Below are 56,500 nucleotides of genomic sequence, written 5' to 3'. Positions count from 1 at the left end.
GGCGCTGGCGCGGCTCACGGCTTTGCACTCCTGGCTCGGGCGATGGCGGCGCGCACCTGGTCGGGCGCGGTGCCACCGTAGGTCTTGCGGGCGGAGACCGAGGCTTCGAGCGTGATGTGCCCGTAGACGTCGGCTTCGATGATGGGCGAGAAACCTTGCAGGGTTTCGAGCGACAGCTCGGCGATGTCGCAGTCCCGCTGTGCCGCAAGGCCGACCACCGCGCCGACGACGTGGTGCGCATCGCGGAACGGCAGCCCCCTGCGGGCGAGATAGTCGGCCAGGTCGGTCGCGGTCGAGAAGCCCTTGGCCGCGGCCGCGCGACAGGCTTCGCGCTTGCAGACGATGTGCGGAACCATGTCGGCGTAGACGCGCAGGCACATCGTGACCGTGTCGATCGCGTCGAACAGCGGCTCCTTGTCCTCCTGGTTGTCGCGGTTGTAGGCGAGCGGCTGGCCCTTCATGAGCACCAGCAGGGCGTTCAGATCGCCGATCACGCGGCCGGTCTTGCCGCGCACGAGCTCGGGCACGTCGGGGTTCTTCTTCTGCGGCATGATCGAGCTGCCGGTGCAGAAGCGATCGGGCAGGGCGACGAAGCCGAACATCGGCGTCGACCAGATGATGAGTTCCTCGCTCCAGCGCGACAGGTGAACCAGGATCAGGCTGGCCGCGGCGCAGAATTCGATGGCGAAGTCGCGATCGGAGACCGCGTCGAGCGAATTCTCGGTGACGCCGTCGAAGCCGAGCTGCTGCGCCACGTAGTGACGATCGAGCGGGTACACCGTGCCCGCGAGCGCGGCCGAGCCGAGCGGCAGCAGGTTCAGGCGCTTGCGGCAGTCGACGAGTCGCGAGCGATCGCGCAGCACCTGTTCGCGCCAGGCCAGCATGTGGTGGCCGAAGGTCACCGGCTGGGCGATCTGCAGATGGGTGAAGCCCGGCATGATGCTGTCGGCTTCCTGCTCCGCAAGCCCGAGCAGGCCCTCGGCGAGCGTATCGAGCAGCTGCAGCAGCACGTCGATGCTGTCGCGCACGTAGAGACGGATGTCGGTGGCGACCTGGTCGTTGCGGCTGCGGCCCGTGTGCAGGCGCTTGCCGGCGTCGCCGACCAGCTCGGTCAGCCGCGCCTCGATGTTCATGTGCACGTCTTCGAGCGCGGTCTTCCACGTAAAGGCGCCGCTTTCGATTTCGCCGAGCACGCGGTCCAGGCCGTCGACGATGACGTCCGCATCGGACTGCGAGATCACGCCCACCTTGGCGAGCATGCGCGCGTGCGCCTGGCTGCCGGCGATGTCCTGGCGATAGAGCCGCGCATCGTAGCTGACCGATTCGCTGAAGGCGGCGACGAGCTCGGAGGTCGATTCCGAGAAGCGGCCGCTCCACATGGGGTTCTTGGCGTCGGGCGAGGCGGACTTCATCGGCGGGTCGGGCGTGGGAGCAAAAGGGGCGGAATTATAGCCTCCGACCAGCGGCATCCCCGGCCGGCTTCGGGGGCGGACGCAAATGCCGCCGCCATGCCTACAATTCGGCCCTGTCGAATTCCCTGTCGATCCATCGGCTGCCCATGCTCCAGGTCAAGACCAATCCGGCGACGCGCATTCGCCTGATTCCCAACTTCTGCACGGTGCCGGTGGCGCTGTCGCTGGCCTTGGCCATGGAACTCGTCGCCCTGTGCTTCACGCTGGCCGGCCCGATCCGCACCGGCGGCATCCTGCAGAAACTCGTGCTGCTGTCGCTCTACATGCAATGGATCGGCCTGTGCGGAGCCGCGCTGTTGTGCTGGATGCGCCGCTTTTTGACCATCGCCCGGCCGGGCCTAGTGTTCTTCGTCTGCTGGGCTTCGCTGGTGCTCGCGGTGATGCTGCTGTCGAACCTGGCCTGGATCATCGGCACCAACCCGCGCTGGGGCGTGCTCGACCCCAACGAGCCGCGGCTCTGGTTCATGCTGCGGCATTCGGGCATCGCGGCCATCGTCGCGCTGCTGCTGCTGCGCTACTTCTGGACGCGGCACCAGTGGCGCGAGCAGGTACGTGCCGAATCGGAAAGCCGCTATCAGGCGCTCAACGCGCGCATCCGCCCGCACTTCCTGTTCAACGCGCTCAACAGCCTCGCCGCGCTGATCAGCGTGCGCCCCAACGACGCCGAGGGCCTGGTCGAAGATTTGGCCGACGTGTTCCGTGCGAGCCTCGAAAAGCCCGGCCAGATGGCCCCGCTGGTCGACGAGATCAGCATCTGCAACGCCTATCTGCGTATCGAAAAGGCCCGGCTCGACGAGCGCCTGCAGGTGGAGTGGGACGTCGCCGAGGAGCTGCTCGAGAAACCGGTTCCGTCGCTGATCATCCAGCCGCTGGTGGAGAACGCGGTGCACCACGGCGTCTCCAAGCGCAAGGACGGCGGCACCATCCAGGTCCGTGCGTACAAGGACGCCGGCACGCTCGCGATCGAGGTGACCAACCCGCTTGCCCCGCAGGACGAGTCGGCTGCCAGCGGCCAAGCGCACAGCGGCAATCAGGTCGCGGTCGATAATATTGCGAGCCGTCTCAGCCTCATTTACGGTGAGAGGGGCAAGCTGGAGCTGGGCATCGAAGACGGGCTTTACAAGGCAAGATTGAGATTGCCGCTGTAAGCGCCGTGTCATCGTCCCCGCGCCGGCTCGGCATCGACAGGATGAGCGCACCGAAGGGAGCCAGACGATGAGAGTGGTGATCGTGGACGACGAACCGCTGGCGCGCGAGCGCCTGCGCCGATTGCTGTCCGAATTCCCGGGTTACGAGATCGTCGGTGAAGCCGGCGACGGCGAAACCGCACTCGAAGTCGTCGACAACGAAGAGCCCGACCTCGTGCTGCTCGACATCCGCATGGGCGGTGTCGACGGCCTGCAGGTCGCGCGCCAGCTCGCCGAATACGATCCGCCGCCGGCGATCATCTTCACGACCGCCTACTCCGAGCACGCGCTGTCGGCCTTCGATGCCAACGCCGACGCCTACCTGCTCAAGCCGATCCGCGTCGAAAAGCTCAAGGAGGCGCTGCTGCGTGCGCGTCGTCCGACCCGCGCGCACAAGTCGCCGGCGACGGCCTCCGCCGTCAGCAACGAGCGCCCCAAGCGCGAGTTCGTACTGGCCACCACGCGCGAAGGCCTGGTGCGCATCCCGGCCGAGGACATCGTCTATTTCCTCGCCGACCAGAAATACACCACCGTCTGCCACCTGCACGGCGAGGTGCTCATCGAGGAATCGCTCAAGACGCTCGAGGAGGATTTCGCCCCGTGGTTCCTGCGCATCCACCGCAAGGCGCTGGTGGCGACGCGCTTCATCGCCAGCCTCGAACGCGAGCGCACCGGCGAGCAGCACCACTGGCTGCGCATGAAGCACGCGGCCAAGCCGTTGCCGGTTTCGCGCCGCAGGCTGGCGGAGGTTCGGCGGTTTTTGACCGAATCCTGAGGGCTTTTTCCTCTCTCCCGCTGGCGGGAGAGAGTCCCGCGTAGCGGGGAGAGAGGGCTCGCCCGATCAGTGCGCGCACTTTCCAGCCAACCCCTCTCCCGGTCCTCCGGACCACCCTCTCCCACAAGTGGGAGAGGGGACCGGCAAGACCGTGGCAACCGCCATTCCGCCACCATTCCCCCGACTTGCCTAAACTGAGCGCTCTTCGCCCGCCGACCGGTGGCGGGCGCGACCAACCAAGGAGCTGCTCATGCTGGACCCGTTCACCGCCGCCGACGACGAGAAGGCCGACGCCGTGACCCCCAAGCGTCCCAACAGCCTTGAGGAAAGACTGTTCAAGGCGCGCACGATCCTGATCTACGGCGGCATCAACCAGAAGCTCGCCGAAGCCGTGACCAGCCGCCTGCTCGCGATGCAATCCGAGTCGCTGGACCCGATCACCATCTTCATCAACAGCCAGGGCGGCCACGTCGAATCCGGCGACACGATCTACGACATGATCAAGTTCGTGAAACCGGAGATCAAAATGGTCGGCACCGGCTGGTGCGCCAGCGCCGGCTCGCTGATCTACTCGGCCGCCAAGCCCGAGAACCGTTTCGCACTGACCAACACGCGCTTTCTGCTGCACCAGCCCTCCGGTGGCATGGGCGGCACGGCCAGCGACATCGCGATCGCGGCCAAGGAAATCGTGCGCATGCGCCAGCGCCTCAACGAGATCTACGCCAAGGAGACCGGCCAGCCGGTCGAGCGCATCGCCGCCGACACCGAGCGCGATCACTGGATGAGCGCCGAGGAAGCCAAGGCCTACGGCCTGGTCGGCAAGGTCATCTCCAGCGCTTCCGAAGTTGTTTAAGGCGTGCCCGGCCTGATCCGCATTGCCACGCGCGAGTCTCCGCTCGCGCTGTGGCAGGCCTACCACGTGCGCGACCGCCTGCTCGCGCTCGGCGAGGGCCTGTCGGTGGAACTCGTGCCGATGACCACCCAGGGCGACCAGCTGCTCGGCAGCCCGCTGTCGGCGATCGGCGGCAAGGGCCTGTTCGTCAAGGAACTCGAGCAGGCGATGCTCGAGGGCCGCGCCGACATCGCCGTGCATTCGATGAAGGACGTGCCGGCGCAGCAGCCGGACGGCCTCTGCCTGTCGGCCTTCCTGGCCGGCGAGGATCCGCGCGACGCCTTCGTCTCGAACACCTACGGCTCGCTCGCCGAGCTGCCGCAGGGCGCGCACGTAGGCACCTCGAGCCTGCGCCGCCAGACCCAGCTGCGGGCCCTGCGCCCGGACCTTGCGATTTCGCCACTGCGCGGCAACGTCGGCACGCGCCTGCGCAAGCTCGACGAAGGCCAGTACGACGCCATCCTGCTCGCCGCCGCCGGACTGATCCGGCTCGGCCTGCACGAGCGCATTCGCGAGGCGCTGGACGTCGATGCCTTCGTGCCCGCGATCGGCCAGGGCATCGTCGGCATCGAATGCCGCACTGCCGACACCGCCACGCGCGCCACGCTCGACCGTCTGCACGATGCGCTGACCACGCAGCGGCTCACCGCCGAACGCGCGCTCAACGCCCGTCTCGGCGGCGCCTGCCAGGTGCCGGTCGCCGGGCATGCGCGCATCGCCGATGGCCAGCTGCATCTGAAGGCCGTGGTCGGCGATCCGGCTTCGAGCCGCATGGTGCGCGATGAGATTCGCGGCCCGGCGAGCGATGCCGCCGCGCTCGGCAACACGCTGGCCGAACGCCTGCTCGACGCCGGCGCGCGCGCGATCCTGCAGGGCCTGGGCGTCATCGCATGAGCGTCGTCGCATGAATCGGGCGCTGCGCGGGCTGCGGGTTCTGGTGACGCGTCCGGCGCACCAGGCCGACGGCCTGTGCCAGCGCCTCGAAGCCGAAGGTGCCGAAGCCGCGCGACTGCCGCTGTTCGCGATCGAGCCGACCGGCGAAGCCGCGCTGCACGCGCAGCGGCTCGCCGAGGCGCAGGCCTGCGACGGCTGGATCTTCACTAGCACCAACGCGGTCCGCATCGCGGCCGAGCTGCACGCCGGTCCGTGGCCGACGAGCTACGCGGTCGGTGCGGCGACGGCGTCCGCGCTCGAGGCGCTCCAGCGCGGCCAGGTGGTGATCGCTCCCGAAGCCGGCAGTTCGAGCGAAGCGCTGCTCGATCGCCCCGAACTCGCGTCCGTGACGGGCCGGCGCTTGCTGATCGTCACGGGCGAAGACGGCCGCGACCTGCTGCAGACCACGCTCGAAGCGCGCGGGGCGGCGGTCGAGACCCTGCCGCTGTACCGGCGGCGGGCGGTCGAACACGAGATGGAGCGCGTGATCGCCGAGGTCGAGCTGGCCGACGCGGTCGTGCTCACGAGCGGCGAAGCGCTTGATCGCCTGTGGGCGCTGACGCCACCCGTTTCGCATGCCTCGCTGCTCGGTCGTACGCTGGTGGTGCCGAGCACGCGGGTCCAAGACAAAGCCCGGGAGCTCGGCTTCGCCGCGCCGCTGGTGCCCGAGACCGTCAGCGACGAGGCCATCGTTCGCCGTCTGCTCAGCTGGCGTGAGGCCGAATCCAAAGCCAACACCATGACCGACACTCCGACTCCCCCTCCCGCCGGGCCGACGCCGAGCCCGTCATTGACGGCCGAGCGCGCGGCTCCGCCTCCGCCTGCCAGCCAGCGTCCGAGCCGCGCCGGCGCGGTGATCGCCTGGTTCCTCGTGCTGGTGCTGGCCGGGGCGCTCGGCTACGGCGGCTGGCTGTTCTGGGACTTGCGCCAGAACCAGCTGAGCCTCGCGCAAGCCCACGAGCATGCGCTGCGCACGCTGTCGCGCCAGGCTACCGAACTCGAAAGCACCACCGAGCAGCTGTCGACCCGCCAGTCCGACCTCGCCCGCGTGCTGCAACGCGAGAGCACCGATGTCGCCGGCCTGCAGGGCCGCATCGAGAATTCCGAAAAGCTCATGGGCCGCATCAGCGACGAGCTGCAGGGCGGCCGCACGCGTTTCGCGATGGCCTCGGTCGAGCAACTGCTGCTGCTCGCCAACGATCGCCTGCTGCTCGAACACGACATCAAGTCGGCGCTCGTCGCCCTGCAGCTCGCGGACGAACGCCTGGGCCAGATCAACGATCCGCGCCTGTTCCGCGTACGCGAAGCGATCGCCGAGGAGCGCACGCGCCTGCAGGCGCTGCCGCGCCCGGACCTGACCTCGGCCTCGCTGACCCTGTCGAGCCTGATCGACCGCGCCGAGAACCTTCCGCTGCGCGCCCGCGTCGCCCCGAAGCAGTTCGGCGGCAGCACGCGCCGCAGCGCGATCGAGAGCCCCGACCAGCACTGGACCCAGCGCATCTGGAGCGCGGTGCGAGAGGCGGTGTCGAGCCTGTTCCTGGTTCGCCGCGACGACAACTCCGCGACCCTGCGCCTGCTGCCGGCCGAGGACGAGGCGGTGCTCGTGCACGTACTGATCCTCAAGCTCGAATCGGCGCGCGTCGCATTGCTGCGCGGCAACACCGCGTCGTTCCGCGAATCGACGCGCTCGGCGGCCGACTGGCTGCGCCGCTACTTCCGCGCCGAAGACCCCGGCGTGATCGCGGCGCTCGCCGAGATCGAGCGCCTGCAACCGCTCGAACTGTCGGCCCCGCCGCCGGACATCACCGGTTCGCTGACCCTGCTGCGGCAGGCGCTCGACCAGTCCTCGCCGCAAAGCGGCAGCCGCGAGTGAGCGCCGCATGATCCGCGCCTGGCTGCTGATCCTGATCGTGCTCGCCGCCGGTGCCGCCGGCGCCTGGGCGCTGCGCGGCGACGCCGGTTACGTGCTGCTCAATTACGGGCCCTGGGTGCTGGAGACTTCGCTGCTCGGGCTGTTCCTGAGCATGGCGCTCGCGCTGTTCGCGCTGGTTTACGGCTTGCGCCTGCTCGCCGCCGTGATCCGCCTGCCGACGACCCTGCGCAACGTCTTCGACCGCCGCCGCCGCGACAAGGCGCGCGACAGCTTCGAGGCCGGGCTGCGCCGGCTCATGGAAGGCAACTGGAAGCGTGCCGAAATCGACCTCGTGCGGCGCGCTTCGGATCATCGCTCGGCCCAGCTCAACTATCTCGGCGCCGCGCGCGCCGCGCAGAAGCTCGGGGCGGCGGATCGTCGCGATCATTACCTGCAGCTCGCGGCGCAGGCCGAGCCCTCGCACGACCTCGCGGTGCTGATCACGCAGGCCGAACTGCAGCTCGAACGCGGCGAATTCGCCCAGGCGCGCGAAACCGCGCTGCTGCTCCGCGAGCGCGACGCCAAGAGCGGCTACGCCGTCGAACTGCTCGCCCAGGCCTTCCTCGGCCTGCAGGACTGGGAGGCGCTGCGCGGCCTGCTCGTCGAGACCGACAAGATCGAGGCGATGCCGGCCGAGCGCCGCGAAGCCCTGCTGCGCCAGGCCATGCTCGCGCTGATCGAACGCATCGAGGCCGACGGCAAGCTCGACCAGCTCAAATCGCTCTGGGATGCAGCCGGCGGCACGCAGCGGCGCGATCCGGTCCTGCGCCGCCGTTATGCCTGCGCCCTGCACCGGCTCAATGCCGACGCCGAAGCCGCCTCGCTGATCGGCGAGGCGCTCAAGGCCGATTGGGACGGCGAACTCGTGCGGCTCTACGGCGAGCTGCTCGGCAGCGACGGGCTGTCGCGCCTCGCCGCGATCGAGCAGTGGCTCGGCGAGTACGGCGAGCGCGAAGAGCTGCTGGTCACCGCCGGCCGCGCCTGCCTGCAGAACAAGCTCTGGGGCAAGGCGCGCAGCTATCTCGAAGCGGCGGCCCGGCTCAAGCCGACGCCGGCCGCCTATCGCGAACTCGCGCGGCTCTGCGAGCAGACGCAGAACCCGGAGGAGGCCGCGCGCTATTACCGGCTCGGGCTGGAGCTCGCGACTCCGTAGTCGGGGTGACCTGTGGGTTACGGCTCTTGGCCCAACCCACCCTACGAGACAGCGCGCTCAATTGCCGAACAGCAGCCGGTGCAGCAGGCGTCCCGGCACCGCGAACGCGAAGAAGCCGGCGATCAGCAGCCCACCGACGTAGAGCCCGATCATCGCGCGCCGGTGGGTGGCGATGTCACCGCGCCGGGCCGCGAAGAGCGCCCGCGGCGGAGCGACGATCGCGAGCAGGCTGAACAGGTGGATCAGCCCGAAGTGGTTCATCAGCTTGGGCCCAAGCAGGGCCGGCATCAGCAGCGTGAGCCAGCCGGTCGCGAACATCAGCAACAGATAAGCCTTGCCGAGCGCCCGATGCGGCGGCGTGCCCTTGGGCCGCAGCATGAGCCAGCTGCCGAGCGCGAACGCCGGGACGACCGTCGTCAGGTGGATCAGGCTCAGTTCGGAATAAGTCATCGGGCGGGCGGCGGGGCGGGCTCGCCGCTAGGTTCGCATGCAATCGATCCATAGCGCGTACAGCTTCGCTCCGAGAGCACATGAACCGTTCGGCGGCTCGCATCTTGACCGCGTGCGATCCCAGCAATTAATTTATTGACCGATCGTTTTATTAATAACGGATGGGAGGAGAACCCATGTCGGTCCCGGCTTCGGCAATGGAATGGAAGGACAACAAGCGCGCGCTCTGGCTGCTCGGCGTGATCATCGTCGGCTTGCCGATCTACGCGTTCACCGGCTATGCGCTGACCGGCTGGGGGGTGTTCTGGTGGGCCGGCCCGGTGCTCGTCTACGCGGTGATCCCGGCGCTCGACTGGCTCGTCGGCACTGATACCGAGAATCCGCCCGAGGAGCGCGTCGCGAGCCTGTCGCGCGAGCGCTGGTACCGCTGGGCGATCTACCTCGCCGTGCCGGTGCAGTACCTGAGCTTCGTCTGGGGCACCTATCTGGCCGTGACGCACGACCTGGCCTGGTACGAATGGCTCGGCCTGCTGCTGACGGTCGGCGGCGTCTCGGGCGGCGCCATCAACATCGCCCACGAACTCGGCCACGCCACCGACCCGGTCGACCGCTGGCTCGCCAAGATCGCCCTCGCCCCGGTGGTCTACGGCCACTTCTACGTCGAGCACAATCGCGGCCATCACGTGCGCGTGGCGACGCCGGAAGACCCGGCTTCGGCCCGCTTCGGCGAGACCTTCTGGGAGTTCCTGCCGCGCTGCGTCGCCGGGTCGGTCGCCTCGGCCTGGCGCATCGAGAAGCGCCGGCTCGAGCGCCAGGGCAAGCCGGTCTGGCACTGGAGCAACGACAACCTGCAGAGCTGGGCGATCTCGGCCGTGATCTTCGGTGCGATGACGATCTGGCTCGGCTGGGCGGCGCTGCCGTTCATGCTGCTGCAGGCGGCTTACGGCGGCAGCCTGCTCGAAGTCGTGAACTACCTCGAACACTACGGACTGCGCCGCAGCCAGCGCGAAGACGGCAGCTACGAGCGTTGCCGGCCCGAGCATTCCTGGAACAGCAATCACGTGGTGACCAACCTGTTCCTGTATCACCTGCAGCGGCACTCGGATCACCACGCCAACCCGACGCGGCCGTATCAGGCCCTGCGCCATTTCGACGAAGCCCCGCAGTTGCCGTCCGGCTACGCCTCGATGATCCTGCTCGCCTACCTTCCGCCGCTGTGGTTTCGCGTGATGGATCGCAAGGTCGTCGCGCACTACAAGGGTGACATGCGCCGGGCCAACATCCAGCCGCGGCTGCGCGAACGCGTGCTGGCCCGCTACGGATCGGCGCTCGACGCAAAGGTCGACACCGGGGTTTCTACTCAGACAAGTCAGGCATAATTGCGGCCCCGCCGACCGGCGGGGTCCCCGACACCTGATTGTTTATCCGAACGTTCCGCATATGAAGAAGTGGCGCTGTCTGGTCTGCGATTTCGAGTACGACGAAGCCAAGGGCCTGCCGATGGAAGGCATTCCGGCCGGCACGAAGTGGGAAGACATTCCCGAAGACTGGACCTGCCCGGACTGTGGTGTGGGCAAGTCCGACTTCATCATGGTGGAAGCGGACTGATGACCGCCCAATTCGATCAGGTCTCGGTGCTGACCAAGGCCAACGTCTATTTCGACGGCAAGTGCGTGAGCCACACGATCCTGCTGGCCGACGGCACGCGCAAGTCGGTCGGCGTGATCCTGCCGTCGACCCTGCACTTCGGCACCGCGGCGCCCGAGATCATGGAGCTCGTCGGCGGCCGCTGCCGCGTCAAGCTCGACGGCAGCACCGAGTGGAAGGATTACGAAGGCGGCCAGTCGTTCAGCGTGCCGGGCAACTCGGGCTTCGACATCGAAGCGCTCGACGCCGTCCATTACGTCTGCCACTTCGGCTGAAGCCGCTCGCATGAACCCGGCCGCCGCAGACTGGATCGCGCGGCTCGGGCTGGCGCCGCATCCGGAAGGCGGCTGGTTCGCCCGCATCCACACCGACGCGCGCCTCGTCGACACGCCCGCCGGACCACGCGCGGCGGCGACTTCGATCCATTACCTGCTCGACCGGCGCTCGCCGGTCGGTCGCTTCCATCGCAACCGATCGGACATCCTGCACTACCTGCAAAGCGGTGGGCCGGTGGATTACTGGCTGCTCGAAGCCGACGGCTCGGTGCGCCGCGTGACGCTCGGGTTGGCGCCCAACCAGCAGCTGTTCCTGCACGTGCCGGGCGGCGTCTGGAAGGCCAGCGTGCTGCATGAGCCTGCCGATCACGCGCTGGTGTCCGAAGTGGTCACGCCCGGCTTCGACTACACCGATCACGAGTTCCTGACGCTCGAAACCCTGCACGCCGACTATCCGCGACACGCCGGGTCGCTGGCGGCCTTCGTGCGCCCTGGCTGAGCTCGCCGCGAGCGGGGGATTTCGGCCGTGGATTACAGGTCGGAATCCTGTAGAAAGATCGCGGTCCGCTACGCCCGTCACGGCCTCGTCATGCGAAACCGCTTCTCTATATCGGTGGGGGATCGCTGTCGCTACAATGCGCCCCCATCCGTGCATCCGTATGCGCGGATTCCAATCGACCCCGTGGTTTTCACTTTCCCGCTGTTCCCGTCTTGGAGCGTTTGATGTCCGAATATCTGTTCACGTCCGAATCCGTTTCCGAAGGTCATCCCGACAAGCTCGCGGACCAGATTTCGGACGCCGTTCTCGATGCGATCCTGACCCAGGACAAGGCCGCGCGCGTGGCCTGCGAAACGCTGGTGAAAACCGGCGTCGCCATCGTCGCGGGCGAGATCACGACGAGCGCCTGGGTCGACCTCGAAGCGCTCGTGCGCAAGGTCATCCTCGACGTCGGCTACACGAGTTCGGACGTCGGCTTCGACGGCGCCACCTGCGGCGTGCTGAACCTGATCGGCAAGCAGTCGCCCGACATCGCCATGGGCGTCGACGGCACGCAGAAGAAGAAGAAGGCGCCCGAAGAAATCGGTGCCGGCGACCAGGGCCTGATGTTCGGCTATGCCTGCGACGAGACCAAAGAACTCATGCCGGCCCCGATCTACTACAGCCACCGCCTCGTCGAGCAGCAGGCCAAGGTGCGCAAGTCCAAGAAGGGCGGCCTCGCATGGCTGCGTCCGGACGCCAAGAGCCAGGTCACGCTGCGCTACAACGCGGCCGGCGAAGCGGTCGGCGTCGATGCCGTGGTGCTGTCCACGCAGCACAACCCGGAAGTGAAGCTCAAGGACCTGCGCGAAGCGGTGATGGAATCCATCATCAAGCCGGTGATTCCGGCCAAGTGGATCGGCAAGAACACCAAGTTCCACATCAACCCGACCGGCAACTTCGTGATCGGCGGTCCGGTGGGCGACTGCGGCCTGACCGGTCGCAAGATCATCGTCGACAGCTACGGCGGCTGGGCCCGCCACGGCGGCGGCGCGTTCTCGGGCAAGGACCCGTCGAAGGTCGACCGCAGCGCGGCCTACGCGGCGCGCTACGTGGCCAAGAACATCGTCGCATCTAGCCTGGCGACCAAGTGCGAAGTGCAGGTGAGCTACGCCATCGGCGTGGCCGAGCCGACCTCGATCTTCGTGACCACCTTCGGCACCGGCAAGATCAGCGACGCGAGCCTCGAGAAGCTGGTGCGCGCCAACTTCGACCTGCGCCCGGGCGGCATCATCAAGATGCTCGACCTGATCCACCCGATGTACCAGGCCACCGCGAGCTACGGCCACTTCGGCCGCAAGCCCTACGAGATGACCGTGAACGGCGACACCTTCACCGCCTTCTCGTGGGAAAAGACCGACAAGGCCGAGCTGCTCAAGAGCGCCGCCAAGGGTCTCAAGTAAAGCTTCACGACGCTGCAAACGAAAAGGCCGGGGCGATGCATTCGCCCCGGCCTTTTGTTTTGGCTGCGCGCGGGGCTAAGCCGCTCAGGCCTGCTTGTTCCAGGTCACTTCCTGCCCGCCGTCCAGGCGCGCGAGCGTGCGGGCGGCGACGAACAGATAGTCGGACAGGCGATTGGCATAGCGCGGCGTGAAGGGGTTGAGCGGCTCGCGCTCGTTGAGCTCCCACAGGCGCCGCTCGACGCGGCGCGTGACCGCACGCGCCACATGGCAGGCCGCGGCCGGTGGATTGCCGCCCGGCAGCACGAATTCCTTGAGCGGCGGCAGCGATTCGTTGAGCGCTTCCACAGCCTCTTCGAGCCGAACGATATCGTCTTCCTTGACGAACACCGTGCCGGGCATCGACAGCTCGCCGCCGAGGTTGAACAGCGTGTGCTGCGCGCGCGACAGCGTGCTGCGCACCGCCTCGGGCAGCGCGTGCGTGAGCAGCACGCCGATCACCGAATTGAGCTCGTCGGTCTCGCCGATCGCCTGCATGCGCGCGTCGAACTTGGGGATGCGGTCGCCGGTGGCGAGACCGGTGCTGCCCTGGTCGCCGGTGCGCGTGACGATTTTGCTGAGTCGGTGGCCCATCCGGTGATCTCCTGCCAAGCCTGCGTCAGTAGTGGAAAGTCAGCGTCGCATAGTAGCTACGCTCGGGCTGATCGTAGCCGGCGGCGGTCTGATAATCCTTGTCGAACAGGTTCTCGACGCGCAGGCGCAGATTCGCATGCTCGCCCAGGCGCACACCGCCCGTCAGGTTGAACAAGGTGTAGCCGCCGAGTTCGACGCCGCCGAAATCCTCGCGCTTGGCGCTGCCGATGACATCGACGCCCGCGTCGAAGATGCCCAGGCGACGGCTCAGCTTGAGGCCCGCGGTCTGCTTGGCGCGGCGCAGCAGCTGCTCGCCGGTGCCGCGATCCTCGGGATCCTGGACCAGACCGGTCAGGGTCGCCGACCACTGCTGCCACGCCAGCGTATAGGTCAGTTCAACACCTTCGTTGCGGTATTTTTCGACGTTGACCGCCGTGCAGTTGAAGTCGGCATCGCAGACCGTGTTGATCAGGTCGTCGACATCGCTGCGGAACACGCGCAGATCGACGCGCTGGTTCTCGCCGAGCTTCTGCTGCAGGCCGAGCTCGTAGTTGCGCGCCTTCTCGGGATCGAGATCGGGATTGCCGCCGAAGCCGTAGCGGTCGGTGGCATCGGGTGCGCGAAAGCCGGTCGCGGCCGAGGCGACGAGGCGCGTCGACGACGTCAGGTCGAAGCCGTAGTCGAGGGTGCCGTCGAAGCGGCTGCCGAAGCCCTGATAGTCGCTGTAGCTGCCCGCGATCACCGCGCTGTGGCGGCCGTAGCGCAGCTCGTCCTGCAGGCGCAGCGTGGTGATGTCGCGACCCTGGTCGATCGGGCTGCCGAAGCTCAGCGCCTCCACCTTCTCGTGCACGAAGCCCGCGCCGCCGGTGATGCGCTGCGCCTCGCCGAGCGACCAGACCAGCGCCGCGTTGACGCCGCTGCGTACGGTCTCGACGAAATCCGCGCTCTGCTTCTGTTCGATGCGATCCTGCGCGCGATTGGCCGCGATCGTGGCCGACAGGTTCTCGGCGAGCGGCAGCGTGGCATCGAGCGCCGCGACCTGGTTGCGATAGTCCTGCGAGACCACGGCGCGATTGAAGTTGTCGTCGTAGCCGTAATACTCGACGTCGCCGCGCGCGTCCCACAGATGCGCGCCGATGGTGGCCGCTCCGAGCTTGAGGCTGCCGTCGGCATTCACGCTGGTGCGCTCGTAGCCGGTGTCCTGGTCGAAGCCGCGCAGCGCCGGAAAGCCATCGGTGTTCTGGTGCTGCACCTGCAGGCTCGCGCTGCCGCGTTCGCCCGCATAGGCGCCGCGCACGCTGCCGTCGAAGGTGTTGAAGCTGCCGCCGCGCAGGCTCGCATCGAGCGAGCTGCCGCTGGCGTCTGCTGCACGCGTGATCACGTTGATGACGCCGCCGATCGCGTCCGAGCCGTACAGCGTCGCGCGCGGACCTTTGACGATCTCGATGCGCTCGATCGAATCGGGCGCGATGTTCTGCAGCGCCGCGCCGCCCGACGTGGCCGGATTCACGCGCACGCCATCGATCAGCACGAGCGTGTGGTTCGATTCGCCGCCGCGGATGAACACCGACGTGGCCTGGCCCGGGCCGCCGTTGCGGCCGAGCTCGATGCCGGCGTAGAAGCGCAGCAGCTCGGCCAGATCGCCGGCCTGCGACCGCTCGATCTCGTCGCGCGAAATCACCAGCAGCGGCGCGAGCACCTCGCTCGCGGGTGTGGGGTTGCCGGTGGCGGTCACCACGACCGGCGCGAGCTGCACCAGCGCATCGCTCTGCGCGGAAGACACGGCGGGCACGAGCACAGCGCTGCCCAGCAGCAGGGGCTGAATCGAAAACTTCACGGATGCTTCTCCTACGGCCCCGCGTCCCCGCGAGCCGCAATAGTGGGTGAGCCAGCCGGTCGGCTGACATATCGCAGGCCGGTCTCCGGGCTCATGGGCATGGCCTTCGGCACCTTCCCGGATGCGCTGCATCCAGTGGCGTGTCGCCGAGGCTTCCCAATTACCGTTGCGGGGGCAGCGTTCGCTTGTGCACGAACTTCCCGTTTAACCCTTGAGCCGACTGGCCCGCGGGCACCTGCGGCGCGGATTCTACGGACTGCGGCCGCCGGCTGTCTGCTGGCAGAAGCGCTCGCCGTGGGCGGGCGGCTTTGCCACGCGCGTTATGATTCGCGCCCGTTTCCCGATCGCACCGTCCGCCTGCCGCCATGACCACCAGTCCGTTTCTCGACGCCGCACTCGCCGCCGCCGATGCCGCCAGCGATCTGATACGCCGCGCCTACCGCGGCAATTTCTCGGTCGAGTACAAGGCCGACGCGAGCCCGGTCACCGAAGTCGACGTCGCCGCCGAGAAGACCATCAAGGGCGTGCTGCAGTCGCGCTTTCCCGATCACGGCTTCTTCGGCGAAGAGACCGGGCGCAGCAACAACGATTCGGACTATCTCTGGCTGGTCGATCCGATCGACGGCACCAAGAGCTTCGTGCGCGGCTATCCGATGTTCTCGGTGCAGATCGCGCTGATGCACAAGGGCGAGCTGATCCTCGGCGTGTCGAGCGCCCCGTGCTGGAACGACGGTCGCGGCGAAACCCTGCACGCCGAAAAAGGCCAGGGCGCCTGGCTCGACGGCCAGCGCCTCGCCGTCTCGTCGACGAGCGCGATCGAAAAAACCACGCTGTCGACCGGCAATCTCGCGAGCCTGGCGCGCCAGCCCGAAGCCTGGTCGCGCCTCGGCGCGCTGATCCCGCGCCTGCACCGCATTCGCGGCTACGGCGATTTTCTGCACTACCACCTGCTCGCGAGCGGACGCATCGACGCCGTCGTCGAGTCCGACGTGAACATTCTCGACATCGCCGCGCTGACCGTGATCCTGCGCGAGGCCGGCGCGGTGTTCACCGACCTGCGCGGCGAGCCCGTGGGCCTGGCGACGACGAGCGTGCTCGCCACGGTGCCGGCGCTATACGGCCCGATCAAGGACGCGATCAGCTTCTGATGACGCTCAGGCCCAGGGTTTGACGGGCCTTTATCCAGTACGCGCGCCGCTCGGCGAGCCCTTTGGTTGCACCATTGATCGCAATGGTGATCTTTTCGAAATCGGCGTCGTCGTTGTCGTCGCTGAAATCGTCGGCCAGCGCATTGAGCCCGCGCGACTTCCAGAAGTAACCGGCCGATCGCGCAGCCTGGGTCTTTTGCTCGAGCAGCTCCGGCTGCTGTTCCAGGCCCGGCAAGCCCAGCGCTTCGCCGACTTCGCGGTAATTGGAACGGCCCGTGATCTGGATCAGCCCGCGGCCCCGGAACGTCCAGCCGTCGTCGCTGCCTGGCACATTGCCGAGCTTGCCGTTGTAGACGCGATTGGCCAGCGCGCGATCGCGGCCATTGGCCACGCCCGTGGTCGACACGTAGGGCTCGGCATCGGCCGGCGTCGGGAAGCGCTTCGGCCAGGTTCTGCAGATGGTCTCGGCCTTCGTGTATTTGAGGCTCTCACGAACGCGCGTGAGCTCGGCGGATTCGTGCGCAATCTGCGCGACGAACGCGGCGATGCGATCCAGATTCCGGACGATGTCGAACTCCTCCATCGTCTGATTGAGCACCGGCGTCCACTCGGCGGTTTCACGATTGTTCGGCAGGATTTTCGATAACTGCGCTTGCGTGATCATGCAGCCTCCTTCGCGCTGTCCTTCTCGACCTTGAGGTCTTCGTCCTTGGGCTTGAGGCTCGCGCGCAGGTCGACGAGCTTGCTGAGCAGGTCGAACCAGAACGTCGCCCCGAACGACAGTGCGAAGCCGGTTAGCAGCAGGCCGATGACTTTCTTGATGACGTCGTCGGCTTTCGCACCGCCACCGAAGTTGCGGGCGAACTCGCCTTCGAGCCAGCCCAGCGGCAAGCCGAGCGATTCGGCGATCTCGCGGTTCTTGTTGATGATGGCGATCTGCTGGTCGAGCGCGCCGTCATCGGCGACGTCCACGCTGTCGGTGCGCCGGTCCACATACGTCGCCGCGCTGTCGGCGATGCGCTCGGCGAGCAGCGGGTCCATCGACAGGCTGCGCACGATCTGCAGCGTGTCCACGTTGGCCGCGAACGCGAGCACCAGGCCGATGACGAGCAACACGCCACGCGCATAGCGCGCGAACCAGCCCGAGACGCGATCCATCGAGGTGTTGAAGTGATCGACCAACTCGGCTTCCATCGCGGCGACGAGCGTCTCGCCGGGCGCGAGCGCGCGCTGTCCGACCAGGCGCTCGGCATAGGCCCTGAGCCGCACAAACGGGCCCGTCGCCGACGCGTCCTGCGCCAGCGTGGTCTCCGCGAGCATGAGCACGGCGCGTGCGAAGCGCAGCGGCGGGATGTACGAAGGCAGCTTGCGGCTGTTTTTCCCGAAGTTTCCATCGAACAGGCTGTTGATGAGCTCGTGTTCGTAGAAGCGCTCGACGTCGGCGTCCACGTTATCGGACAAGCGCCGCAGGATTTCGGTGATGCCCCTAGCGAGCAGCTTGCCGCGCCGCTTGACGATGATCTCGACCGCATCGAACAACGCCGAGGCGATGCTGCTGAAGATCACGTAGACCAGCGTGAGGCCGATCAGCACATTGAGCAGCTGAAGAATCATGCCGGTGGCTCCTGATGGTCGGCGATGGCGGACCTCGGCCACCAGACTTCGATCACGCCCTTGTCGGTCGTGCCCTGGAAGCGGCTCATGTAGACACGCTTGATCTCCAGCCCGTTGCCGCCGCAGCCGGGCTGATCCTTCAAGGCATCGATGACGAGCTGCGCCGCCGACTCGTCGGCCGGGTAGGTGTAGCGAACCTGCAACTGCGCCGGCGAGCGGCTTTCGCCGACGGTTTCGATCTGCGGAGATTTGAACTGGCCCTGCGCGTTGAGCGCCTCGCGCAACGGCGTGGCGGCGGCCAGCGCACTAGCGTTCGGAACCTGGATGAAGACGCGGATGCGTGGACGATCACCCGGGCTTGCGATCACGCAAGCGGGTGGCGGTGACGGCGGCGGTGGTGGTGGTGGTGGTGGTGGTGGTGGTGGTGGTGGTGGTGGTGGTGGTGGTGGTGGTGGTGGTGACGGCGGCGGTGGGGCGAGTACCGGCGATGGCGAAGTCGCGGGCGACGGATGCAGCATCAGCTGCTGCCGCAGCGCGTCGCGTTCGCTCGTCAGGCTGGCGATCCGCTGCTCGAGGGTGTCGACAGCCGGCCCGGACGCCGCGCCGGCCTCGACATCGCAGCGGCTCTCGGCTCCGCGCGCGAGCTTGTTGAGCTCGCTGAGGCTGTCGCGCCTGTCGTCCGGCAACTTGGCGATGAAATCGTCCAGCCACTGCTCGGAACCTTCGCGTATGCACTCGCAGACCATCGGCTGCTTGCTCGCCGGATCGGCCAGCTGCAGGGCGGCGATCAGCACGGTGCGCGTGCGCTTGGAGACCGTTTGCGTCTTGAGCAGCGAGGCGGCGAGATCGATGCGGGAGCAGAAGCGATCGCCGTTCAGCAGCAGCACCTGCTGCAAGGCGTCGGCGGTCTTGGTGTCGACGTCGGCTTCGCTCGCGAGCCGCCGGTCCTCGGCCTCTTTACGCGCCAGCTCGCGCTCGGCGTAACGCTGGCGCTGCTGCTGGCCTTCCTGATAAACCCCGGTTGCGAGCGGGGCCAAGGCCAGCAACAACGCAGCGGTACGACCCCCGATCAATGGCGATTTCGGCTTTCGATCGCTCACGACGGCAAACCCCGATTGCCATCGTCGTGCTCGCGACCGTCCAGCAGCGGCAGCGCCATGTGACGTTCCCCCCGGAACAATCCCCGGAGAAGAAATTGCCTTTACGAGGGCTGACGGACAATGGGAGCCGAAGACCGAACTGTGAGTTGAATCACAGTTCAGCGTAGCGTTTCAAAAATTTAGCTGCCCGCAGCGCCGAGCAGGGTTTCGAGCTCTTCGAGCGCCTCGCCCGTATAGACCGACAGGCGCTGCACGTGCGGCAGGGTGTCGCGGCAACCGGTGTAGCCGACGTTGAATTGCCCGGCGTAACTGAACACGGTGATGTTGAGCGCCTGTCCGTGCGCGAGCAGCGAAACCGGATACATCTGCTCCATCTTCGCGCCGTTGAAATAGCGGATCGAATCCGGGCCCGGGACGTTGGAGATGGTGAGGTTGAACATCGGCCGCGTGATTCCGCCGAGCCCGCTGAGCAGCTGCAGCATGAATGGCGCCATGAACAACGAGGTGTAGCTGTTGATGGCCTCGCGCGGCAGGTTCTGGAAACGCTGCTTGGCCAGCTGCGTGCTCTTGCGAATGGCGGCAAGGCGCTCGAGCGGATCGGCGATGTGCGTGTGCAGGTTGGCAATGATGAAGCTGATCGCATTGCCGCTGCCGACGTCGTCGTTCGCCCGCACCGACACTGGCAGGCCCGCAGTCAGCGGCTCGTCGGGCAGCACGCCGAGCTCTTCGAGATAACGCCGCAGCGCGCCTGCGCACAGGCACAGGAATACGTCGTTGACGGTGCCCTTGGCACGCTTGGCGAGCGCGCGGATACGCGCGAGATCGTAGTGCTGCGTGGCGAAGCGGCGCTGCGCTCCGATCTTGCCGTTGAGCAGCGACAGCGGCGCGCGGAACGGCGAGCCGAGTTCCGGGTGGCGATGCTGCAGCGATTCCTTCCAGGTCTCGCCGATCGCCTTCGCCAGGCTCGGCACGAATTGCGCCTGACGCCTGGCCTGTTCGATCAGCTGCTGCCAGTTCGCGCCAGCGGACTTGCCCGCATGACTTTTTTCACCCGAGCCCGAAGCCCATGGCGGCGGCAGATCGACCACGTTCGGGTCGGCCGACAGCAGGCGGCTCAGCATGCGCATGCCGCCGACGCCATCGACGAGCGAGTGGTGCATCTTCATGTACAGCGCGAAACGATCGTTCTCGAGCCCTTCGATGATGTGGCATTCCCACAGCGGCTTGGAAAAATCGAGCGGATACGAATGCAGGCGCGAGATCAGCACGCCGAGTTCGCGTTCACCACCGGGCTGCGGCAAGGCCGAATGGCGCAGGTGGTAATCGAGATCGATGCGGGTTTCCTCGATCCAGGCCGGGATCAGGCGGTGCGCACCCGGCAACAGGCGCGAGCCGCGCAGCTTCAGGTTGAACGGCGCCGCGAAGCCCGATGGCTTGCGCAGGTGCGCGAACAGGTTCTTGATGAAATCGGACCCGGCGTCGTCGGGCAGCGAGAAGATGGCGAGCACGCCCACCTGCATCGGCGTGCGCGCCGAATCCACGAACAGCCACGACGCGTCCAGCGGATTCATCTGCCTCGCCATGCGCTTCTCCATTGTCGTTATAGCTCCGGCAGCGGGAGCCGGGCGCAGCTACATAGCACCCGTAGGCGAGGCCGACAATGGCCGTTCAAAGCACACTACCGATCGGCAGACCCGCCTACGGGCACCCACAGGCGGGGCCGCGCGATCAGTGCAGGCGCAGCCACTCGCTGAAATCGGCGGCCGAGCGCGTCGGCGCATAGAGCCAGCCCTGGCCTCCGGCACAGCCTTCGCTTTCGAGCAGATCGCGCTGGGCCGCGGTCTCGACGCCCTTGGCGACCACCCCGACCTTGAGGCTGCGCGCGATGCCGATGACCGCGCGCACGATCGCCGCGTCGTCCGGATCGTCGACGATGCCGCTGACCACGCTGCGATCGATCTTCAGCGTCATCGGGGCGAAGCGCTTGAGATACGCGAGCGAGGAATAGCCGGTGCCGAAGTCGTCGATGACGATCTGCACGCCGAGCGACTTGAGGGCAGTGAGCACCGCAAGGCTCTGTCCGGAGCTGACCTGCAGCTGCTTCTCGCCGATCTCGAGCCAGAGCCGATGCGGCGGCAAGCCGCTTTCGCGCAAGGCACTGGCCACTTCGCCGACGAGTTGCGACGACCGGAACTGGCGCGAGGACAGGTTCACGCAGACCGCGAGCGCCCGTCCGCCGATCTCGGGCCAGGCCATGGCATCCTGGCAGGCGCGGCGAACCACCCAGCTGCCGATGCCCAGGCTCAGGCCGCTGTCTTCGGCGATATCGAAGAATGCCGCCGGACTCAGCAGTCCGCGCTCCGGATGCTGCCAGCGTAGCAGCGCCTCGGCCGCCACCGGCTGCTCGCCGCCGATCGACATCACCGCCTGGTAGTGCAGGCTCAGCTCGCCGCGCTCGGCCGCGCCGCGAAGACCGCGCTCGACCGCGAAGCGCTCCTGCAGGCGCGCGAGCATGTCGTGGTGGAACATCTGCACGCTGTCGCGGCCTTCGGCCTTGGCTTCGTAGAGCGCGCTGTCCGCGCAGCGCAGCAGCGTGGTCAGATCGCCACCGTCGCGCGGGAACAGGCTCACGCCCATGCTGGTGGTGACCAGCAGCGCGTTGTCCTCGAACGCGATCGGCTGCTGCACCTGCTGGCGCAGCTTCTCGGCGATGGCCGCGACATCGGCCTCGCCGTGCACCTCAGGCAGCAGCAGCACGAATTCATCGCCGCCCAGGCGGGCGACGCAGTCACCCTCGCGCACCGAGGTGCGCAAGCGATCGGCGACCACCTGCAGCAATCGATCGCCGACTTCGTGGCCGAGCGTGTCGTTCACTTGCTTGAAGCGATCGAGATCCATGTAGATCACGCCGATCTGCTGCGGCGCCCGGCTGCGGCCGGCAAGCGTGATCAAGCGCTCTGCTTCCTGGCTCAGGCCCGCGCGATTCGCCAGCCCGGTGAGGCTGTCCTGATGCGCGAGCCGCGCGAGTTCGGCTTCGACGCGGCGGCGTTCGGTCAGATCGCTGACCTGATACAGATAGCGCCAAGGCCGTTCCCACTGGCGCAGCAGCGACACCGAGACCAGGCCCCAGATGGTGCTGCCGTCGGCGCGCCGATAGCGTTTTTCGAACTGGATCGACGACAGGCCCGAGCCGAACAGCCGATGCAGGTGCTGGCGCTCCAGCGATCGATCCTCGGGATGCGACAGCCGCTCCTGCGTCGTCGACAGCAGCTTGCGCGCGTCGTAGCCGAGCAGTTCGCAAAAAGCCTTGTTGACCTGCTCGAGCTTGCCGTCGAGCGCCACCAGCGCCATCCCGGTCGGCGCGTGATCGAAGGCGCTGCGGAAGCGCTGCTCGGATTCGCGCAGGGATTGCTCGGTGCGGATGCGCTCGGAAACGTCGCGGAACGCGGTGACCCGGCCGAGCTCGCGGCCCCAGCGATCGTGGATCGGCGCCGACGATTCGTCGGTGCGGATGGTGCGCCCGCTGCGCGTCACCATGACGCTGCCGAACTCGCGCGAGGCCGGCTCGTTGCCCGGCCGCGAAGGCTCCATGTCGAAGCTCGCGAAACACAGGATCTGGCTCACCGGCTTGCCGACCGCCTCGGCGAGCGTCCAGCCGGTGATGCGTTCGGCGGCCGGATTCATGAAGCGCACGCTGCCGTCCTCGTCGCTCGCCACCACGCCGTCACCGACGCAGCGCAGCGCCGAGGCGAACCACTGCTCGGATTCGCGCAGACCCGCTTCCATCTGGCCTTTGTAGACCGCGAGCTGGATCGCGGCGCGCAGCTCGCGAATCTGGAATGGCTTGTTGAGATAGCCGAAGGGCCCGACCTGCGTGGCCCGGTCGACCGTCTGCGTATCGCTGAACGCGGTGAGGAAAATGACCGGAATGCCGAGCTCGTTCTGGATCGGCCTGGCGGCTTCGATGCCATCGCGGTCGCCCTTGATCACCACGTCCATGAGTACCACGTCGGGGCGGTGCTGCGTGGCCAGGCGCACGGCCGCATCGGCGTTGTCGGCGATGCCGACCACCTTGTGGCCCAGATCCTGGATCTGGTTCGACAAGTCGAGCGCGACGATCGCTTCGTCTTCGACGATCAAGACTGCTGCCATCTACTGCTCTCCTGCACCCGAAGCCGGGCCCTTTTTTCGGTGCGAAGCTCCGAAGTCCGTTTCGGGCGCGATCGATCCCCGTGATCGCGATAGCCGTAGCCTGGCCCGCGTTCCAGCGCCCGATTCGAGCGTGAAGTCCGCATCCAGTTGGGACGATAGGGATCGCACGAGCACCAGCCCCAGCGAAGCCGACGAGAGGTGCCGCCCGTCCGCCGGAAGACCGACGCCGTCGTCATCGACGGTCAACACGATGCTGTCGCCATCGATCTCCACCCGCAGCCGGACACGGCCGCTGCGAGCGTTGGGAAACGCATGCTTGAGCGCGTTGCCGACCAGCTCGTTGGCGATCAGCCCCAGCGGAACCGCAGTGTCGAGCCCGATCTGCAGGCGCACGCAATGGCTCTGCACGTCGATGCCGCGCTCCGCCGCGCCGCTCGACACCGCGATGCGATGCAGCAGATCGCCGAAGTAATCGTCGAGGTCGATCGCCGACAGCGTCGGTGAGCGATAGAGCTTTTCGTGCAGCAGCGCCATCGTGCGCACGCGGTCGGCCGCATCGGCGAGCGCCGCGTGCGCCGGGCCCGGTGGCAGCGAGCGCAATTGCAGACTGAACAGGCTGCCGACCACCTGCAGGTTGTTCTTCACGCGGTGATAGACCTCGCGCAGCAGGGTCTCCTTTTCTTCGAGCGCGGCCTTGAGTTCGCTCTCGTTGCGCTTCTGCTGGCTGATGTCGCTGGCGATGCCGAGAAAGCCGGTGATGCGTCCGTTGTCGTCGTACAGGGCCGTCGACGACAGCAGCACCGGCACCCGCGCGCCGTCCTTGCGCACGTAAAGCCATTCGCGATGATCGGCGTCGTGCACACGCAGATAAGCCGTCAGCGCGTCGAAACCTGAGTCGACGCGACGACCGAAGCGCTCGGTGAGACTGGCGGCGTGCGCCATCATCTCCTGCTCGTCGTGCAAAGCCTCCGCGCGCATGCGGCCGACCACCTCTTCCTCGCGATAGCCGAGCAGCCGCTGCGCCGCCTTGTTGAAACTGACGATAAGCCCGTTGGCGTCGACGCCGATGATCGAGGCATGCGCCGAATCGACGATGGCCGATTGCATCGCCAGCGCCGAGCGCAAGCGCAAGCGCTCGTCGGCATCCTTGATCTGCTCGATGAAATGCAGCGGCTTTCCGTCTGCATCGCGCACCAGCGACACCGCGAGCAGGGCCCAGATCACGTGGCCTTGGCGATGGATGTAGCGCTTCTCCAGCTGGTAACTGCTGATGCGGCCTTCGACGAGCTGCGACAGCTGATCGAGATCGGCGACCAGATCGTCGCGATGCGTGATGTCCTGGAAACGCAGCCGGCGCAGCTCCTGCGCGCTATAGCCGGTCATCGAACAGACCGCCGCATTCACCTCGAGCCAGTGACCGCTCAGCGCGATCAGCGCCATGCCGATCGGCGCGTGCTCCATGGTGTTGCGGAAACGCTGCTCGGATTCGCGCAGCGACAGCTCCGCTCTGCGGCGCTCGGTGACGTCGCTGACCATCATCATGATCATGCGCCGGCCATCGAGTTCGATCGGGCTGGGCACCACATCGAGCGGGATCACACGGCCGTCTCGGCACAGTCCGTTGACCGAATACGTGGCCGGACGCTGATCAGGCTCGTGAAGGCCGAAAGCGCGATCGAGCAGGCGTGCGCGTTGCATACGCTCTTCGACGGGACGCAACTGTTCCGCGTGCATCCCGACCAGCGACGGATAGCCGAACAGCTGCGCCGCCCGCGCATTGGCCATGACGATGCGCCTGTCCGTATCGAGCAGGGCGATGCCGTGCGGCGCCTCTTCGTAGATGACACGCAGCAAGGCTTCGCAGCTGCGCAGTTCCGCGGCTTTGTCGGTAGCGTAGGCCTGCGCGGCGAGCAGCCGGCTCGACAGCGGCTCGAGCTGGCGGCGCAACAGCCAGCCGCCGCCGCCCATCATCAGGATCAGTCCCAGCACCGAGACCTGAAACGCGTTGCGCAGCGGGGCATAGCGCGCCACGCGATCGATATCGAGCGCCGCCACCAGGCCGAGTTCGGCGATCGGCTCGTACGCGACATGGCCGGACACCAAAGCCGGATCGCCTTCCGGGAGCGCGCGCTCGGAAGCCAGCTGCCGGCGCAGTTGCGCCGGCAGCTGCGAAGACGGAATGCGCTGCAGCGTATGGCCGTCGCGGTCGGGCAAACATTCGAGATCGCCATCGACCGGCCGGCACAACTGCAGCCAGGGTTCGTTCTCGGCGACAGCACGCAGGCGCGACAGCGGCTGGTCGGCGACCAGTTCGGCGAGCGGCCCGCGCTCGTCGCCGATGCGCTGACGAAAGCGCAGCACGATCGACTCCGGCGTCCAGCGCAGCGCCATGTCGTACGGGCTCAGCACCGGCAAGCTCGGCCTCGGCTGCCGGTCGAGTTCGCCGATCGCCGCGAGCGGTCGGCCGTCGGCGGCCAGCAGTTCGATCGCGCCGAAGCCGTGGGCGGAGAACCGTCGCAGTTCGTTTCGCAGGCGAGCGCGCAGCGCGGGATCGTCCGGCCGATCGGCGAGCTCGCGCAGCAGCAAGTGCATCTCGGGACGATCGGCGATCGTCGCCGCGAGCGCCCCGCGCGCTTCCACCGACGCCACCACCCTGTCGACCGCATCGGCCAGGCTGCGATCGAGTCCGTGGCTCAGTGCGCGCGAGCTGTATTGCTGCAACAGCGTCCAGCTCGCAGCCGTCGATAGCGCGAGCGCAAGCAATCCAGCGGCGACCCACCGGGGCCAGGCATCCGATTTCGCGGATCGTTCGGGTTTTCGGAAATCCGCCGTGTTCAACGCCGGTGTCCTGCAGCGGGGCATCGAGGGTTATCGGCATCATGCGACGCAACAGCAGACCCGGCTGCATAGAGCATTTATACTCATGGCTCCTTGTTGACCGATCGTTCGATTACGCGGAGTCACCATGACCAGCAATGCCAACGTATCGTATCTGCCCGGCTCGCAGGCCGATGCGAATGCCAGCGAAACCGCACGGTCCATCCAGCGCGTATTCGAACGCCAGCGCGAGACCGCGCTGAGGCTGCGCAGCTCCACGCGCGAGGAACGCGCCTCGAAGATCCGCCGGCTCAAGCAGGCCGTGCTCGATGCACGGCCGGCGTTCTACGAAGCCGGCATGCGTGATTTCAGGAAGCCCGCGGCCGAAGTCGACCTGACCGAAATCCTGCCCGTGGTTGCCGAAGCCAACGATGCGCTGCGTCACTTGAAGCGCTGGATGAAGCCGCAGCGCGTGGCGCCGACGATGATGATGTTCGGCACCCAGGCCTGGGTGCAGCACGAACCCAAGGGCCGCTGCCTGATCATGTCGCCGTGGAATTACCCGGTGAACCTCACGTTCGGCCCGCTGGTTTCCGCGATCGCGGCCGGCAACACGGTGATCCTCAAGCCGTCGGAAATGACGCCGCATTTGACTGCGGTGATGGTCAAGCTCGTGCGCGAGCTGTTCTCCGAGGACGAAGTCGCGATCTTCGATGGCGATGCGAGCGTCGCCACCGCGCTGCTCGAACTGCCGTTCGATCACATCTTCTTCACCGGCAGCCCGGCGATCGGCAAAGTCGTCATGGCCGCCGCGGCCAAGCACCTGACGAGCGTGACGCTCGAACTCGGCGGCAAGTCGCCGACCATCGTTGATGCGAGCGCCGATCTCAAGGCCGCCGCGCGCAACATCCTGTGGGGCAAGTACACCAACAACGGGCAGACCTGCATCGCGCCCGATCACGTGTTCGTGCACGAGAGCGTGAAGGACGAATTCGTCCGCCATTGCCGCGAAGTGCTCGCGAGCTCGTACGGCGAAACCGCGCAGGCGCAGATGAGTTCGCCGTATCTCGCCCGCGTGGTGAACCAGCGCCACACGCAGCGTGTGGCCGGCTTGCTCGAAGACGCCACGCAGCGCGGTGCGCTCGTGCTGAGCGGCGGCAGTGTCGAGCAGAGCGAATGCTTCGTCGCGCCCACGTTGCTGACCAACATTCCGCCCGAGGCCCGCATCATGAGCGAGGAGATCTTCGGGCCACTGCTGCCGATCGTGGGGTATACGAAACTCGACTCGGTGATCGCCGAGATCAACGCGCAGCCCAAGCCGCTCGCGCTGTACATCTGGAGCAAGGACGAGCCGACGATCCGCTCGGTGCTGCAGCGCACGAGCGCCGGCGGAACCTGCATCAATCATTCGGTCGTGCAGTTCGTGCACGGTCGGCTGCCGTTCGGTGGCGTCAACAACTCGGGCATCGGCAACGCGCACGGCCTCTACGGCTTCAAGGCGTTTACGCACGAGCGCGCGATCGTGCGCAATCGCTATCAGCTCGCTTCGCTGTTCTATCCGCCGTATACGAATTTCACGCGCAAGGTCGGCGAGCTGTTGATGAAGCTGGTCTAACGACTCAGGTCAGGTCTTCGGCTTGGCTCGGCACTCGCGAGGTCATCGCGAGTGCGGCCATGCAACGCGCGATCTCGCGTTCGCCCATCACGGTTTCGTTGGCGCCGCGCTTTTTCAGATACGCCTCGTCGCTCGCCGAATGCGCGCGCGCGATGATGTAGAGGTCGGGCTTCTGCTTGCGTGCGAGCTTGATGATGCGCGCCGATTCGAGCACGTTCGGCGAGGCCACCAGCAAGGTGCCGGCGCGCTGTATGCCCGCAGCGCTGAGCAGATCCGGCGCGACCGCGTTGCCGTAGATCACCGGAATGCCGCGCGCCCGCGCGTTGTCGGCCGGCACGTCCTGGGTTTCGATCACCACGATGTTGCGCGAACTGTCGTTCAGGCCGTCGGCGATCAGCGAGCCGACACGGCCGAAGCCGATCAGCACCATGTGGTTGTGCCAGGTCAGCGGCGCCATCGGCCTGGGCCGGTCGACCGCAAGCTTCTGCTCACGCCGGTCGAGCAGCACGAACAGCAGCGGATTGAGCAGGATCGACAGGATCGCGCCGGCGAGGATCAAGTCCTGCGCGGGCTTTTCGATGAGCTGCAGATCGAGGCCCATCGCCGCGAGGATGAACGAGAACTCGCCGATCTGCGCGAGGCTCACGGCGATGGTGTTGGCGACCGTCGCCGGATGACCGAACAGGCGCACGATCGCGAACGCGGCCAGCGATTTGCCGGCGACGATGATCAAGCAGGTGGCCAGCACCTGCAGCGGCTCGCGCACGAGGATGCTCGGGTCGAACAGCATGCCGACGGAGACGAAGAACAGCACCGCGAAGGCATCGCGCAGCGGCAGCGAATCGCGCGCCGCATCGTGCGAAAGCTCGGATTCGTTGAGCACCATGCCGGCGAAGAACGCGCCGAGCGCGAACGAGACGCCGAACAGCATGGCCGAGCCGAACGCTACGCCGAGCGCGATCGACAGCACCGACAGCGTGAACAATTCCTTCGATCCGCTGCGCGCCGCGCGTTCGAGCAGCGCCGGAATCACGCGCCGCCCGACCAGCAGCATGAAGGCGACGAAGGCCGCCACCTTGCCGAGCGTGATCGCGATGGTGATCGGCAAGCTGCCGCCGTCCTGCTGCGTTCCATGCGCGAACGCGGGCAGCAGCACGAGCGCGAGTACCATCGCGAGGTCCTCGACGATCAGCCAGCCCACCGCGATCTTGCCGCGCGGCGTTTCGACGAGCCTTCGCTCTTCGAGCGCGCGCAGCAGCACCACGGTGCTCGCGACCGATAGCGCCAGTCCGAACACCAGGCCCGCGCCCCAGCCCCAGCCGAGCAGCCAGGCCATCACCGCGCCCATCGCGGTCGCGGCCGCGATCTGCGCGAGCGCACCCGGAATGGCGATGTGCTTGACCGACAGTAGATCGTCGAGCGAGAAATGCAGGCCGACGCCGAACATCAGCAGGATCACGCCGAGTTCGGCGAGCTGCGGAATCAGTTCCTGGTCGGCGACGTAGCCCGGCGTGAACGGGCCGATGATGATGCCCGCGAGCAGATAGCCCACGAGCGGCGACAGCCGGATGCGGCTCGCCACCCAGCCGAGGATGAACGCCAGCACGAGGCCGGCGCAGAGGGTGGCGATCAAGGGTGTGTGGTGCACCATGCTGGCCTCGAGTTCCCGACGCAGGCTGCGGCGCCGCCTGCGCATCTCCGCACTTGGATCCGATCCCGACGCTCCTTATCGGGCGCCGCCCACGGCAGCCGAACCTACTTGGAGTTCGTCGGGCTCGTGGTCGGCATTTTCTTGAGCAGCAGCTTGAGCGGAGGATCGTCCTCCTTCTGCTGCTCGGCCTTGACGACGATGTAGCCGTTGTCGGGCGACAGCCAGAACTGCGCGCGGCGCTTGTCGTTGTCGATGCGATCCAGACGCGTGGTCTTGAAGGTGCCGGCGGGTGTCTTCACCTCTTCGTGCGCCTTGATCTGGAACACGTAGCTGTCGATCTTCTTGCGGTCGGCAAACTTCACTTCCTTGGTGCCGATCGGCTCCTTGCCGGTGGCGGCCTGCTCGCTGAGCAGCCAGTCGCGCAGCACCAGTTGCATGCTCAGCCGATCGACGATCCCGTCTGTCAGCGGCTTGACGTCGCCGTTCTGGTAGACCACTTCCTTTTTCGGCCAGTCGAACCGCAGCGAGAAGTTCTCCTTGCTCGCGCCGACGCCGCTGCGGTTGTAGCGGTAGGCCACCGGACGCAGCTGACCATCGACGACGCAGACGTGGCTCTGTTCGAGGATGTCGCCCGACAGCCAGCGCAGCCAGGCGCTCGGATACGCTTCCTGGCTATACGACCAGCAATCCGGCGTGCCGGCCGGCTTGAGTTCGATCTTGCCGACACCGAGCTGCTTGTTGTCCCGATAGACCTCGTATTGCGTGGTCGTTGACACCAGCAGCTCGGGCGACAGCGCCGATGCCGGGATCGCCATCAGCAGACTCAGGCAGCCGGCCGCCAGGGCAGGCCAGCGATGACACGAATGCCAGCGAGATCGAGTGTTCATGTTGGTCGTTAGGCTACCGGACTTTGGCCATCGGCGAGAACCCGGGACGGGATCATGCACGGGCCGGGGCGTGTTAGAAGCTGAATGAGGATCCGAATTGAAAAGGGCCGGAAACTCCGGCCCTTTTGGATGACGGACCGCGCGGGCCGATCAGCCCACGCGATTGCGACCGCCGGTGAACTCGAGCACCTTCGCGCGCTCGGCTTCGGTGACGCCGATGCCGGAATCACCCTGGCTGAAGTCGCCTTGGATGTATTCGGGCGCGAAGTCGTCGGTCAGGATCACCTCATAGCGCAGGGCGTCGTACTCGGCCACCCGCGCGGCTTCCTGCGGGTTCAGCAGGCCGCGAGCGACCGCCTCCTGGAGCCGCGAAGCGGTATCGCCACCGGCAAACTCGCCCTTCGACAGCGCCTTGAAGAACTTGGCATACGGCGCTTCGGCGGTCTGCAGCAGCTCGAACGCACGCTCGAGCTTGACCACTGCATCGCCCTCACCGCCGTTGCGGAAGACCAGATGGCTCATGCGATCGCGCAAGTCGGACGGCTCCATCATGGCGTCGGCCAGCTTCTGGTTCAGGCGATCCGACACCGGCTTGTATTGATTGCCGAGGGGGAATACCGCCAGTCGCAGCACTGCGGCGATCGGGCGAGCCGGGAAGTTGTCGAAGAAGCCTTCGAAAGCCTTCGCTATTTCGTACAGGCAGTTGTCGAGCGCCCAGCGCGCGTGATCGAGCTCCTCGGCCTTCTGGCCGTTTTCGATGAAGAACTTGATCACCGCACAGCCGATGTAGAGCTGCGAGAGCACGTCGCCGAGGCGCGCCGACAGGCGCTCCTTGCGCTTGAGCTCACCGCCGAGCACGCCCATGGTCACGTCGCTCGAAAACGCGAGCGCGGCCGAGAAGCGTTCGAGCTGCTTGAAGTACGGCGCCATCGGACCCGACATCGGCGACCTGGCGAGCGCCGAACCCGTCAGGCCCAGCGTCAAGGCCCGCACCCCGCGGTTGATCGAGAAGCCCACGTGCCCGAACAGCAGCTTGTCGAAGGCCGCCAGATCGTTCTCGCGCGCGGCTTCCATCTCCGGGAACACGTACTCGTGGCAGCGGATCGCGCCCTGGCCGAAGATCATCAGGTTGCGCGTGAGAATGTTCGCGCCTTCCACCGTGATCGCCACCGGCACCACCTTGTAGGCCGTCGCGATCGGGTTGCGCGGACCCTGCTGGATACCGCGGCCGGACAGCACGTCCATCGCGTCCGTGACCGATCTCCGCAGCAACTCGGTCATGTGGTACTTGGCGATCGCGGTCACCACCGACGGCGCGCAGTGATCGACCGCCGAAGCGGTCAGCACGCGCATCGCCTCGAGCGTGTAGGCGTTGCCGGCGATGCGGCCGGTGGCTTCCTGCACGCCTTCGAACTTGCCGATCGCCATCTTGAACTGGCGACGCACGCGGCTGTACGCGCCGGTCATGCGGAACGCGGCCTGACCGCCGGCCGTCGCCAGCGCCGGCAGCGAAATGCCGCGACCGGCCGATAGGCACTCGACCAGCATGCGCCAGCCCTTGCCGGCCATCGCCGGGCCGCCGATGACCCAGTCGATCGGAATGAAGACGTCGCGGCCGAAGATCGGGCCGTTCATGAAGGCCGCGCCCGGGAAGTGGCGACGACCGATCTGGATGCCTTCGTGCTTGGCCGGAACCAGCGCGCAGGTGATGCCGTAATCGCTCTTGGTCCCGTCACCATTCAAGAGCTTGCCGAGCAGGCCCTGCGGGTCCTTGAGGTTGAACGCCAGTCCGACCACGGTCGCCACCGGGGCCAGCGTGATGTAGCGCTTCGAGAAGTTGAGCTTGATGCCGAGCACGCGCTGGCCTTCGTGCTCCCCATAGCAGACCACGCCCGAGTCGGGCATCGCGGTCGCGTCGGAGCCGACTTCGGGACCGGTCAGGCCGAAGCACGGAATCTCCTCGCCCGAGACCAGGCCCGGCAGCCACTTCTTCTTCTGCTCGTCGGTGCCGTAGTGCATCAGCAGCTCGCCCGGGCCGAGCGAGTTCGGAACCATCACCGTCACCGCGAGCGAGATGTTGCGCGTGGCGAGCTTGGTCACCACGGCGGACTGCGCGGCGGCCGAAAAACCAAGGCCACCGTATTCCTTCTTGATCAGCATGGAGAAGAAGCCCTTCTCCTTGATGTAGGCCCAGGCGGCCGGCGGCAGATCCTTGTCTTCGAACTCCACCTTCCAGTCATCGACGAGCTTGCAGAGCTCTTCGCACTCGTTGTCGAGGAAGCTCTGCTCGGCGTCGGTGAGCTTGGTGTAGTTGAAGGTCAGCAGCTGCGACCAGTCCGGCCGACCGCGAAACATTTCGGCCTCGAGCCAGACATCGCCGGCCTCGAGCGCCTCGCGCTCGGTGGACGACATCTCGGGAAGCACTTTCTTGAACGCGCCGAAGATCGGTCGCGTCACGATCGCCCGGCGCAGCGGCACGATGTTGAGCAGCGCGAGCACGGCGAGCGGAACACCGAGCACGCCAGCGCCGATCGCACCGAGACTTCCGGTCGCGACCCCGGCCGCATAAGCCAAGGCAGACAGCACCGTCCACAACCACAGCGGAGCGCCGACGAAGGCCAGAACCCAGGCCACGGCGATGACAGCTACGACAGCGATAACGAAGGACATGGAATGCTCCTTACGAAGGGAAAAAACCGGGTCGATTCCCTGCGCTCAGACCGAAACCTGGCCCGACGGCGCATGCGTGCCGTTGAGCGAGCCCGGGCCGTCGACGTGCAACTCTCGCGGCAGCAGCGTCTTGATCAGAAAGCGCAGGTAGTCGTTGAAATCGGGGCCGGTCGGCAGCGCGTCCGGGTTGTCGCGGCGCATGCGCACGGTGCCGATGTGCGTGCAGTGCGCGAGCGTCGCCCAATAGCGGGCCTCGGCCTCGGTGCAGCCGAGCAGGCGATAGCCTTCCTGGATGTAGGCGCGCCAACACTCGGTCACGCGCTGCACGCAGGCCCGCGCGGCGGCGTTGTCGGAGCCCGACAGCGCGAGCAGCACGCGCTCGGAGCGGCGGTCCATGCTCGCCAGCTGGCGGAACAGGGAGAGCATGCGCTCGCGCGCATCGGGCGCGCTTTCGGCGCGTGCGATGGCATCGGCGGTTTCATGGCGCTCCCACAGCTCGAGGGCGGCGTGCAGCAGGGCCTCGCGGTGCGTGAAATGCCAGTAGAAGCTGCCTTTGGTCACGCCGAGCCGGCGCGCCAGCGGTTCGACCGCAACGGCCTCGATACCGTTCTCGGCGATGGCGTCGAGCGCCGCTTCGGCCCAGTTGGCGGCGGTCAGCGTGGCGCGATTCGCGGATTTGGGGGTGGTCGTGACTTCGGTCATGGGATCAGCTCCGTACGGCGACAGTATTGGGCGATGGTGTAACGATACGGAGCAGTATGGGTCAGTACGCTGGACGGTTCAGTCGCTATGGAGACAATCGGCCACGGCGCGTGGGACGAAACACGGGTTGGTCTATTCACATTGCTGAAACCACTTTGAACCGCGCCGGAACGAACAGGTCTATGTGCTATCGTCGTTCGGCGAGCGTTTACGCTCGCTTTTCAATTGATCGCCCGAAAATGACGTCCCCAAGACCGGGCCCCGAAATCTGGAGTATGCGTTTTCATGCCTAACCGGCTTCGTGTTCCGCTGGCGCTCGCCGCCGGCGTGCTGATCGGTACCTGCGCCAGCATCACCAGCGGCGTGCTCGCCGAGAAGACCGCCAGCCCCGCAGCCGGTGCCCTGCCGGTCAAGGATTTGCAGAACTTCGTTCGCGTCATGGAGATGGTGAAACAGGGTTACGTCGAGCCGGTCGACGACAAGAAACTGCTCGATGACGCCCTGCGCGGCATGCTCTCGGGCCTCGATCCGCATTCGGCCTATCTGGCCGGCGAGGAATTCTCGAGCTTCGAAACCAGCATCAAGGGCGAATTCGGCGGCATCGGCATCGAGGTTCAGATGCAGGACGGCCTGGTTCGCGTGATCTCGCCGATCGACGACACGCCCGCCGCCAAGGCCGGCATCAAACCGGGCGACTACATCGTCAAGATCGACGATACCCCGGTGAAGGGCCTGTCGCTGACCGACGCGGTCAGCAAGATGAAGGGCACGCCGGGCACCAAGGTGGTGTTGACCGTGGCGCGCGAAGGCCAGACCGGCCCGATGACCTTCGATCTCAAGCGCGACAACATCAAGCTCGTCAGCGTGCGCAGCAAGACGCTGGAGCCGCAGTTCGGCTACGTGCGCATCAGCAGCTTCAACCAGAAGACCGGCGAATCCTTCGAGAACGAGCTCAAGAAGCTGCTCGCCGCCGACGCGAAGAACCCGATCAAGGGCATCGTGCTCGACCTGCGCAACAACCCGGGCGGCGCGCTCGACGAGGCGATCCGCGTGTCCGATGCGCTGCTCAACAGCGGCGGCATCGTCTCGGTGCGCTCGCGCGAAGCCGGCGAGAACCGCGAGTTCAACGCGCGTCCGGGCGATCTGCTCGACGGCAAGCCGGTGGTGGTGCTGATCAACGGCGGCTCGGCCTCGGCGGCCGAAATCGTCGCCGGCGCCCTGCAGGACCAGAAGCGCGCGATCCTGCTCGGCACCAAGAGCTTCGGCAAGGGCAGCGTACAGACCATCATGCGCCTGTCCGACGAGTCGGCGGTCAAGCTCACCACCGCGCGCTACTACACGCCGTCGGGCCGCTCGATCCAGGCCGAAGGCATCGACCCCGATGTCGTCGTGCGTCCGCTCAAGGTGGCCAAGGACGACGACGCGCCGCAGTTCGATTCGATCAAGGAAGCCGATCTCAAGGGCAGCCTCGTCAACGAAAAGGCCAAGGTCGTCGATCAGGCTGCGGTCGATGCGGCCAAGAAGGTAGCGGAAGACGAAGCCCAGCTCGCGCTGAACGACTACTCGCTCTACGAAGCGCTGACCCTGCTCAAGGGCATCACGGTGAGCCAGGCCTTGATGCAGAAATAAGGCGGTTGCGTGTTGCGAAAAGACCGGCTCGAAGCCGGTCTTTTCGTTTGTGCGATCGACGATCGCGCTGGGCAACGCGGCTTCATCTATTCCATGCAGGGCGCGCGGGCGATCAGCGTTCGGGAAATCAGCGTTTGTCGCGCGGCTTCTTCCACCACAGCGCGATGCCGATCGCACCGAGCACCCAGCTCGCGATCGGCGCACCGGCGACGAGCTCGGGACGCACGCCGTCGAAGGCCCAGAGCACCGCGGCCGAGACGATCAAGGCCGCACCGATCAGCGTGCGACGCTGACTGCTGCGCTGCTGGCGCAGATCGTCGCGCAGCTTGTCGATCGAATGCCGCAGGCGTCCGTCGAAGCCTTCGCCGCGCTCGAAGCTGCGCGTGAGCTGCTGCACGAGCAGCGGCAGCGATTCGGCGAGCGCCGGAATGTCGCGACGCGCCTGGCTGATGAAGCGCGACGGGCCCATGCGGCTGCGCATCCAGTCTTCGAGAATCGGCTTGGCGGTCTTCCAGAGATCGAGCTCCGGATACAGCTGGCGACCGAGACCTTCGATGTTGAGCAGCGTCTTCTGCAACAACACGAGCTGCGGCTGCACTTGATAGTTGAAACGACGCGCCACCTGGAACAGGCGCAGCAGAAACACGCCGAACGAAATTTCGCTGAGCGGCTTCTGGAAGATCGGTTCGCACACGGTGCGAATCGCCGCCTCGAAGTCTTCGAGCCGTGTTTCGCTCGGCACCCACTCGGATTCGAGATGCAGCTCGGCCACACGCCGGTAATCGCGATTGAAGAAGGCCAGCAGGTTCTCGGCGAGATAGCGCTGGTCCTGCACCGACAGCTGGCCGACGATGCCGAAATCCACCGCGATGTAGCTCGGGTTCTTGACGTTGCTCGCGTCGACGAAGATGTTGCCCGGGTGCATGTCCGCGTGGAAGAAATTGTCGCGGAAAGTCTGCTTGAAGAAGATCTCCACACCACGCTCGCCGAGCACCTTGAAATCGACACCCATGGCGCGCAGGCGATCGAGTTCGCGAATGCTGATGCCGCGAATGCGCTCCATCACCAGCACGTTGGCGCGCGTGTAATCGAAGAACACCGCCGGGTGATAGATCAGCTCGGAGCCGAGCCAGTTGCGACGCAGCTGCGCGGCGTTGCCGGCCTCGCGCATCAGATCGAGTTCGTCGAACACGATCTTCTCGTACTCGGCGACGATCGCACGCGGACGCACGCGCCGCGCCGAGGCATTGAAGCGCTCGGCCAGATCGGCGAGCAGGTACATGAGCTGCACGTCGTCGTGTATGGTTTTCTCGATGCCCGGACGCAGCACCTTGACGATGACTTCGAAGCCCGGATCCTTCGGCCCGGTCGGCTTCAGGCGCGCGGTATGCACCTGCGCGATCGACGCCGATGCGAGCGGCGTGGAATCGAATTCGTTGAACAGCTCGTCGATCGGTTTGCCGAGCGCTTGTTCGACGATGCGCCGGGCTTCGTCGCCAGAGAACGGCGGCACGCGATCCTGCAATAGCGAAAGCTCGATCGCGATGTCGGGCGGCAGCACGTCGGGCCGCGTCGACAACGCCTGGCCGAGCTTGACGAAAATCGGGCCGAGCTCTTGCAGCGCCAGACGCAGGCGCTCACCACGCGGACGCGGATCGGGCTTCGATGGCGGTTTGCCGATGAACTCGTAGAGCGCGTAGCGACGCGCGACGCGTTGAATCGTCCACATTCGCTGCAGACGTTTGATGCTCATGGCTTGTTGGCCTTGTTGCGTTCCAGCTGCGCGACTCGCGCCTCGAAGCGATCGATGCGTTCGCGCAGGCGATCGACATCGTCCATCCATTCTTCCACGTCGACGCCGCGTGCCAGATCGCGCGTTTCCTCGCGCAGATATTCGGCAGTGTTCTGCGCGAGCGTGTCGGTGCTGCGACGCGTCCAGCCGAGCAGCGACTTGAGCCCTTGCGCGGCGCGATGCGCAGCGCCGTCACCGATGAACGGCGCGATCCATTCCTCGATGTCGAAACCGACGCGACCGAGCAGGCGACGAAAGCGCTGCAGCACTTCGGCTTCGCCCTGCACATCGAGTCCGGCCGGGATTCCGCCTTCATGTCCGCGCTTGATCGCGAGCTTGGCGAACGCCGGCGGCGGTCCGCTGACGAGCACACTCGCGGGTTCGGCGCGTTCGTTGAGCACGCGCACGCCGCGCGCATCGAACTCGATGAACAGGCGCCATTCGAAACCCGACAGATGCAGCTCGATGCTGCTGTCCTTCAAGCGCGCGCAATCTTCGAGCGCGGCGGGCTCGATCTGCAGATAACGGTTGAGCGCGACTTCGAGGCCGGCGCAGACCAGCGAAGGCGCCATCTCAGCGCGCCGCTTTGGGTGCGCCGCAGCTCATGCGGCGAGATTGAAACCGCGATGCACGGCGACGATGCCGCCCGTGAGGTTGTAGACCTGGCAGCGTTCGAGGCCCGCGTTTTCCATCATGCCCTTGAGCGTCTGCTGATCCGGATGCATGCGGATCGATTCGGCCAGGTAGCGATAGCTCGCCTCGTCGTTGGCGACCAGCTTGCCCATCAGCGGCAGCAGCTTGAACGAATACTGGTCGTAGACCTTGGCCAGGCCCGGATTGAGCGGCTTGGAGAACTCGAGCACGATGAGCCGGCCGCCCGGCTTGAGCACGCGGCGCATCGAACGCAGCGCCGCATCCTTGTCCGTCACGTTGCGCAGGCCGAAGCCGATCGTCACGAGATCGAAGCTCGCATCGGCGAACGGCAGGCATTCCGCATTCGCCTGCACCACCGGCAAGCCGACGATGCCCTTGTCGGCGAGCCGGCGACGGCCTTCGCCGAGCATGGCCGCGTTGATGTCCGACAGGATCACCTGGCCCTGCGGCCCGGCGAGCTTGGAGAATTCGCGCGTCAGATCGCCGGTTCCGCCGGCCACGTCGAGCACGCGCTCGCCCGGACGCACGCCGGCGAGGTCGATCACGAAGCGCTTCCAGACGCGATGGATGCCGAGCGACATGAGATCGTTCATGACGTCGTAGCGGCTCGCCACCGACGAGAACACCTCGCGCACGCGGCGCTGCTTGTCGGCGACCGGCACCTGCTCGTAGCCGAAATGCGTCGTGTTGTTCGGATCGCTGCGGTCGCTGCTCACGATTACGGTTTCGCCGGTCTGTGCATCTTGGGTAGGGCGGCCAGTTTAACGATGTCGCTGTCGCGCGACATGTTCATGTCCGCGAGCCGCTGCAGGTACGTGGCCCAGTAGCGCGCGTGGTTCGTCGCGAGATCGTGCAGCACCTGCCAGGAGAACAGGCCGGTGTCGTGGCCATCGGAAAAGCGCAGGCGCACCGCGTATTGGCCGACCGGCTCGATCGCATCGACGCCCACTTCGCGCTTGCCGCCGATCAGGTTCGGCTCGGCCTGGCCGTGGCCCCAGACTTCGGCCGAAGGGCTGAACACGCGCAGGTATTCGAGCGGCAGTTCGTGGATGCTGCCGTCGGCGTAGCGCAGCTCGAGCGTGCGCGATTGCTTCCTGAGCTTGAGGCCGGTGGGTTTGGGAGCGGTGGTCATTCCCTCAGTTTAACTTTTGGGGCAGACCGCTCCGGTATCGATCCAGGCCTGGATCAGCGCTCCGAACTGCTCCTGCGTGCCTGGCGCCGGCTCGCGCTTGCCGCCCGGCATCCAGCCCCAGCCGACCAGGCCGTCGTTCGCCATGTGGTCGGCGATCTGGGGCAACGACTTGCCGCCGTTGCGCTTGCCGTCCTTGATCTGCTCGCAGATCTGCCCGAGCGAGCGGCCCTGCCAGGCCATTTCCTTGGGCGCGAGATGCCAGGCGACATTGCCCGGCACGCCCGAGGACTCGAAGTTGGTGGGCTGATGGCAGGTGGTGCACTGCATGCCGATCGCCCCGTGTCCGTCCGGGCCGCGCACGACGAGCGGCGAATGCGGGTGCAGATCCTCACCCTGGGTCGGGCTGTCGCCCTTGGGATGGCAATTCAGGCAGCGCGGATGCTGGATCACCTTGCCGGCCTCGGTGAACAGGGCCACTGAGCGCGCCTTGGTGTCGGTGATGTTGTTGAAGCTGTCGGCCGTCTTGAGCGGCTCTGCCGCCGTCGCCGAGCCCACCGCGAGGGCCATCAACAGGCCCAGCGACGTCCCAATCCGGTTCCGGTCGAACATGGTTCAAGCTCCTTTATCTGGCTGATCCGGCGGACAGCACGGACGGCTGGTTTTGCGCGATGATAAGCACGGTTCGCGACCAATTGCTCGTTATGTGGCAGCCAACATAGCCGACGTTCGACCTTGTCCGGTCATCGGCATTCGGTATTCTCACGATTCGCCGGCTCGTCCGGCCCTGCCTTCACGGAACACTTTGCCCAGGCGTGCCACGCGAAGGCGTGCGCAATGGCCCGCGCAGAGCTTCCCCAGCCAACCCGGAACGGCGTTCCAAGGGATAGCCATGCTGAACATCAAGATCAACGGCGAAGTTCGTGAAGTCGATGCGGACCCCTACACCCCGCTGCTCTGGGTGATTCGCGACGAGCTCGGACTCACCGGCACCAAGTACGGCTGCGGCGTCGCCCAGTGCGGGGCCTGCACCGTGCATGTCGACGGCAAGCCGATGCGCTCCTGCTCGGCTCCGGCCTACATGGCCGGCGGCCGCTCGGTGACGACGATCGAAGGCCTGAGTTCGCCGGCCGCCAAGGCGGTGCAGAAAGCCTGGATCGATCTCGACGTGGTGCAGTGCGGCTACTGCCAGTCCGGCCAGATCATGTCGGCCGTCGCGCTGCTCGAGGCCAAGCCCAAGCCGACCGACGAAGACATCAACCACGCCCTGTCCGGCAACATCTGCCGCTGCGCCACTTACCACCGCATCCGCGCCGCGATTCACCAGGCCGCGGCGACGCTGAAAGCCTAGGAGCCGGCCATGCGCATTTTCGAAGACGGTCAGCTCGGCGCCGCGATCGGTGCCACCGAGGCGCCCCAGCGCGAAGGTCTCAAGCGGCGCGATTTCCTCAAGGGCGGCGCGGCGACCGGCTTCGCGCTGGCCCTGCAGCTGCCGCTAGTCGCACCCGCGAGCGCCGCGCCGGCGGGCGCCGAGTTCGTGCCGAACGCCTTCGTCCACATTGCCCCCGATTCGACGGTGACCTTCGTCATCAAGCACCACGAGATGGGCCAGGGCGCGACCACGGGCCTGGCGACCATCCTCGCCGAGGAGCTCGACGCCGACTGGGCGAACGTGAAGATCGAATACGCCCCGGCCAACACACCGGTCTACAAGAACCTCGCGTTCGGCGCCCAGGGCACCGGCGGCTCGACTTCGATCGCCAACTCCTGGCCGCAGCTGCGCGAAGCCGGAGCGACCACGCGGGCCATGCTCGTGAGCGCCGCCGCACAGAAATGGAAAGTCGCGCCCGAGCAGATCAAGGTCAGCAGCGGCGTGATCAGCGGCCCGGCCGGGCAGAGCGCCAAGTTCGGCGAACTGGCCGCCGCCGCCGCCAAGCTGCCGGTGCCCAAGAACGTGCCGCTCAAGGACCCGAAGAACTTCGTGCTCGTCGGCAAGCAGCAGACCCGGCGCCTCGACTCGATCGCCAAGTCCACCGGCAAGGCCCAGTACACGATCGACGTAAAGCTGCCGGGCCTGCTGACCGCGGTGATTGCGCGTCCGCCGGCCTTCGGCGCCAAGCTCAAGTCGGTCGACGACAGCGCCGCCAAGGCGGTCAAGGGCGTGAAGTTCGTCGTGAAGGTGCCCGAAGGCGTCGCCGTGGTCGCCACCGGCATGTGGCCGGCGTTGCAGGGCCGCAAGGCGCTCAAGCTCGACTGGGACTTGAGCGCCGCCGGCCCGAAGTCCACCGAGGCGATGTTCGCCGACTACCGCAAGCTCGCCAGCGCAAGCGGAGGCGCGAGCGCCAACCGCTCCGAGCAGACCGCGGCGCAGCTTCAGGGCGCGGCCAATACCATCGAGGCGGTCTACGAATTCCCGTACCTCGCGCACGCGGCGATGGAGCCGATGAACTGCGTCGCCTGGCTGCACGACGGCATCGTCGAAACCTGGAGCGGCCACCAGTTCCCGACCTTCGACCAGCAATTCGCCGCCAAGGCCGCCGGCCTGCCGCCAGAGAAGGTCAAGCTCAACACGCTGGTGTCGGGCGGCAGCTTCGGCCGTCGCGCCAACAGCTGGTCCGATTTCACCGTCGAAGCGGTGAACGTCGCCAAGGCGATTTCGAAATTGCCGGGCGGCAAGGTGCCCGTGCGTGTGCAGCAGACGCGCGAGGACGACATGCGCGGCGGCCTGTATCGCCCGCAGTACGTGCACGCGGTCAAGGTCGGGCTGGCCAAGGACGGCAAGCTCGCGGGCTGGCAGCACAGCATCGTCGGCCAGTCGATCATGGCCGGCACGCCGATGGCCTCGCTGATCAAGGATGGCGTCGACGAAACCTCGGTCGAAGGCGTCTGGCCGACGCCGTATGCGCTGCCCAGCCCGAGCGTCGAGCTGCATTCGCCGACGCAGGCCGTGCGCCCGCTCTGGTGGCGCTCGGTCGGGCACACGCACACGGCCTTCGTGATGGAAACCCTGCTCGACGAGGCCGCCACGCTCGCCAAGCAGGACGCCGTCGCCTATCGCCTGGCGCTGCTAGAGAAGCAGCCGCGCATGGCCGGCGTGCTCAAGCTCGCGGCCGACAAGGGCGGCTGGGGCAAGAAGATGCCCAAGGGCAAGGCACAGGGCGTTGCCGTGCATTTCTCTTTCAACACCTACGTGGCACAAGTCGTCGAGGTGAGCCTGAAGCCCGACGGCCAGCCGCGCGTCGAGCGCGTGACCGTCGCCGTCGACTGCGGCGTGCCGGTGAACCCGGATCAGATCAAGGCGCAGATGGAAGGCTGCGTCGGCTTCGGCCTGGCGGCCGCGCTGTATGGCGAGATCGAGATCGAGAACGGCGCCGTGAAGCAGAGCAACTACCACGACTACAAGGTGCTGCGGATCCAGGACATGCCGGTCGTCGACGTGCACATCGTCAACTCGCAGGAGGCCCCGACCGGCGTCGGCGAACCCGGCGTGCCGCCGCTCGCGCCCGCAGTGGCGAACGCGCTCGCCAAGCTCACCGGCGAGCGCGTGCGCCGGCTGCCGTTTGCGCGCCACACGTTCAAGTCGGCTTGAGTCGCGAGCTTTGAATGGCTGAAGGCGAGGCGATCACCCAAACGTTCGAAGGCGGCTGGCCGGCCTGGCCTTCGTACGCGCTCGTCGACGATCTGCTGCCCACGCTCGAGCACTGGACGCACCAGGGCCGGCGCTTCGCGCTCGCGACGCTGATCGACGTGATCGGCTCGTCGCCGCGTCCGGTCGGCTCGGAGATGGCGATCGCGGACGACGGCGAATGCGCGGGCTACGTCTCGGGCGGCTGCGTCGAGGCGGCCGTCGCGGCCGAAGCGCTGGCCGTGCTCGCCGACGGCAAACCGCGTGTGCTCGACTACGGCGCCGGCTCGCCGGTGCTCGACGTGCAGTTGTCCTGCGGAGGCCGCATTCGCATTCTCGTGCGTGCGGTCGCCGATGCGCAGGCTTATGTCTCGACCTTGCGCGCCGCGCGCAACGAACGGCGCACGCTGGTAGCGGTGACTTCGATCAACGACTGCGAGCCCGGCGGCACGCGTTTTCATGAGCTCGAAGACCACGCTTCGGTCGCAATCGAAACAAACCCGCAGTTGTATCGCCAGCTGCACAAGCCGCCGCTGCGCTTGATCATCGTCGGCGGCGATCCGATCGTGCTCGCCTTGCTGCGGCTCGCGCCGATGTTCGGCATCGACACCGTGCTGCTGCGCCCGCGTGGCCCCGAGTCGTATCCGGTCGATCTGCCGGCGCCGCTGCACTACGATCGCCGCCGGCTCGAAGCTTCGCTGGCCGCGATCCAGCTCGATGCGCGCACCGCGGTCTACACGCTCTCGCACGACGCCGACGCCGATCACACGCTGTTGAGCTGGGCACTGCGCTCGGACGCTTACTGCGTCGGTGCGCTCGGCAGCCGCAGCAAGGCCCGGCTGCGTCTCGAACGCCTGCGCGCCGATGGCATCGATGAAGCCGCCCTGGCGCGCCTGCACACGCCGGCCGGCATCGACATCGGTGCGAAGACGCCGCAGGAGATCGCGCTTTCGATACTCGGACAGGTCATCGCCGAGCGGCCGGCCTGATCGCTCGGTGAGCTTGCTCAGCAGCGCGACGATCGGGTGCGTGATCCTGGCGGGCGGCCGCTCGAAACGCTACGGCCGCGCGAACAAGCTGCTGAGCCGCGTTCACGGACAAGCCTTGCTCTGGTGGACGCTCGACGCGGTCTGCGCGTCGAGCGCGCGACCGATCATCATTGTCACCGGCCATGAGCGCGCGTTGGTCGAGTGCAGCCTGCGCGAATACCGGCGTCGACATCGGCGTGTGCCGCCGCTGCGCATGGCCTTCAATCCACGCTATCGGCGTGGCATGTCGGGTTCACTGCAGACGGGATTGCGCCGCTTGCCCGCGTCGAGCGCCGGAGCTTTGGTCGTGCTCGGCGACATGCCAGCTTTGCGTCACAGCGTGATCGACGCGCTCATCGGCGCTTGGCGGCCCGGCGACGAAGCGGTGCAGCCGATCGCGGATGGCAAGCGCGGCAATCCGGTACTGCTCTCGCGCGCGATTTTTTCGGCCATCGACGAGCTCGAAGGCGATCGGGGCGCGCGTTTGATTCTGCAGCGCTCCGGGCAGCTTCGGCTCGTCGAGACTCGTGGGGACATCGACTTCGATGTCGACCGCCGGCGCGATCTGCACCGGCCCGGGCTCAGGCGCCTTCTTTCAGCTCGGCGATAGACCAGCCGCTGGTTTCGGGGTGGGCCTTGCAGTCGAAGTGGCGCGTCACCACGCCCGCGTCGCTCTTGGCCTTCACACCGATCTTGAAGCGGTAGTCGCCACTTTCTTCCACGGTTCCGGTCGTCGCTTCGAGCTCGTCGACGAACTCGGCCGAGGACGGATCACGCAGGCTTTGCAGGATCGCCACGCGGCAGGCCGACGCGGCCTTGCGCTTATCGAACGCGGCCTTTTCCTCGGGCTTGCTCGGCACCTGTTCCTCGACCTGCGCAGGGCCTTCTTCGGGCACCGTGACTTCAGCCTGCTTCTTGCCGCAAGCGGTGTTCGCCATCGCGATTCCGCACAGCATCGCGCCGCCCAGCAGCAATTTGATTCCCCGACTCATGTCGCACTCCTCTTTTTTGGTGACGTTTGCGCGAGTCTTATCACAGGCCTGGATAACCGAAACCTGAATGCGCGGCAGCTATTTGCCGATGCAGAAGCTCGCGAAAATACGGCCGAGCAGATCCTCGCTCGTGACCTGGCCGGTGATTTCGCCGAGCGCCGCGTGCGCCAGGCGCAGTTCCTCGGCGATCAGTTCGGCCGCCGAACTCGCAGCGAGCGAGCGCATCGCCACCTCGAGATGCCGGCGCGTCTCGGCGAGCGCGAGCACGTGCCGCGTGCGGGCGGTGAAGCTGCTGCCCTGCTGGTCGGCCGCACCGAGGCCCGCGAACTCGCGGATCGCGGTGGTCAGCAGGCCGATGCCTTCGCCGGTCGCGGCGCTCAGGCGAATCCCGGTCGATGCCGCATCGAGCCGCTGCGCGCTGCGATCCGCCAGATCGCACTTGTTGCGCACGACGATGCGCGGCCTGTCGACCGGCAGTCTGGCGAGCAGTTCGAGATCCTGCGGATGCTCGTCGTGCCGATCGTCGACGAGATAGAGCACGAGCTCGGCCTTGTCGACCGCGCTCCAGCTGCGGCGGATGCCTTCCTGCTCGATACGATCGTCGGTCTCGCGCAGGCCGGCGGTGTCGACGATCGTGATCGGCATGCCCTCGAGCACCAGATGCTCGCGCAAGGTGTCGCGTGTGGTGCCGGGCTGGTCGCTGACGATCGCCGCCTCGACGCCCGCGAGCCGGTTCAGCAGGGTCGACTTGCCGACGTTGGGCTGGCCGACGATGGCGACGACGAGGCCCTCGCGCAATCGGCGGCCCTGGCCGACCTGCGCGATCAGCGCGTCGAGCGAATCGCTCCAGTTCGCGAGCCGCGTGCGCAGGCCGTCGTCGGCGAGCCAGTCGACGTCCTCGTCGGAGAAATCGAGCGCGCCTTCGACCCAGGCGCGCAGGGCCATGAGCTCGTCGGCCAGCGCGGTGACACGTTCGGAGAACGCGCCTTCGAGCGAGCGCTGCGCCGCGACCACGGCCTGGCGCGAGGCCGCGTCGATCAGATCGCCGACCGCTTCGGCCTGGGCGAGGTCGAGCCGGCCGTTGAGGAACGCGCGTTCGGAAAATTCGCCGGGCCGGGCCATGCGCGCACCGGCCGCGATCGCCGCTTCGAGCAGCAGCTGCAGCAGCACGACGCCACCGTGGCCCTGCAGCTCGACCAGATGCTCGCCCGTGTAGGAGCGCGGGGCGGGAAAGACCAGGACCAGGCCCTGGTCGATGGCGGCGCCGTCGCGGTCGCGAAACGTCCGCAGCCCGGCTTGCCTGGGCGGCGGCAGCGAGCCGGCGATCGATGTTGCGACTTCGAGCGCGATCGGCCCGCTGATGCGCAACAGGCCGATCGCGCCGCGGCCCGGAGCCGTGGCGATGGCCGCGATCGTATCGGCCGTCGCCACGTCGGCCTTACTTGGCCGGCTTGGCAGCGCCGGATTTGATGGCGGCGTCGGCGCGTTCGATCCTGCGCGTGATGTACCACTGCTGGGCGATGCTGATGCAGTTCGAGACGCACCAGTACAGCACCAGGCCGGCCGGGAAGAAGGCGAAGAAGCCGGCCATCGCGATCGGCATCACGTTCATGACCTTCTGCTGCATCGGGTCCATCGTCGCGGTCTGGCCCGACAGCCTCTGCATGAAGAACATCGACAGGCCGTAGATCACCGGCAGCACGTAGAACGGATCGGGCGAGGTCAGGTCGTTGATCCACAGCGCGAAGTCGGCCTGGCGCAGTTCGACGCTTTCGAGGAAGACCCAGTACAGCGCGAAGAACACCGGCATCTGCACGAGCAGCGGCCAGCAGCCGGCCAGCGGATTGAAGCCCTCTTTCTTGTAGAGCTCCATCATCGCCTTGGACATGCGCTCGCGATCGTCCGCGTAACGCTCCTTGAGCTCGGCGATACGCGGCGCGAACTTGCGCATCTTCGCGGTCGAGCGGTACTGCGCGGCCGCGAGCGGATAGAACAGCGTCTTCACGAGCACCGTCAGCAGGATGATCGCCACGCCCCAGTTGCCCGTGTACTTGTGGAACCACTGCATCACGCTGAACAGCGGCTCGGAAATCGCGGTCAGAATGCCGTAGTCGACCGTGTATTCGAGGCCCTTGGCGGCCTTGCCGATCGAGTCCTGCAGCTTCGGCCCGACATAGAGCCTGGTGACAAAGTTCTGCTCAGCGCCCGGCTGAACCTGGGCGCTCGCACCGAGGTACTGCGCGACATAGCCTTCCTTGCCGGGCCTACTCTCGAAGCGATGCTTCTCGTCTTCGGCCGGTAGGATCGCGGCGACGAAATAGTGCTGCAGCATCGCTACCCAGCCGCCGGTCTGCTCGACGCTGTAGGTCTCGTCGTCGAGATCCTTGAACGGCAATTTCTTGAAACGGAACTTGTCGGTGCCCGGCTTGGCCTCGTAGACGCCGACGCCCATGAAGGTGTGGATGAATGGCGGCTCCTCGCCGGCCGCGACATTGGTGCGCTGCATGCGCACATAGGCGCTGGCCGATACCGCGCTTGCCGAAGCGAGCTTCTGCTCGAGTTCGAACTCGTAGCTGCCGCGGTGGAAGCGATAGATCTTGGTGACCTTGTTGCCGGCCGCGTCGACGCTTTCGAGCGGCACTTCGAGCGTGTCGGCGCCTTCGGCCATCTGGTAGACGGCCTGTGGCGAACTGAAGGAATCCAGGTGGCTGCCGAGCGCCTTGTTCGCGGTGGCGATACCGCTCTGCAGCACGAAGAAATGGCCCTCGCGATCATTGAGCAGCGGAATGTTCTGGTCCGGCTGCTTCTTCGAAACCGGATACCCGACCAGTTCGAGCCGGCGCAGGTCGCCGCCGCGCAGCGCGATCTCACCGACGAACAGATCGGTCTGCACCTTGATGCGTGCGGACTCCGGCACCGCCGGCGTCGCGGCGCCCGGAGCCGCCTCGGGGGCCAGCGTCGGAACATCGCTTTCGGTGACCGCGACTTCGGCGCGCGTCGCAGCGGTGGCTTCGGTCTCGGGCGGCGCGATCGGCTTCTTGGCGCCGTATTCGGTCTGCCAGGCCTGATAGATGAAGAACATCAGCACGCCGAGGACGGCGAGCAGGATGAAGCGACGATTTTCCATGGGCGAGTGTCAGCGCGATTCGGTGCTCGGCCGGTCGCCCCGGGCGCTCGGCACCGGATCGTACCCGCCAGGGTTCAGGGGATGGCAACGCAGGATTCTGCGGGTCGCTAGCGTAGCGCCCTTGGCGAAACCGTGTTGTTGCAGGGCGAGGGCCGCGTAGTGCGAACAGCTCGGATAAAACCGACAACGCGGCGGCAGCCAGCGGCTGATGCCCTTCTGGTACAGCCGGATCAGGACAACGAGGAAGCGGACCATCGTTGAATGACGCGATTCCAGAGCTTGTTCAGATCCGCAACCGCAGCGGCTGAATCGAGATTCTTGGCCTGGGGTTTGGCCATGATGACGAGATCGCATGCGGGCAGGCGACCTTGTGCTTCGCGGAAGCTCGCCCGAATCTGCCTCTTGATGCGATTGCGATCGACGGCGAGCGCGGCCTGCTTGCGGGAAATCGCCAAGCCCAGCCTCGGCCCTTCGTCGGAGAGGGCCGCGACGGCGATGAAATTCGTCACCGTCTCGCGTCTGCCGTTCTTGAAAACCCGCTCGAACTCAGCAGGTTTAAGCAGGCGAGCGCGCCGTGGAAAGCGCGCCACGCCTCAACAATCTCGAACAATGAGGATCTGCAAGAGATCCGATCGGACGAAGCGGCTCAGACCGGCGTCAGACGGGCGCGGCCCTTGGCGCGACGGCGGGCCAGAACCTTGCGACCACCAACGGTCGCCATGCGGGCGCGGAAACCATGCGTGCGCTTACGACGCAGCGAGTGCGGCTGGTAGGTGCGTTTCATTGTTAGATCATCGGCAACAAAAAAGGGCGCGGATTGTATCGGGAGCTGCGGACAATGTTCAAGCGCCGGAACTCGGGCAGCCTGTGGATATCTTGGGCGAAGGGACGATAGACTGTGTGGCCATCCGCAGTCGTCCCGATTCGCGCCGGCCCCTCGAGCCTGGCGTGTGAGGCCGACTTTTCTCCAAGGACGGTTTTTAGTGAGTCAGTTCGTCAATTCCAAGCTGTCGACACCGTGGCGGTGCGCCCGATGAACCAGAGCGATATCGAGACCTGGAACCGCTGCGTGCTCTGGCTCGAAGGCGACCTGAGTCCCCTGGACGTCAGCACCTGGATCCGGCCGCTGCAGGTTCGCCGGTTGCCGGATCGCCTGAGCATCGTCGCGCCGAATCGCATGGTCATGGAACGCGTGCGCGCCGAGTTCGTCGGGGCCATCCAGCGCGCCTGGCTGGCCTGCGACGGCGCCGACCTGCCGGTCGAGATCGGTACCGCCAACGAGGCGCGGACGACCAGCGCAGCGCCGACCACCGCGGTCGAACCGGAGCGCTGGACCCAGAACGGCAAGCTCGATCCGCGCTACACCTTCGGCAGCTTCATCCAGGGCAAATCCAATTCGCAGGCGAGGGCCGCCAGCCAGCAGGTTTCCGAATCGCCCGGCGTGGCCTACAACCCCTTGCTTATCTATGGGGCTTCGGGCCTCGGCAAGACGCATCTGATGCATGCGATCGGCAACGCGCTGCTCGCGCGTTCGGCCAGGGCGCGAGTCGTCTACGTGGGCGCCGAGCAGTGGGTGACCCAGTTCGTTTCCGCCCTGCGCCACAACAATACCGACGAATTCAAGAACTTCTATCGCTCGGCGGATGCGCTGCTGATCGACGACATTCACTTTTTCGCGGGCAAGGCCGTCAACCAGGAAGAGTTCTTCCACACCTTCAACACGCTCATGGACGGGCGCAAGCAGATCGTGCTGACCTGCGATCGCTTTCCGAAGGAGCTCGACCGGCTCGACGACCGCCTCAAGTCGCGTTTCAGCTGGGGTCTGACCGTATCGGTGGAACCGCCCGACATGGAGACGCGCTGGGCGATCGCGCAATCCAAGGCCGAGAGCTTCGGTCTGGCGCTGCCGGATGAGGTCGCAGAGTTCGTCGCGCAGAACATTCGTTCCAACGTGCGCGAGCTCGAAGGCGCGCTGCTGCGCCTGGCAGCGGCGGTTCGCCTGCAGGGCGTGCCGATCACGATCGAATTCGCTCGCCAGACGCTGCGCGACATGCTCGCACATTACGAAAAGCTCGTGACCATCGACAACATCATGGGAACAGTCAGCAAGTACTACAACATCCAGCTCAAGGAGCTGCGCTCACCTCGGCGCAATCGCTCGCTGGCCCGGCCACGACAGATCGCGATGAGCCTGTCGCGCGAGCTTACTCAACACAGTCTTCCCGAGATCGGGGCGGCTTTCGAGAAAGATCACACCACGGTGCTGCATGCCTGCAGAGCCATCGGAAAGCTCAAGGAAGAGGACAGCCGGGTACGCGAGGACTACGAGAATCTGTTGCGCCAGCTGAGTTTTTGAGAGGGCGCCGTGGCCCTTGATCAAGTTGTTCGCAGCCGTGTTCGCCAGTCTGTTGATAACTTGGTGGAAAATGGAGGATGGATTTGATTCACTCCTTATCCACAGTTGACCAGTCGGCTTGCCCCGAGCTTTACGGTTTCTGAATCAAGCGTTAAGTTTCTGTTCTCGCAAGATAAATCCAGTTTGTCCACGGCCGAGAGCCTGCTCTACAACTAGTATTTAGAGATACAAGTACCAAGCTAGGTAATGACATGAAAATCCAGGTGGGTCGTAACGAATTGCTGGGCGCGCTTCAGTCGGTCATCGGTGTGGTGGAGCGTCGTCAGACCTTACCCGTCCTGGCCAATTTCCTGCTCGAAGTCAGCGAAGACGTTCTGACCGTGATCGGTACGGACCTCGAAATGGAACTCGTCGGCCGGGCGCGTGTTCAGAACCTGGCTCCGGGCAAGACCACGGTCCCGGCCCGCAAACTGTTCGATATCTGCCGCGGCCTACCCGAAGGCGCCGAGGTCTCGCTCGAACAAAGCGGCGATAAGGTGCTGCTCAAGTCGGGCAAGAGCCGGTTCTCCCTCTCGACCCTCAAGGCCGACGAGTTCCCGAGCATGGGCTCGGCGACGGCCGCTGCCAGTGAAGTCAGGCTCAAGCGAGTCGAACTCAAGCAACTGCTTGAACGTACGCAGTTCGCGATGGCTCAGCAGGACGTTCGGTATTACCTAAACGGGCTGCTGCTCGATGTTGCGCCGACACGCTTGCGCGCGGTGGCCACCGATGGCCATCGCCTGGCTTTCAGCGAACTCAAGCGCGAGACCGGGGTGACCACGGCGCAGCAAGTGATTCTGCCGCGCAAGTCCATCATTGAACTGAGCCGACTGCTCGATGCCACCGAGGAAGAAGTGGTGCTCGTGCTGTCACCGGGCCAGGCCGTGATCGACATCGACACCGTGCGCCTGACAACCAAAACCATCGACGGGCGTTTTCCGGATTATGAGCGTGTGATACCCGAGAATGGTGATAAGCACGTGCTGGCCGATCGCGAACAGCTACGCAAGGCGCTCGCCCGGACCGCAATTCTGTCGAACGAGAAGTTTCGCGGCGTTCGCCTGCTGCTCGAAGAGGGAACCCTGAAGCTGCAGACGCATAACCCGGAGCATGAAGAAGCCGAGGAAGAAGTCGAGGTCAGCTACAGCGGAGCGTCGATGGAAATCGGCTTCAACGTCAATTACCTCATGGATGCGCTTGGCGTCATGCATTCCGATCAGGTCGCGCTCGAACTGAAAAACGCTGAGTCCAGCGGCCTGCTGCACGAAGCCGAGGACCGCTCGAGCAAGTACGTGATCATGCCGATGCGGCTCTGATCGATCCAGTGACGCGGATCGCCCGCTTCAAGGGCGAAAATCTCAGGCTGTACTCGAAACTCGAGCTCACGCCGCACGAGCGGCTCAATCTGATCGTCGGTTCCAACGCGGCAGGCAAGACCACGCTACTGGAAGGCCTGTATATCCTCGGTCGGGCCCGAAGCTTCAGGGCGACCGATTTGGGGGAGCTGGCCGGGGATGAAGGGCGCTGGTGGCACCTGTTCGCCGAGCTCGTTACCGGCGACGCCGGTTGGAGCGACAAGCTCGGAGCTGGATGGAGCCCGGAGGGACAGCAACTTCGGCTGAACGGGCAGAGAGCGAAATCCTCTGAGCTGGCTCGCAAGCTGCCCATTCAGCTTATCGACCCCGTCGGTCATCGACTCGTCGAGGACGGGCCAGGATATCGGCGGAGCTATCTCGATTGGGGTGTGTTCCACGTGGAACATCATTTTTTCGGGGCGTGGCAGCGCTACCAGCGAGCCCTAAAGCAGCGGAATCAGGCATTGCGCTTGGGGTTGAGCGATGCTGGCGTCTCAGCTTGGGACAGCGAGTTGGCTGAATCGGGTGGTTTGGTGACCGAAGCGCGTAAACGTCACGTCCAAGCGCTGGCTCAGAATTTCGAGCCGCTGGTCGAGGAACTTCTGCAGCTCCCGCAGGCGCGCCTGGAGTTCCAACCCGGCTGGAGCGAACAGCGCGAGTTGTTGACGGTTCTAAAGGAACAGCTGCTTCAGCATCGCCGACTGGGAGTCACGAGTCAGGGGCCGCAGAGAGCCGAGCTCAAGCTGTCTCTGGGTAGCCAAAAGCTAAGGGGAAGAGTGAGTCGCGGTCAGCAGAAACTGCTCGTTGCAGCCCTGGTCCTGGCACAATGTCAGATTCTGACCGATGCGGGACTGCCGCCGCCCGTGATCCTCGTCGATGATTTCGGAGCGGAACTGTCGGCCGAGTACCAGAGCCGACTAGCGGCCGTGCTGAATCGCTACCCCGGGCAATTATTTATTACGGCTTTCGAGAGGCCAAACGCCTTCGAAAATGGATCGATGTCGATGTTCCACGTGGAACATGGGTATCTGACAGCAGTGAACTGAAGAGATTGCAATGTCTGACAACGAACAGGTTTATGACGCTTCCAGCATTCGGGTTCTGAAAGGGCTCGAGGCCGTGCGTCAGCGTCCGGGTATGTATATCGGCGACACCGACGACGGTACCGGCCTGCACCACATGGTGTTCGAAGTCGTCGATAACGCGATCGATGAAGCGCTAGCCGGGTACTGCACCGAGGTCACGGTTACCCTGCACGGCGACGGTAGCGTGGCGGTAACCGACAACGGGCGTGGCATTCCGACTGAAATCATGCCCGAGGAAGGTCGCTCGGCGGCGGAAGTCATCATGACCATCCTGCACGCCGGCGGTAAGTTCGGCGGAAGCGGCTACAAGGTCTCGGGTGGTCTGCACGGCGTAGGTGTCTCGGTGGTCAACGCGCTGTCGGACAAGCTGCTGCTCGACATTTATCGACAAGGCCGCCACCACCATCAGGAATATCGGCTCGGCGAACCGCAGGCTCCGCTGGCCGAGCAGGGCGATACGGACAAGCGCGGAACCGCTGTTCGCTTCTATCCGAGCGGCAAGATTTTCAGCAATCTCGAAATGCACTACGACATCCTCGCGCGCCGTCTGCGCGAGCTGTCATTCTTGAACTCGGGCGTGCGCATCGTGCTGCGCGAAGAGGCCAGCGGCCGAGAGGATGTTTTCGAGTATAAGGGCGGCATTTCAGCTTTCGTCGAATACCTGAACAAATCAAAGTCGCCGATCCATGATTCGGTGCTCTACATGGTTGCCGAACTCGATAATGTGGTCGTCGAAGCGGCGCTGCAGTGGAACGACTCGTATACCGAGAATGTGTTCTGTTTCACCAACAACATTCCGCAGCGCGACGGCGGTACGCATCTGACGGGTTTCCGCAACGCGCTGACGCGCACGCTCGGTGAATACCTGGAAAGCCAAGGCATCATCAAGAAAGAAAAGATCTCGATGATGGGCGACGACACGCGCGAAGGCCTGACGGCCGTGCTGTCGGTCAAGGTTCGCGATCCGAAGTTCTCGTCGCAGACCAAGGAAAAGCTGGTTTCATCCGAAGTGACGCCGGTCGTTTCGACCGTTGTTGGCGACAAGCTGCGCGACTTCCTGCTCGAGAATCCGAAGGACGCCAAGATCGTCGCCGAGAAGGTCGTCGAAGCTGCTCGCGCACGCGAAGCAGCGCGCAAGGCCAAGGAACTCAATCGCCGCAAGTCCGTGCTCGACATCGCGGGCCTGCCCGGCAAGCTCGCCGATTGCCAGGAGAAGGATCCGTCGAAATCCGAACTGTTCCTCGTCGAGGGTGATTCTGCAGGCGGATCAGCCAAACAGGGCCGCGATCGTCACTTCCAGGCGATCCTGCCGCTCAAGGGCAAAATTCTGAACGTCGAGAAGGCGCGCATCGAAAAGATGTTGTCCTCGGCCGAAGTTGGAACCCTGATCACCGCGCTCGGCTGCGGTATCGGCAAGGACGAGATGAGGCCCGAGAAGCTGCGCTATCACCGCATCATCATCATGACCGACGCCGACGTCGACGGCGCGCATATCCGCACCCTGCTGCTGACCTTCTTCTACCGGCACATGTATTCGCTGATCGAGAACGGCTACATCTACATCGCCCAGCCGCCGCTCTACAAGGTGAAGAGCGGCAAGCACGAAACCTACGTGAAGGACGACAACGAGATGGCGCGCTGGCTGCTGTCAGCCGCGCTGTCCGATGCGGGCCTGCGCACGGCGGCCGGCGAAGCCTGGACCGACGAAGCTTTCAAGAAGTTGTCGGCCGATTACGCCGAGGTGGAACAGACGCTCGAACGCCTGTCCCGCCGCTACGACGAGCAGGTGCTGCGCGCACTCGCACAGTCGCCGCGCATCCCGACCCAGGAAGCCGAACTGCAGGCTTGGGGCGAAGCGCTCGAAACGCGCCTGAACGCCGAAGTTCGCTTCGGTAGCCACCAGGTTACGGCCCGTTTGGGCGAAGATGGACCGACTCTGCGCATCCTGCGGCGCCTGCATGGGCTCGACCACTGGTTCGTGCTCGGGGCCGATTTCTTCGTATCGGCCGACTACCAGCGCATTGCCGATCTAAGAGCCACGATCTCGGCCCACGACTTGGCCGGCGCGACCGTCAATCGCGGTGAACGCAGCAGCGTCGTCGACGGTTTCGACGCAGCCTATCGCTGGCTGCAGAACGAGGCGCGCCGCGGCCTGAGCATGCAGCGCTACAAGGGCCTCGGCGAAATGAATCCGGGCCAGCTCTGGGAAACCACGCTCGACCCGACCCAACGACGCCTCGTACAGGTGCAGGTCGAGGACGCCATCGGCGCCGATCAGATGTTCACGACGCTGATGGGCGAGCAGGTCGAACCGCGTCGCGAATTCATCGAGAAGTACGCCCTGCAGGCGGGCAACATCGACATTTAGACCTTTGTTTTAAAAGGCTATTTCTGTAACCAGGCGCCGCTGGCGTCCTGGTAGTACCAGCCGCCCTTGGCGCGGGCGATCCAGCGCGCGGCGAAGGCCGAACGGATCTGGGCTTCCCACTGCGGCTGACCGTTGGCGACCGCGATCTCGCGATACAGCGAGGCGCGGTCGGCGTTTTCGTTGGCGACCAGCGAACGCACCGCATTACGGTCGGCGAGCGGCACCGAACCGGCATCGCGGACGCCGATGTAGCCGTCGTTCGTGAGTCCGAGCGTGCCCGAATTGAGCAGCGGCTCGAGCTGCGGGAAACGGGCCTCCATAGCCCCCGACAGCCGCTTGACCTCGGCCGAGCTGACGTCGAGCTTGGGTTCGGCTGCTGCGGCAACCGGCATCACGAAGTCGGCGGCCACGAGCCACAGCGGCTTCGATTCGAGCTGCGAGGTATCGCCGCTGGCAGCGGGTTGCGGCGTCGCCCCGGTGCCCCAGACATCGTCGATGATCTTGTCGGCCGCCTTCTGCGCCTCGGCGGCCGGGAAGTAGACGTTGATCGTCACACAGGCACTCATGAGGGCGGCCGGAGCGGCGACCCCAACGACGGCGGCCGCGGAAACGAGGCTCGTGGACGGCTGGCGCATGGGGCGACTCCTGGCGATCGGTCTGTCGACAGTATAGGCAAGCTCTGAATCGGTTCTTAAAGAGGCCCAATGCCGGCGAGCCTCTAGCGAATCTCGACGCCTTGCGACTGCCGGACGGCGAGCAATTGCTCGACGAAACGGTTCCAGTCGACCCGCCGCTCGTAGCCGACGACCTCGATACGCGGCAACCAGCGGCCTTCGACGAGCACGTATCCGCCGTCCTCGGTCGGCTCGATGCCGTCCATGAGGCAGACGCCGTCGACGAGCTTGCAGCTCCAGCCGATGCGCCGATAGCCGAAATCGTCGAAAAAGCGCAGCGCGCCGCGGGACAGCAGGCCGGTCGGGCCGCCTCCGAGCGAAGACAGATTGTCGATCGCGCGTTGCGAAATGCGCCGCCGACCTGGATCGTTCGGTGAGCTGTAGAGCCGTGCGTCGAAGGCCACGGGCTGCCAGTCGAGCATGCGCAGGCCGCTCACGTCGCCGTCGATGTGCCCATCGATGCGCCCGAACGAAAACGCCTGCGTGAGCTGGCGCAAATCGAGGTTGCGCAGCTGCACGTCCGCGAGCAGCTTGCGCAGCCGGCCGAACACGTCCGGCATGCGCAGGCTGCCGATGCGTACGTCGCCACCGAAGACTTTCGCATCCAGCCCGCCGTCGAGCGACAGCTCGCCGTCGCGCAGCTGCACGCCCGGAACACGGCCCGACAGCCGGCCGCCGAATTCGGGCCAGCCGAGCGCGCGGCACAGCGCGCCGAGCTCGATCGGTTCGAGCTCGGCGACCAGATCAGCCGACATCGAGGGCTTGCCGACGTCGGCGAGTGCGAAGCGCTGCACCACGAGTGCACCGTCGAGTATCGGCTGGCGCATCGGCTCGAGCAGGTGCAGCCCGAGCCTGCTGGCTTCGAAGCGCAGGCTTGCGGGTCCCAGCGGCAAGCTCGCGTAATTCGCAGCGTCCCAGCGCAAGGAAGAAGGCTCGGCGTCGCCGTCCCGGACCCAGTGCACGGAGCCGTCGAGATTCTCGATCGCGCTGGCCGGCTGAGCGGCCTTCAAGGTCGCGGACCGCAATTCGAGATCGGCCGCCACCGGGGCATTGTGCGCGACCGCGAACTTCAGATCGGCCGAGCCGGACGCACTGATCGACTCCCAGGGCGTGCCGGCCAGAAACGGCACCAGATAGCCGGCGACGAGCCCATCGAGCCGCACATCCCGAGCGTTCAAAGAAGCCTG

50 protein-coding genes and 1 riboswitch (2 of these 51 only partly in view) are annotated in these 56,500 nt (G+C 66.0%); of the genes, 22 read left to right on the top strand and 28 right to left on the bottom strand.

Annotated features, from left to right (window positions below):
* Both WQQ_RS08965 and argH read right to left on the bottom strand, forming a co-directional pair.
* On the bottom strand, positions 1 to 18 hold the 5' end (the start) of the coding sequence (locus tag WQQ_RS08965) for an SDR family oxidoreductase (RefSeq protein ID WP_007184834.1). The gene continues 747 nt to the left of window position 1, outside the view; the window shows 18 of its 765 coding nt (coding positions 1-18); its start codon is at positions 16 to 18; its stop codon lies beyond the left edge, outside the window.
* Positions 15 to 1,412 (bottom strand): argininosuccinate lyase, encoded by a 1,398-nt coding sequence (argH, locus tag WQQ_RS08960; protein WP_007184833.1) that lies wholly within the window; start codon positions 1,410 to 1,412, stop codon positions 15 to 17. The genes WQQ_RS08965 and argH overlap by 4 nt, the downstream gene beginning before the upstream one ends.
* A 146-nt stretch (positions 1,413 to 1,558) precedes the next feature.
* On the opposite strand from argH, the gene WQQ_RS08955 reads away from it, so the two are divergent.
* The 6 genes from WQQ_RS08955 to WQQ_RS08930 all read left to right on the top strand — a co-directional run bounded on the left by WQQ_RS08955 (position 1,559) and on the right by WQQ_RS08930 (position 8,324).
* Positions 1,559 to 2,620, top strand: a complete 1,062-nt coding sequence (locus WQQ_RS08955; protein WP_007184832.1) for a sensor histidine kinase — start codon at positions 1,559 to 1,561, stop codon at positions 2,618 to 2,620.
* 67 nt (positions 2,621 to 2,687) lie between these two features.
* Positions 2,688 to 3,434 carry a LytR/AlgR family response regulator transcription factor gene (locus WQQ_RS08950; RefSeq protein ID WP_040453253.1) on the top strand — a complete coding sequence of 249 codons (747 nt, stop codon included), beginning with the start codon at positions 2,688 to 2,690 and terminating at the stop codon, positions 3,432 to 3,434.
* 250 nt (positions 3,435 to 3,684) lie between these two features.
* Positions 3,685 to 4,287, top strand: a complete 603-nt coding sequence (locus tag WQQ_RS08945) for an ATP-dependent Clp protease proteolytic subunit (protein WP_007184830.1) — start codon at positions 3,685 to 3,687, stop codon at positions 4,285 to 4,287.
* A gap of 3 nt (positions 4,288 to 4,290) precedes the next feature.
* Positions 4,291 to 5,220, top strand: a complete 930-nt coding sequence (gene hemC, locus WQQ_RS08940) for a hydroxymethylbilane synthase (RefSeq protein ID WP_007184829.1) — start codon at positions 4,291 to 4,293, stop codon at positions 5,218 to 5,220.
* A 10-nt stretch (positions 5,221 to 5,230) separates the two neighbouring features.
* Positions 5,231 to 7,132, top strand: a complete 1,902-nt coding sequence (locus WQQ_RS08935; protein ID WP_007184828.1) for a uroporphyrinogen-III C-methyltransferase — start codon at positions 5,231 to 5,233, stop codon at positions 7,130 to 7,132.
* A 7-nt stretch (positions 7,133 to 7,139) separates the two neighbouring features.
* Positions 7,140 to 8,324, top strand: a complete 1,185-nt coding sequence (locus tag WQQ_RS08930) for a heme biosynthesis HemY N-terminal domain-containing protein (protein WP_007184827.1) — start codon at positions 7,140 to 7,142, stop codon at positions 8,322 to 8,324.
* Positions 8,325 to 8,381: 57 nt separating this feature from the next.
* Here WQQ_RS08930 and WQQ_RS08925 read toward each other — a convergent pair whose 3' ends face one another.
* The gene (locus tag WQQ_RS08925) at positions 8,382 to 8,774 is read right to left on the bottom strand and encodes a DUF2306 domain-containing protein (RefSeq protein WP_007184826.1); all 393 of its coding nucleotides are present in this window, start codon (positions 8,772 to 8,774) and stop codon (positions 8,382 to 8,384) included.
* Positions 8,775 to 8,950: 176 nt separating this feature from the next.
* Between WQQ_RS08925 and WQQ_RS08920 the strand changes: the two genes are divergently transcribed.
* The 5 genes from WQQ_RS08920 to metK all read left to right on the top strand — a co-directional run bounded on the left by WQQ_RS08920 (position 8,951) and on the right by metK (position 12,637).
* Positions 8,951 to 10,153: an alkane 1-monooxygenase gene (locus WQQ_RS08920; RefSeq protein ID WP_007184825.1), complete on the top strand. Its 1,203-nt coding sequence runs from the start codon at positions 8,951 to 8,953 to the stop codon at positions 10,151 to 10,153.
* A gap of 61 nt (positions 10,154 to 10,214) precedes the next feature.
* Entirely contained in the window at positions 10,215 to 10,382 is a 168-nt protein-coding gene (locus tag WQQ_RS08915; RefSeq protein ID WP_007184824.1) for a rubredoxin, read from the top strand.
* The gene (gene ppnP / locus WQQ_RS08910) at positions 10,382 to 10,696 is read left to right on the top strand and encodes a pyrimidine/purine nucleoside phosphorylase (RefSeq protein ID WP_007184823.1); all 315 of its coding nucleotides are present in this window, start codon (positions 10,382 to 10,384) and stop codon (positions 10,694 to 10,696) included. The genes WQQ_RS08915 and ppnP overlap by 1 nt, the downstream gene beginning before the upstream one ends.
* 10 nt (positions 10,697 to 10,706) lie before the next feature.
* The gene (locus WQQ_RS08905; protein ID WP_007184822.1) at positions 10,707 to 11,195 is read left to right on the top strand and encodes a cupin domain-containing protein; all 489 of its coding nucleotides are present in this window, start codon (positions 10,707 to 10,709) and stop codon (positions 11,193 to 11,195) included.
* A gap of 224 nt (positions 11,196 to 11,419) precedes the next feature.
* Positions 11,420 to 12,637: a methionine adenosyltransferase gene (metK, locus tag WQQ_RS08900; protein ID WP_007184821.1), complete on the top strand. Its 1,218-nt coding sequence runs from the start codon at positions 11,420 to 11,422 to the stop codon at positions 12,635 to 12,637.
* Positions 12,638 to 12,721: 84 nt separating this feature from the next.
* On the opposite strand, the gene WQQ_RS08895 is transcribed toward metK, so the two are convergent.
* Complete coding sequence (locus WQQ_RS08895) at positions 12,722 to 13,267, bottom strand: cob(I)yrinic acid a,c-diamide adenosyltransferase (RefSeq protein ID WP_007184820.1); 546 nt, start codon at positions 13,265 to 13,267, stop codon at positions 12,722 to 12,724.
* A 25-nt stretch (positions 13,268 to 13,292) separates the two neighbouring features.
* A complete protein-coding gene (locus tag WQQ_RS08890) occupies positions 13,293 to 15,104 on the bottom strand; it encodes a TonB-dependent receptor domain-containing protein (protein ID WP_007184819.1) in 1,812 nt (603 codons plus the stop codon).
* 59 nt (positions 15,105 to 15,163) lie between these two features.
* Positions 15,164 to 15,358, bottom strand: a riboswitch (cobalamin riboswitch).
* A gap of 111 nt (positions 15,359 to 15,469) precedes the next feature.
* Here WQQ_RS08890 and WQQ_RS08885 point away from each other — a divergent pair.
* Positions 15,470 to 16,252, top strand: a complete 783-nt coding sequence (locus WQQ_RS08885; protein WP_007184817.1) for an inositol monophosphatase family protein — start codon at positions 15,470 to 15,472, stop codon at positions 16,250 to 16,252.
* On the opposite strand, the gene WQQ_RS08880 is transcribed toward WQQ_RS08885, so the two are convergent.
* From WQQ_RS08880 to WQQ_RS22940, 6 genes are all read right to left on the bottom strand, one after another.
* Complete coding sequence (locus tag WQQ_RS08880; RefSeq protein WP_007184816.1) at positions 16,242 to 16,916, bottom strand: glycoside hydrolase family 19 protein; 675 nt, start codon at positions 16,914 to 16,916, stop codon at positions 16,242 to 16,244. The two genes, WQQ_RS08885 and WQQ_RS08880, sit on opposite strands and share 11 nt — an antisense overlap.
* A complete protein-coding gene (locus WQQ_RS08875) occupies positions 16,913 to 17,866 on the bottom strand; it encodes a hypothetical protein (RefSeq protein ID WP_007184815.1) in 954 nt (317 codons plus the stop codon). The genes WQQ_RS08880 and WQQ_RS08875 overlap by 4 nt, the downstream gene beginning before the upstream one ends.
* Positions 17,863 to 18,966, bottom strand: a complete 1,104-nt coding sequence (locus WQQ_RS24625) for a hypothetical protein (protein WP_192812952.1) — start codon at positions 18,964 to 18,966, stop codon at positions 17,863 to 17,865. The genes WQQ_RS08875 and WQQ_RS24625 overlap by 4 nt, the downstream gene beginning before the upstream one ends.
* Positions 18,967 to 19,145: 179 nt before the next feature.
* Positions 19,146 to 20,549 (bottom strand): WS/DGAT/MGAT family O-acyltransferase, encoded by a 1,404-nt coding sequence (locus tag WQQ_RS08865; protein WP_040453809.1) that lies wholly within the window; start codon positions 20,547 to 20,549, stop codon positions 19,146 to 19,148.
* 145 nt (positions 20,550 to 20,694) lie between these two features.
* Positions 20,695 to 23,118, bottom strand: a complete 2,424-nt coding sequence (locus WQQ_RS08860; protein WP_007184812.1) for a two-component system response regulator — start codon at positions 23,116 to 23,118, stop codon at positions 20,695 to 20,697.
* Positions 23,119 to 25,956 (bottom strand): PAS domain S-box protein, encoded by a 2,838-nt coding sequence (locus WQQ_RS22940; RefSeq protein ID WP_007184811.1) that lies wholly within the window; start codon positions 25,954 to 25,956, stop codon positions 23,119 to 23,121. It lies immediately after the preceding gene.
* Positions 25,957 to 26,083: 127 nt separating this feature from the next.
* On the opposite strand from WQQ_RS22940, the gene WQQ_RS08850 reads away from it, so the two are divergent.
* Complete coding sequence (locus WQQ_RS08850; protein ID WP_007184810.1) at positions 26,084 to 27,550, top strand: aldehyde dehydrogenase family protein; 1,467 nt, start codon at positions 26,084 to 26,086, stop codon at positions 27,548 to 27,550.
* A 4-nt stretch (positions 27,551 to 27,554) separates the two neighbouring features.
* On the opposite strand, the gene ybaL is transcribed toward WQQ_RS08850, so the two are convergent.
* The 4 genes from ybaL to WQQ_RS08830 all read right to left on the bottom strand — a co-directional run bounded on the left by ybaL (position 27,555) and on the right by WQQ_RS08830 (position 33,460).
* Positions 27,555 to 29,201, bottom strand: a complete 1,647-nt coding sequence (gene ybaL, locus WQQ_RS08845) for a YbaL family putative K(+) efflux transporter (RefSeq protein WP_007184809.1) — start codon at positions 29,199 to 29,201, stop codon at positions 27,555 to 27,557.
* 104 nt (positions 29,202 to 29,305) lie between these two features.
* A complete protein-coding gene (locus WQQ_RS08840; RefSeq protein WP_083844471.1) occupies positions 29,306 to 30,088 on the bottom strand; it encodes a DUF3108 domain-containing protein in 783 nt (260 codons plus the stop codon).
* A 150-nt stretch (positions 30,089 to 30,238) separates the two neighbouring features.
* On the bottom strand, positions 30,239 to 32,758 hold the full coding sequence (locus WQQ_RS08835; protein ID WP_007184807.1) for an acyl-CoA dehydrogenase: 2,520 nt from the start codon (positions 32,756 to 32,758) through the stop codon (positions 30,239 to 30,241).
* Positions 32,759 to 32,803: 45 nt separating this feature from the next.
* Positions 32,804 to 33,460 (bottom strand): TetR/AcrR family transcriptional regulator, encoded by a 657-nt coding sequence (locus WQQ_RS08830; RefSeq protein ID WP_007184806.1) that lies wholly within the window; start codon positions 33,458 to 33,460, stop codon positions 32,804 to 32,806.
* A 285-nt stretch (positions 33,461 to 33,745) separates the two neighbouring features.
* Between WQQ_RS08830 and WQQ_RS08825 the strand changes: the two genes are divergently transcribed.
* Positions 33,746 to 35,089, top strand: a complete 1,344-nt coding sequence (locus WQQ_RS08825) for a S41 family peptidase (RefSeq protein WP_007184805.1) — start codon at positions 33,746 to 33,748, stop codon at positions 35,087 to 35,089.
* A 127-nt stretch (positions 35,090 to 35,216) separates the two neighbouring features.
* Here WQQ_RS08825 and ubiB read toward each other — a convergent pair whose 3' ends face one another.
* The 5 genes from ubiB to WQQ_RS08800 are packed head-to-tail and all read right to left on the bottom strand — an operon-like array spanning position 35,217 to position 39,276.
* Complete coding sequence (gene ubiB / locus WQQ_RS08820) at positions 35,217 to 36,842, bottom strand: ubiquinone biosynthesis regulatory protein kinase UbiB (RefSeq protein ID WP_007184804.1); 1,626 nt, start codon at positions 36,840 to 36,842, stop codon at positions 35,217 to 35,219.
* Positions 36,839 to 37,453 (bottom strand): ubiquinone biosynthesis accessory factor UbiJ, encoded by a 615-nt coding sequence (locus WQQ_RS08815; RefSeq protein WP_007184803.1) that lies wholly within the window; start codon positions 37,451 to 37,453, stop codon positions 36,839 to 36,841. Before WQQ_RS08815 ends, ubiB begins: the two co-directional genes overlap by 4 nt.
* 30 nt (positions 37,454 to 37,483) lie before the next feature.
* On the bottom strand, positions 37,484 to 38,251 hold the full coding sequence (gene ubiE / locus WQQ_RS08810) for a bifunctional demethylmenaquinone methyltransferase/2-methoxy-6-polyprenyl-1,4-benzoquinol methylase UbiE (RefSeq protein WP_007184802.1): 768 nt from the start codon (positions 38,249 to 38,251) through the stop codon (positions 37,484 to 37,486).
* Between the two features lie 2 nt (positions 38,252 to 38,253).
* Positions 38,254 to 38,667 (bottom strand): gamma-butyrobetaine hydroxylase family protein, encoded by a 414-nt coding sequence (locus WQQ_RS08805; RefSeq protein ID WP_007184801.1) that lies wholly within the window; start codon positions 38,665 to 38,667, stop codon positions 38,254 to 38,256.
* A gap of 9 nt (positions 38,668 to 38,676) precedes the next feature.
* On the bottom strand, positions 38,677 to 39,276 hold the full coding sequence (locus WQQ_RS08800; RefSeq protein WP_007184800.1) for a hypothetical protein: 600 nt from the start codon (positions 39,274 to 39,276) through the stop codon (positions 38,677 to 38,679).
* 280 nt (positions 39,277 to 39,556) lie between these two features.
* On the opposite strand from WQQ_RS08800, the gene WQQ_RS08795 reads away from it, so the two are divergent.
* From WQQ_RS08795 to WQQ_RS08780, 4 genes are read left to right on the top strand one after another with little or no spacing between them, the layout of a single operon-like run.
* Complete coding sequence (locus WQQ_RS08795; RefSeq protein ID WP_007184799.1) at positions 39,557 to 40,015, top strand: (2Fe-2S)-binding protein; 459 nt, start codon at positions 39,557 to 39,559, stop codon at positions 40,013 to 40,015.
* 9 nt (positions 40,016 to 40,024) lie between these two features.
* Complete coding sequence (locus WQQ_RS08790) at positions 40,025 to 42,253, top strand: xanthine dehydrogenase family protein molybdopterin-binding subunit (protein ID WP_007184798.1); 2,229 nt, start codon at positions 40,025 to 40,027, stop codon at positions 42,251 to 42,253.
* 14 nt (positions 42,254 to 42,267) lie between these two features.
* Complete coding sequence (locus WQQ_RS08785; RefSeq protein ID WP_007184797.1) at positions 42,268 to 43,278, top strand: XdhC family protein; 1,011 nt, start codon at positions 42,268 to 42,270, stop codon at positions 43,276 to 43,278.
* Between the two features lie 7 nt (positions 43,279 to 43,285).
* Positions 43,286 to 43,927 (top strand): nucleotidyltransferase family protein, encoded by a 642-nt coding sequence (locus WQQ_RS08780; RefSeq protein ID WP_007184796.1) that lies wholly within the window; start codon positions 43,286 to 43,288, stop codon positions 43,925 to 43,927.
* Here WQQ_RS08780 and WQQ_RS08775 read toward each other — a convergent pair.
* The 6 genes from WQQ_RS08775 to rpmH form a co-directional block, all read right to left on the bottom strand.
* The gene (locus WQQ_RS08775) at positions 43,899 to 44,309 is read right to left on the bottom strand and encodes a hypothetical protein (protein WP_007184795.1); all 411 of its coding nucleotides are present in this window, start codon (positions 44,307 to 44,309) and stop codon (positions 43,899 to 43,901) included. The genes WQQ_RS08780 and WQQ_RS08775 overlap by 29 nt on opposite strands.
* A 78-nt stretch (positions 44,310 to 44,387) precedes the next feature.
* Positions 44,388 to 45,740: a tRNA uridine-5-carboxymethylaminomethyl(34) synthesis GTPase MnmE gene (gene mnmE, locus WQQ_RS08770; RefSeq protein WP_007184794.1), complete on the bottom strand. Its 1,353-nt coding sequence runs from the start codon at positions 45,738 to 45,740 to the stop codon at positions 44,388 to 44,390.
* Between the two features lie 7 nt (positions 45,741 to 45,747).
* Entirely contained in the window at positions 45,748 to 47,436 is a 1,689-nt protein-coding gene (yidC, locus tag WQQ_RS08765; RefSeq protein ID WP_007184793.1) for a membrane protein insertase YidC, read from the bottom strand.
* Between the two features lie 9 nt (positions 47,437 to 47,445).
* Complete coding sequence (gene yidD / locus WQQ_RS23655; RefSeq protein ID WP_237715033.1) at positions 47,446 to 47,691, bottom strand: membrane protein insertion efficiency factor YidD; 246 nt, start codon at positions 47,689 to 47,691, stop codon at positions 47,446 to 47,448.
* On the bottom strand, positions 47,667 to 48,026 hold the full coding sequence (gene rnpA / locus WQQ_RS24875) for a ribonuclease P protein component (RefSeq protein WP_007184792.1): 360 nt from the start codon (positions 48,024 to 48,026) through the stop codon (positions 47,667 to 47,669). The genes yidD and rnpA overlap by 25 nt, the downstream gene beginning before the upstream one ends.
* 56 nt (positions 48,027 to 48,082) lie before the next feature.
* Complete coding sequence (rpmH, locus tag WQQ_RS23650) at positions 48,083 to 48,220, bottom strand: 50S ribosomal protein L34 (protein WP_007184791.1); 138 nt, start codon at positions 48,218 to 48,220, stop codon at positions 48,083 to 48,085.
* A 249-nt stretch (positions 48,221 to 48,469) separates the two neighbouring features.
* Here rpmH and dnaA point away from each other — a divergent pair, with 249 nt between their 5' ends.
* The 4 genes from dnaA (at position 48,470) to gyrB (ending at position 54,639) form a co-directional block, all read left to right on the top strand.
* Positions 48,470 to 49,792 (top strand): chromosomal replication initiator protein DnaA, encoded by a 1,323-nt coding sequence (gene dnaA, locus WQQ_RS08755; protein WP_007184790.1) that lies wholly within the window; start codon positions 48,470 to 48,472, stop codon positions 49,790 to 49,792.
* A 251-nt stretch (positions 49,793 to 50,043) separates the two neighbouring features.
* On the top strand, positions 50,044 to 51,147 hold the full coding sequence (gene dnaN, locus WQQ_RS08750; protein WP_040453244.1) for a DNA polymerase III subunit beta: 1,104 nt from the start codon (positions 50,044 to 50,046) through the stop codon (positions 51,145 to 51,147).
* Positions 51,148 to 51,155: 8 nt separating this feature from the next.
* Positions 51,156 to 52,232, top strand: coding sequence for a DNA replication/repair protein RecF (gene recF / locus WQQ_RS08745; RefSeq protein WP_007184788.1), 1,077 nt, complete (start codon positions 51,156 to 51,158; stop codon positions 52,230 to 52,232).
* Positions 52,233 to 52,242: 10 nt separating this feature from the next.
* Positions 52,243 to 54,639, top strand: coding sequence for a DNA topoisomerase (ATP-hydrolyzing) subunit B (gyrB, locus tag WQQ_RS08740; RefSeq protein WP_007184787.1), 2,397 nt, complete (start codon positions 52,243 to 52,245; stop codon positions 54,637 to 54,639).
* Positions 54,640 to 54,656: 17 nt separating this feature from the next.
* On the opposite strand, the gene WQQ_RS08735 is transcribed toward gyrB, so the two are convergent.
* Both WQQ_RS08735 and WQQ_RS22935 read right to left on the bottom strand, forming a co-directional pair.
* Positions 54,657 to 55,274 (bottom strand): YdbL family probable chaperone protein, encoded by a 618-nt coding sequence (locus tag WQQ_RS08735; protein ID WP_007184786.1) that lies wholly within the window; start codon positions 55,272 to 55,274, stop codon positions 54,657 to 54,659.
* A gap of 83 nt (positions 55,275 to 55,357) precedes the next feature.
* Positions 55,358 to 56,500, bottom strand: the 3' portion of a protein-coding gene (locus WQQ_RS22935) for an AsmA family protein (protein WP_007184785.1). Its footprint extends 675 nt past the window's final position; only the last 1,143 of its 1,818 coding nucleotides appear in the window; its start codon lies off the right edge, out of view; the stop codon is at positions 55,358 to 55,360.

Origin of the sequence: Hydrocarboniphaga effusa AP103 (assembly GCF_000271305.1) — a bacterium.
GTDB classification, from domain to species: domain Bacteria; phylum Pseudomonadota; class Gammaproteobacteria; order Nevskiales; family Nevskiaceae; genus Hydrocarboniphaga; species Hydrocarboniphaga effusa.
Note: the sequence above shows the minus strand (reverse complement) of the source record. Positions and strands in the feature narration are given on the sequence as shown.

What these genes read in the sequence shown, in the direction of transcription:
- argH (WP_007184833.1), bottom strand. Translation starts at nt 1,412, where the DNA reads ATGAAGTCCGCCTCGCCCGACGCCAAGAACCCCATGTGGAGCGGCCGC.
- WQQ_RS08955 (WP_007184832.1), top strand. Translation starts at nt 1,559, where the DNA reads ATGCTCCAGGTCAAGACCAATCCGGCGACGCGCATTCGCCTGATTCCC.
- WQQ_RS08950 (WP_040453253.1), top strand. Translation starts at nt 2,688, where the DNA reads ATGAGAGTGGTGATCGTGGACGACGAACCGCTGGCGCGCGAGCGCCTG.
- WQQ_RS08945 (WP_007184830.1), top strand. Translation starts at nt 3,685, where the DNA reads ATGCTGGACCCGTTCACCGCCGCCGACGACGAGAAGGCCGACGCCGTG.
- WQQ_RS08935 (WP_007184828.1), top strand. Translation starts at nt 5,231, where the DNA reads ATGAATCGGGCGCTGCGCGGGCTGCGGGTTCTGGTGACGCGTCCGGCG.
- WQQ_RS08930 (WP_007184827.1), top strand. Translation starts at nt 7,140, where the DNA reads ATGATCCGCGCCTGGCTGCTGATCCTGATCGTGCTCGCCGCCGGTGCC.
- WQQ_RS08925 (WP_007184826.1), bottom strand. Translation starts at nt 8,774, where the DNA reads ATGACTTATTCCGAACTGAGCCTGATCCACCTGACGACGGTCGTCCCG.
- WQQ_RS08920 (WP_007184825.1), top strand. Translation starts at nt 8,951, where the DNA reads ATGTCGGTCCCGGCTTCGGCAATGGAATGGAAGGACAACAAGCGCGCG.
- WQQ_RS08915 (WP_007184824.1), top strand. Translation starts at nt 10,215, where the DNA reads ATGAAGAAGTGGCGCTGTCTGGTCTGCGATTTCGAGTACGACGAAGCC.
- ppnP (WP_007184823.1), top strand. Translation starts at nt 10,382, where the DNA reads ATGACCGCCCAATTCGATCAGGTCTCGGTGCTGACCAAGGCCAACGTC.
- WQQ_RS08905 (WP_007184822.1), top strand. Translation starts at nt 10,707, where the DNA reads ATGAACCCGGCCGCCGCAGACTGGATCGCGCGGCTCGGGCTGGCGCCG.
- metK (WP_007184821.1), top strand. Translation starts at nt 11,420, where the DNA reads ATGTCCGAATATCTGTTCACGTCCGAATCCGTTTCCGAAGGTCATCCC.
- WQQ_RS08895 (WP_007184820.1), bottom strand. Translation starts at nt 13,267, where the DNA reads ATGGGCCACCGACTCAGCAAAATCGTCACGCGCACCGGCGACCAGGGC.
- WQQ_RS08885 (WP_007184817.1), top strand. Translation starts at nt 15,470, where the DNA reads ATGACCACCAGTCCGTTTCTCGACGCCGCACTCGCCGCCGCCGATGCC.
- WQQ_RS08880 (WP_007184816.1), bottom strand. Translation starts at nt 16,916, where the DNA reads ATGATCACGCAAGCGCAGTTATCGAAAATCCTGCCGAACAATCGTGAA.
- WQQ_RS08875 (WP_007184815.1), bottom strand. Translation starts at nt 17,866, where the DNA reads ATGATTCTTCAGCTGCTCAATGTGCTGATCGGCCTCACGCTGGTCTAC.
- WQQ_RS08865 (WP_040453809.1), bottom strand. Translation starts at nt 20,549, where the DNA reads ATGGCGAGGCAGATGAATCCGCTGGACGCGTCGTGGCTGTTCGTGGAT.
- WQQ_RS08860 (WP_007184812.1), bottom strand. Translation starts at nt 23,118, where the DNA reads ATGGCAGCAGTCTTGATCGTCGAAGACGAAGCGATCGTCGCGCTCGAC.
- WQQ_RS08850 (WP_007184810.1), top strand. Translation starts at nt 26,084, where the DNA reads ATGACCAGCAATGCCAACGTATCGTATCTGCCCGGCTCGCAGGCCGAT.
- ybaL (WP_007184809.1), bottom strand. Translation starts at nt 29,201, where the DNA reads ATGGTGCACCACACACCCTTGATCGCCACCCTCTGCGCCGGCCTCGTG.
- WQQ_RS08840 (WP_083844471.1), bottom strand. Translation starts at nt 30,088, where the DNA reads ATGAACACTCGATCTCGCTGGCATTCGTGTCATCGCTGGCCTGCCCTG.
- WQQ_RS08835 (WP_007184807.1), bottom strand. Translation starts at nt 32,758, where the DNA reads ATGTCCTTCGTTATCGCTGTCGTAGCTGTCATCGCCGTGGCCTGGGTT.
- WQQ_RS08830 (WP_007184806.1), bottom strand. Translation starts at nt 33,460, where the DNA reads ATGACCGAAGTCACGACCACCCCCAAATCCGCGAATCGCGCCACGCTG.
- WQQ_RS08825 (WP_007184805.1), top strand. Translation starts at nt 33,746, where the DNA reads ATGCCTAACCGGCTTCGTGTTCCGCTGGCGCTCGCCGCCGGCGTGCTG.
- ubiB (WP_007184804.1), bottom strand. Translation starts at nt 36,842, where the DNA reads ATGAGCATCAAACGTCTGCAGCGAATGTGGACGATTCAACGCGTCGCG.
- WQQ_RS08815 (WP_007184803.1), bottom strand. Translation starts at nt 37,453, where the DNA reads ATGGCGCCTTCGCTGGTCTGCGCCGGCCTCGAAGTCGCGCTCAACCGT.
- WQQ_RS08805 (WP_007184801.1), bottom strand. Translation starts at nt 38,667, where the DNA reads ATGACCACCGCTCCCAAACCCACCGGCCTCAAGCTCAGGAAGCAATCG.
- WQQ_RS08800 (WP_007184800.1), bottom strand. Translation starts at nt 39,276, where the DNA reads ATGTTCGACCGGAACCGGATTGGGACGTCGCTGGGCCTGTTGATGGCC.
- WQQ_RS08795 (WP_007184799.1), top strand. Translation starts at nt 39,557, where the DNA reads ATGCTGAACATCAAGATCAACGGCGAAGTTCGTGAAGTCGATGCGGAC.
- WQQ_RS08790 (WP_007184798.1), top strand. Translation starts at nt 40,025, where the DNA reads ATGCGCATTTTCGAAGACGGTCAGCTCGGCGCCGCGATCGGTGCCACC.
- WQQ_RS08785 (WP_007184797.1), top strand. Translation starts at nt 42,268, where the DNA reads ATGGCTGAAGGCGAGGCGATCACCCAAACGTTCGAAGGCGGCTGGCCG.
- WQQ_RS08775 (WP_007184795.1), bottom strand. Translation starts at nt 44,309, where the DNA reads ATGAGTCGGGGAATCAAATTGCTGCTGGGCGGCGCGATGCTGTGCGGA.
- yidC (WP_007184793.1), bottom strand. Translation starts at nt 47,436, where the DNA reads ATGGAAAATCGTCGCTTCATCCTGCTCGCCGTCCTCGGCGTGCTGATG.
- yidD (WP_237715033.1), bottom strand. Translation starts at nt 47,691, where the DNA reads ATGGTCCGCTTCCTCGTTGTCCTGATCCGGCTGTACCAGAAGGGCATC.
- rpmH (WP_007184791.1), bottom strand. Translation starts at nt 48,220, where the DNA reads ATGAAACGCACCTACCAGCCGCACTCGCTGCGTCGTAAGCGCACGCAT.
- dnaA (WP_007184790.1), top strand. Translation starts at nt 48,470, where the DNA reads ATGAACCAGAGCGATATCGAGACCTGGAACCGCTGCGTGCTCTGGCTC.
- dnaN (WP_040453244.1), top strand. Translation starts at nt 50,044, where the DNA reads ATGAAAATCCAGGTGGGTCGTAACGAATTGCTGGGCGCGCTTCAGTCG.
- gyrB (WP_007184787.1), top strand. Translation starts at nt 52,243, where the DNA reads ATGTCTGACAACGAACAGGTTTATGACGCTTCCAGCATTCGGGTTCTG.
- WQQ_RS08735 (WP_007184786.1), bottom strand. Translation starts at nt 55,274, where the DNA reads ATGCGCCAGCCGTCCACGAGCCTCGTTTCCGCGGCCGCCGTCGTTGGG.